We start from the raw sequence: 42,061 nt of genomic DNA, 5'->3' as shown, positions 1-42,061 counted from the left end.
GCGGGATCAGCGGCTTCGCGATCTCCCACAGCCCGTCCGGAACAATCCAGCTCCACGTACCCCGCCCCATACCGAGCTCAACGACACCTCACCACATAGGACACGGTCTAAGCTGCCCTTCCATGAGCACAGGGGGATCCGACAGACGGGTCGTGGACGGCCGGTTCGAACTGGTCGAACGGCTCGGCGGCGGGGGAATGGGCTGGGTGTGGCGGGCGCACGACCTCGCGCTGCACCGCGACGTCGCCGTGAAGGAGGTGCGGCCCCCCGATCCGGACCTGGCCGAGTACGACCCGGAGGGCGCCCGCACGCTGCGCGAGCGCGTCCTGCGGGAGGCCCGTGCGCTGGCCCGCGTCCACCACCCCAACGTCGTCACCATCCACCACATCGTCGACGGCGGGGACGACACCTACCCGTGGATCGTGATGGAGCTGGTGGAGGGCGGCTCGCTCCAGGACCGCCTGGAACGCGGCACGCTGACGCCCGTCGAGGCCGCGCGCCTGGGCCGCGAGGTGCTGTCCGCGCTGCGCGCCGCGCACGCCGTCGGCATCGAGCACCGCGACGTGAAACCGGCCAACGTCCTGCTGCGCCCCGACGGCCGGCCCGTGCTCACCGACTTCGGCATCGCCGCCGTCCGCGAGTCCGTCGGCCTCACCGCCACCGGGGCCGTCATCGGCTCACCCGACTTCATGGCCCCCGAGCGCGTCAGCGGCAAGGAGGGCGGCCCCGCCGCCGACCTGTGGTCCCTGGCGATGCTGCTGTACGTCGCCGTCGAGGGCCACCACCCGCTGCGCCGCGGCAGCACGCTCGCCACGCTGGCCGCCGTACTCGGCGAGGACGTGCCCGCACCCCGGCGGGCCGGGCCGCTGGCCGCCGCCCTCACCGCCCTGCTCGTCCGGGAGCCGCAGGGCCGTCCCGACGCGGAGCAGGTCGACCGGATGCTGGCCGCCGTCACCGACGGACCGGCTCCCCGGCCGCCGGTGGACGCGCCCGGCCCCTCGCCGACCTCCTATCCGCTCGCGCCCCCCGCTCCGGCGAACCCGGCGACGGGACCCGTCCCGGACCAGGTCACCGCCGCTCCCCACGGCACCGCCGCCCCCCACGGCACCGCGGCCACCGGACCGCACCGGCCGCGCCGCGCCCGCGGGGCGGCGATCGCCGCGGCCGCCGTGAGCACGGTGCTCACCGGTGTGCTCGTGTGGGCGCTGCTCCCGGACGCGGGCGGCGGCACCGACGACCCGGCCGCGCCGGGCGGCACCGCGGTCCGGACCACCGGGTCGACGACCACGTCCCCGGGCGCCGCGCCCGTGGACGGCACCGGTGACCGCACCGACCTCCTCGGCGCCGACGGCCTGCGCAAGGTGGTGGCGAAGCTGACGGAGGCGACGGGCGGCTCGAAGGTCACCAGTCTGGTCGTGTACGAGGAGTACGCCATCGCCACCGCCCCCGTGCCGGGCCGCCCCAAGCTGTACGACCGCTACATGTACCGGGGCGCGGACGTGGCGGTGAAGTTCGGCCCCGGCGGCACCACCACCGACGGCTCGGTCCCCCTCGACCTCGACGACGTCTCCTGGGACGCCGTGCCCGCGCTGCTCACCAGGGCCGACCGCATCCTCGGCGTCTCCGACCCCACCAGCCGCTACCTGATCGTCAACCCGGCCTCCACCCTCTTCGACAGCGACCCGAACCTGAGCGTCTACCTCTCCGACGAGTACGGCAGCGCCTACCTGAAGGCCGACCTCCGCGGCCGGGTCGTCGAGACCCACCCGCGGGACGACGGCTAGGGCGTCCGCGGCGCCGGTCCGCGACCGCCTCCACTTGCGGCGCATCCGGCGCCGCGCTTCGGTTGAAGGGACCCGTCGCCGCAGCGGGAGCTGCTCCTGCCGACGCCGTCGCCGGGTGGTGGGCCGTCCGGCGACCCGCGCGTCGCCGATGTGCGGGACGGCTCCCCCCGGCGCACCGTGCGCAGCGGCCGCGCGGACGCGGCGGAGGAGGCGGAGGAGAAGGAGGGCGAGACGGTATGACGCATCACAAATCCAACCGCGCCGTCGAGGGCGATCCGTACTCCGGCCACGGCGGAGGGCTGCCCCGGCGGCCCGACGAGGAGGAACTCGCGCGGCGCACCACCCTGGACCGACAGGAGGCGGGCCTGCCGGAGGGGCCCGCGGAGAACCCCGACCTCGTGTACCGGGAGGTGCACGAAGCGGTCGACCACGCGGTGGACAACGGGATGCTCCCGGGGGCCACCGCCACCCGGCGGACGAGGGAGGACTGAGCGCACGGGGCGGCCCGCCGGGGGCCGGGCTCCCCCTGGCCCCGCGGGCCCGCCCCGACGGCGGAAAGGGCCCGCGGACGCCAGTCCCGGGCCCTTCTCACCAGCGCTCGCGCACCGCTTCCGCGGCCGGTCAGGCGCCGCTCTCGCGGAGCATGTCCTCACGCTCGACGATCTTGACGCGCTCGCGGCCCTGCGGCTCGCCCAGCGCCTTCTCCGCCGCGTCCAGCTTGTACCAGCCCTCCCAGGTGGTCCAGCGCACGCCCCGCTCGGCGAGGAACGCGTCCACCGCCTCGGGAGCGGGGGAGGACGGCGTGTGCAGACGGCCGTGGGTGAAGTCGTCCAGCAGGTTCGACACCGTCTCGTTGGCGTCGCCCTTGGTGTGGCCGATCAGACCGACCGGGCCGCGCCTGATCCAGCCGGTGACGTACGTCGACTGCAGGTGCGCGCCGCTCTCCTCGATGACCCGGCCGCCCTCGTCCGGGACCGTGCCCGAGTCGATGTCCCAGGGCAGCTTCGGCAGCTTCTCCGAGAGGTAGCCGACGGCGCGGTAGACCGCCGTGACGTCCCAGTCCTTGAACTCGCCGGTGCCCTTGACGTTGCCGGTGCCGTCGAGGGCGGTGCGCTCGGTGCGCAGACCCACGACCCTGCCGTCCTCGCCGAGGATCTCCGCGGGCGACTCGAAGAAGTGCAGGAACAGCTTGTGCGGGCGGTCCCCGGTGTCGCGGATCGCCCAGTTCTCCAGCGTCTTGGCGACCATGTCGGCCTGCTTGTTGCCGCGCCGGGTGGCGATCGAGCCCTCGTCGTAGTCGATGTCCTCGGGGTCCACGACGACCTCGATGGTGGGGGAGTGGTCCAGCTCCCGCAGCTCCATCGGGGAGAACTTCGCCTGCGCCGGGCCGCGGCGGCCGAAGACGTGGATCTCCAGCGCCTTGTTGGCCTTCAGGCCCTCGTGGACGTTCGGGGGGATCTCGGTGGGCAGCAGCTCGTCGGCCGTCTTGGCGAGGATGCGGGCCACGTCCAGGGCGACGTTGCCGACGCCGAGGACGGCGACCTTCTCCGCCTCCAGCGGCCAGGTGCGCGGCACGTCCGGGTGACCGTCGTACCAGGACACGAAGTCGGCGGCGCCGTAGGAGCCGTCGAGACCGATGCCCGGGATCGACATCTCGCGGTCGGCCATGGCGCCGGTCGAGAAGATCACGGCGTCGTAGAAGGCGCGCAGGTCGTCCAGGTTCAGGTCGGCCGGGTAGTCGACGTTGCCGAAGAGACGTATCTGCGGCTTGTCGAGGACCTGGTGCAGGGCGGTGATGATGCCCTTGATCCGGGGGTGGTCGGGGGCCACGCCGTACCGGATCAGACCGAACGGGGCCGGCATGCGCTCGAAGAGGTCGATGGAGACACCGGGGTCGGTGGCCACATCCGACTTGAGCAGCGCGTCGGCGGCGTAGATCCCGGCGGGGCCGGCTCCGACGATGGCTACCCGCAGGGGGCGGGGCATGATCAGGTTCCCTTCGAGCGGTGACAGATCGACTCGGGGGAAGCCTAAACTGAGGCAAACCTAACCCGGTACGCGGGTCCGGTCTATGAGCCCATAAGCTTCATTTATGGGGTGGGGACGGCGTCCCGGACGACCCCGCAGAACCCCCGCGGAGCCCCCGCCGAACGCCCCCGGCCCGTCCCCGCCGGCCGGCTCAGGGCAGCGGCTGCTCCGCCCAGATCACCTTCCCCGTCGGCGTGTAGCGGGTCCCCCAGCGGTCCGTGAGCTGGGCGACCAGGAACAGCCCGCGCCCGCCCTCGTCCGTCATGGCCGCGTACCTCAGGTGCGGCGAGGTGTTGCTGCTGTCGGAGACCTCGCAGATCAGCGTGCGGTCGCGCAGCAGACGCACCCGGACGGGCGGGCTGCCGTACCGGATCGCGTTGGTGACCAGCTCGCTGAGGATCAGCTCCGTCGTGAACGACAGCTCCTCCAGCTCCCAGCGCGCCAGCTGCCGGGCCACCGCCGCCCGCACCTCGCCGACGGCCGCCGGGTCCACCGGCACCGCCCACTCGGCGACCCGGTCCGCGCCGAGCGCCCGGGTACGGGCCACGATCAGCGCGATGTCGTCGTTCGGGCGGGCCGGCAGCAGCGACTCCAGGACGACCCGGCAGGTGCCCTCGGGCGAGCCGTCGCCGTCCCCGAGCGCCACGCGCAGCCGCTCCAGGCCGGTGTCGATGTCCTGCTTGCGGTCCTCCACCAGCCCGTCGGTGTACAGCACCAGCCGGCTGCCCTCCGCCAGCTCCACCTCGGCCGTCTCGAAGGGCAGCCCGCCGAGCCCCAGCGGCGGACCCGCCGGGACGTCGAGGAACTCCACCCGCCCGTCGGGGTGGACCAGCGCGGGCGGCGGATGGCCGGCACGGGCGACGGCGCAGCACCGGGACACCGGGTCGTAGATCGCGTACAGGCAGGTCGCCCCCGCCACGGGCGCGGTGGTGCCGTCGGCGGTCTCGTCCTGGTCGATGCGCGCGACCAGTTCGTCGAGCAGCGAGAGAAGCTCCTCCGGCGCCAGGTCCAGGGCGGAGAAGTTGTGCACGGCGGTGCGCAGCCGCCCCATGGTGGCCGCCGCGTGCAGCCCGTGCCCGACGACGTCCCCGACGACCAGCGCGACGCGGGCCCCCGACAGCGGCAGCACGTCGAACCAGTCGCCGCCGACACCCGCCTGCGCGGGCAGGTAGCGGTAGGCGATGTCCAGGGCGCCCTGCTCGGGCAGCGTGCGCGGCAGCAGACTGCGCTGGAGGGTGACGGCCATGCTGTGCTCGCGGGTGAAGCGGCGCGCGTTGTCGATGGAGACCGCGGCCCGCGCCACCAGCTCCTCCGCGAGGGCGACCTCCTCCCGGTCGAAGGGCTGCGGCCGCTCCGAACGCCAGAAGCTGACCACGCCCAGCACCAGGGCCCCCGCCCGCACGGGCACGGTGATCAGCGAATGGATGCCGAACCCCACCACCTGCTCGGTCCGTTCCAGGTCCTGCGCCCGCCAGCCCGGCGACTCGGCGAGCCGGGCCTCCAGCACGGGCCGGCCCTCCGCCAGGCTGCGGGCCTGGGGGGACGATGCCACGAACCGGATCCGCCCGCCCACCGGGTACAGCGGCGCGCCCGCGCGGGTCGCGCTCATCGCCGTGCGCCGCAGGGCGCCCCGCGGCTCCGGTTCCTCGCCCTCCAGCACGGCGTCGAAGAGGTCGACGCACGCGAAGTCCGCGAACCGGGGCACGGCAAGCTCCGCCAGCTCCTCCGCGGTCCGCGTCACGTCCAGGCCCGTCCCGATGCCCACCCCGGCCGCGTACAGCATGTCCAGGCGCTCGCGCGCCGCCTCCGCCCGTCCGGACAGGGCGCGCAGCTCCGTCGAGTCGCGCAGCGTGGCGACGCTGCCGGCCGGGCCGCCCGCGAGGTCGGTGGGCCGCTGGTTGATCGCCAGCAGCCGCTCCCCGACCAGGTGCACCTCGTCGGTCGCCATCCGGCCGGAGGCGAGCAGCTCGGCGGTGTCGGCGTCCAGGCCCAGGTCGAACACCTTGCGCAGTTCGGCGTCCGGCGGCAGATCCAGCAGCCGGTGCGCCTCGTCGTTGGCGAGGAGCAGGTCGCCCTCGCCGTCGACGATGATCACCCCTTCGCGTACGGCGTGCAGGACCGCGTCGTGGTGCTCGTACATGCGGGTCATCTCGCGCGGGCCCAGACCGTGCGTCTGCCGCAGCAGGCGGCGGCTGACCAGGGCCGTGCCCCCGGTGGCCAGGGCGAGCGCCACCGCGGCCGTCGACAGCACCAGCGGCAGCTGACGGTTGGCGTTCCCGCCGACGCGGGCGGTGGTGATGCCGGCCGACACCAGCCCCGCGACCCGGCCGTCGGCCGTCTTCACCGGCACCACGGCCTGCACCAGCCGCCCGATCGTCCCGTCGACCTCCTCGACCACCGTCCCGCCGGCCTGCGCCGGGGCCAGCGTGCCGACGAACTTCTTGCCGATGCGGTCCGGTTTGGGGTGGGTGTAGCGGATGCCGTCCGGGCTCATGACGACGATGAAGTCGACCTCCGACGCCTCCCGCGCGGCCTCCGCCCGCGGCTGGAGCACGGCCGTCGGGTGGGGGCTGCGCAGCGCCGCCAGGATGCCGGGCGAGTTGGCGAAGGTCTGGGCGACGGCGAGCGAGCGGTTGCGGGCCTCCTCGGTGGTGTCGCGCCGCGCCTGGAGCACCAGGGCGACGACCGCGGCGACGACCAGCAACAGGACGACGACCACCTGCAGGACGAACACCTGCGCGGCGAGACTGCGCCCCCCGAGCGAGCTCTCGGGCGTGCGCCGCACCAGCGGGGCCCGGGGACGACGGGCCGGCCGGGCACCCGATCGCCCCAGGAGTCGGACCATGTGCCATGTCTACACTGCCCGGCTCCGTCAGGCGAGAGGCGTTACGCGATGTGACGGACCCCGGCAACCCTTGCGACGCCGACGGCACATGCGCCGCGAGCCGGTCCCGACGGCCCTGCCGGCCGCCGCGAGGCGGTTCGCCCCCGGTGCCCCCGGTGCCTTCCGGTGACGCCGGCGGCCCGGTCGATCCCGGCGGCGCCGCGGCGTCCGCGGCCCGGGCATCGCTACGGCGGCGGGTCGCGGCGGGCGGCGAGCAGCAGGGCTATGTCGTCGGGCCGGTCGGACGCCTGGCGGGCGGTCGCGGTGAGCCGGTCGGCCATGTCCGCGAGGGAACGCCCCCGCAGGGCGCCCGCTTCGGCCAGCGCCGCCCGCAGGGCATCGATGCCGTCGTCGATGTCGTGCCCCGGCCGCTCGACCAGCCCGTCCGTGTACAGCGCCAGCACGGCGCCCGGCTCCAGACGCAGCTCCGCCACCGCGTAGTGGGCGCGCGCGTCGACGCCGAGCACCATCCCCTCCGGCAGGTCCGCGACGTGCGTACGTCCGTCCGGGTGACGCAGCAGCGGCGGAAGGTGCCCGGCGTTGGCCACCCGGGCCAGACCGGTGGCCGGGTCCAGACGGACGTAGCAGCAACTGGCGAACTGACCGGGGTCGAGGTCGATCAGCAGCCGGTTCGTGCCGCTCATGACCTCTTCGGGCGGCCGGTCGCTCAGCGCGAAGGCCCGCACCGCGCTGCGCAGTTGCCCCATGGTCGCGGCAGCCTGCACCCCGTGCCCCTGGACGTCTCCGATGACCAGGGCCAGACCGTCCCCGGCCTCCACGACGTCGTACCAGTCGCCGCCCACCTCCATGCCCTCGGTGCCCGCCAGATAGCGTCCGGCGGTCTCCACGCCCGCGTGCTGCGACAGCCGCCGGGGCAGCAGGGCCTGCTGGAGCCCGCGGGCCAGGGCCGCCTCGGTGTCGTAGCGCTGGGCCTTCTCCATCGCGTGGGCGATCAGTCCGGCGAGTGCGGTCAGGACCGTGCGCTCCTCGGAGCTGAAACTGCGCGGGCGGTCGAAGCCGAGGATGCACGAGCCGACCGCGCGGCCGGAGGCGATCAGGGGGAGGAAGGCACGGGCGCCCTCCGCCGCGTCCATCGCGATGCCGGGGTAGGCCTCGGCGATCTGCTCCATCGAGTCGAAGAAGAGGGGGCGGCCGGTGGTGAGCGTCTCCACGCCCGGCAGCCGGGCGTCCAGCCCGACGCCCTCGAACGGCGACAGGAAACCCTCGGGGAAACCGCTCTCCCACGCCAGGTACAGATGTCTCTCGTGCAGCAGGTAGATGGCGATCCGGCGGCCGCCGAACGCGGGCAGCAGCTCCTGCATGACCACCGCCGACACCTGACGGGCGGTCACCGCCTCCGTCAGCGCGATGGCCAGCGCGACGGGCCGGTACGGCGGGGCGGTCGAGGCGGCGAGGTCGGGCGCGGGGGTGTCGGCCTCCACGTCGGCGGGGGGTTCGGCGGCCGTCGGGGCGTGCGGCACCCGGCTCGCCGGGACGGCGGTGCAGGTGAGGGTGTCGGGGCCGGGGTACACCGCCAGACTCAGCCAGTCGCCCTCGTACGGCCGCGGGGCCGCGGGCGGGTCGTGCCCCGGCCGGCCGTCCCGGCTGCCGGCGTCGTACGGCCGGGGCTCCCCGGAGTCGGGCCGGCGGACGTGGAAGTGCACCGGCTCCGGGCACAGCAGGGCGCCGCGCAGGTGTTCCTCGCACGCGGGCTGGTTCAGCCACGGCACGGTGTCCCAGAGGGACCGGCCGAGCAGCCGGTCCCGGGGGACGCCCAGGAGGTGCGCGGCGCGGGGGTTGGCGTAGACGACCAGCCCGAGCCGGTCGAGGCAGAAGACCCCCTGGGGCAGCAGGTCGGCGGCGCCGTCGGCCAGGGCGCCCGGACCCGGGTCGAGGAGGACCCCGGCGACGGGACGCGGGCCGGAGGCGGCTGCCACCGTGTCGGAGGGCCACAGCTCCAGCAGGCGCAGGCCGCCGTCGGCGAGGCGGACCTGCACGGGCCGGTGCTGGGGCCGGCCGTGGGCGGTCTCCCGCAGCAGGGCGGGCAGCCGCTGGGCGTCGGCCGGGTCGACGAACCGGGTCAGGGCGGCCGGCGTGCCCGGTTCCGGGTCCGGGGGCAGGCCCAGCAGGGCGCGGGCGGGACCGTCGGCGGTGACGGCGTCCGTCGCCGGGTCCCAGGTCAGGTGGCCGAAGCGGCCGGGCGGCCGGTCCAGGGCGGGCGGGCGCACGCACAGCGGCTCGGCGTCCCAGGTGACGCCGTCGCCCGCCGCCTCCCTCCGCAGCAGGGCGACGCCCAGGTACTCGGCGACGCGCTGCAGGCGGTCGCTCTCGGCCAGTACCGCCGCGGCGTCGTCGGCGGCCGGCCGCAGCACGGTCATCACCCCGAAGGTCCGGCCCGCCGCGCGGACGGGCACGTTGAGCGTCCCGAACTGGAACGGCAGCCCGGCCGCGAACTGCGGATAACGGCGCATGGCCTCCGTGGCGTTGGCGAGGACCACCGGGACGCCCAGCCGGTAGGCGTCGGCCACCGGGAACGGGCGGTCCACGCTCACCCGGTCCCACGGGCGGAACAGAGGTCCCGGCAGACCGGAGAGGACGGCGAGCCGCAGGAGTCCGGGCGTGCCGGAACACAGGTACAGGCCCCCGGCCCGGCCGCCCCCGGTCCGCAGCCCGTCCGCCACGGCCCCGGCCAGCAGCGCGGCTGGCGGAGCGGGCGGCTCCCGCCGGTCCCCGGCGCTCCCAGTCATCGACCCACCTCGTCCGTGCGCCGCCCGGAGGGCGACACAGCAAGAATGCGCCTCGCGGGGGCGGGTGTGCATCCGCGCGGGGCACCGGGACGCGGCTCCCGTCGAGGGACCGGTGGCTGACCCCGTCCGTCCGGGGTAACCGGCCCTCATGGGCGAGATACTGATCGGCTCCTGTTCGTGGACGGACCGGGCGCTCCTGGCCAGCGGCTGGTACCCGTCCGGACGGCGGGACGCGGAGGGCCGGTTGCGGCACTATGCCGAACACTTCCCCGTGGTCGAGGCCGACTCCCCGTACTACGCCCTGCCCTCGGAACGCACCAGTCTGCTGTGGGCGCAGCGCACACCGGACGGGTTCGTGTTCGACGTGAAGGCCTTCTCCCTGCTGACCGGCCACCCCACCCGGTCCGCGGTGCTGCCGCCGGGGCTGCCCGACGACGTCCGCTCGCCGAAGGCGCTCGACGAGGTGTGGCGGCGCTTCTCGGACGGCATCCTGCCGCTGCGCGAGGCGGGGCGGCTGGGTGCCGTCCTGTTCCAGTTCCCGCCGTGGCTGCGGCCCGGCCCACGCGCGCGTGCCGTCCTCGCCGCCTGCCGCGAGCGCACCGCGGGGTGGCCGGTCTGCGTGGAGTTCCGGCACCCCGACTGGTGGCGCGGGGAAGAGCGGCGTACGACCGGGGAACTGCTGCGGTCGTACGGCTTCTCCGCCGTCGCCGTCGACATGGAGCCGTCGCTGCCGACCGCGATCCCGCCGGTCACGCCCGTGACCTGCGAACGGCTGGCGGTCGTACGCTTCCACGGCCGCAGCCGCGCCTGGGGGACCGGCAGCAAGGAGGACCGCTTCCGGCACGAGTACACCGACGACGAACTGCGCGCATGGCTGCCCAGGGTGCGCGCGCTCGCCGACCGGGCCGAGCGGGTGCACGTGCTGTTCAACAACTGCTGCGCCGACGCGGCCGTGCGGGCCGCCGCCCGGATGCGGGAACTGGTCGCCGACCGGAGCACCTGACGGGACGTGGGAGGCGGGACGCGGCGGACGGTGCCGGGGCCGGGGTCTGAGGCGGGGCCGGTCCCGTCAGGCGGTCACCTCGAGCGTCTTCTTGGCCAGTTCGTACGCCGGCAGCATCGCCTCGTGCTCCTCGGTGTCCATGCCCCCGAGGTGGACGACGACCGGGCCGTCGGGCGTGCTCACGGCCAGGGCGCGCTCCTTCTTCGTCTCCTCCAGCAGCTCGCTCGTCGTGGTGTACTCCACCTCCGTGCCGGAGAGCGAACCGGTCGTGAACGAGCGGTACTCCGCCCCGCTCGCCCCCTCCTCGGCGGTCACGAAGCCCTCCAGCACGGCGCGGGCGTCGGCATCGCCGGGCCTGCCCGTCCACACCCGGAGGAAGCCGAGCTTGCCGGCCGGCTTGGCGTCGACCTCGCAGGCCATGGTGACCCGGCCCTGGTGCAGGAACGCGTCGGCGAGATCGTCGGTGATCTCGTTGCCGGTCTCGCCCTGCCGGGAGGCCGCGTCGATGGCCTCGGCCTCCCAGAACTCGGCGATGTCGAACGTGACGGGCAGCTCGCAGGCGGAGCCCGCGGCACCGATGCTCCCCCCGCGCGCCGCGACCTCGGCGGTGGCCGACGCCTTCGCCTTCGCACCGGACGCGTCCGGGGCGTCGCCCGACTCCCCGCACCCCGCCGCCGCCAGTCCCGTCAGGAGGGCCGCCGCCGTCAGGCCCCGCCATCCGTTCCCCACCCCGAAGCGCACCGCTGTCTCTCCTCCGCTCGAAACCGGTTTCCTGTTCGATACCGGCGGAGCACTGTAACCGAGGCGGGGACGACGCCGGAGGGGCAGGCCGACGCCGTCACGGGCGACGGCCCGCCGGGGTCAGCCCGGCGGGTCCGTGGTCCCGCCGGAACGGGAGCGGCGGTGGGCGGCCACCCGCTCGCGCGTGGCGCAGCGGCGCGAGCAGTAACGCCGTTCGGGGCCGCTGCCCTGGGCGATGAAGACGTGGTCGCAGGACGGGGACGCGCAGACGCGGCCGGGCGGGCGTTGACGGTCCCAGAGGAGGACCGCGAGCGACATGCCCGAGGAGGCGAGCAGCCACGCGTCCCACGGGCCGTCGTCCGCCCGGTCGAGGTGCGGGTGCCAGGGGGTGCGGCCGGCGTGCGAGCTGAGGCGGAGCGGACCGGTGTGCTCACGCAGCAGCCGGTTGAGGGCGGCCGCCGCGGCGTCGGTGTCCCCGGCGGCGAAGACCTCCCGCAGGAGGTGCCCGGCCGCCCGCATCCCGGCGACGTCCTCGGGCGTGAGGGCGACGGGGGCCGGTTCGCCGTGGGCGAGCAGGACCTCCGCGACGGCTTCGGGAGGAGGCGGTGGCCCGTCGGTCCCCAGCACGTTCAGGAGGGCGGCGGTGCGGCGGGCGGTGGCCAGGACCGAATGCCGTGTCGACCAGTCGCCGGTGGGTGGGAGCACGCCGCCAATGTAACGCATATTGATCAGGTTTGAGTTACCTCCGTAACGTCTCGCCGATGAGGAAGCGTCACCCCGTGCGCCGTCATCTGACCGGCGCCCTGCTCGCCCGCACGGGCGACGAGATGTCCGGTCCGGCCCTGCTGCTCGTGGCGTTCGCGCGCACCGGATCGGCGGCAGAGGCGTCGGCGCTGCTCGCCGCGGTCACGGTCGCCGCCGCGGCCGGCGGCCCCGTGCTGGGGGCGTGCCTCGACCGCGCCGAGCGCCCCGGCCGCCTGCTGGCGGCGGCCCTCGCCCTGCACGCCCTGGGCCTGACGGCCGTCGTGCTGTGTCTCGGCCGGGCCTCCTTCCCCGTCACCCTCCTCGTCGCCGTCCTGACCGGACTGCCCGGCCCCGCCCTCTCCGGTGGCTGGACGGCCCTGCTGCCCACCGCGACCGGGCCGGAACGGGTCACGGCCCTCGACGCGATGACCTTCAGCGCCGCGAGCCTGACGGGCCCCGCTCTCGCGAGCCTCACCGCCCGCCTGTTCGGGGCGCCCGTGGCGGTGGCGGCCTCGGCGGCCCTGATGTGCGCGGCGACGCCGATGACGCCGGCCCCGGTCACGGCGGAAACCGGCGCCCCGCCGCCGGGGGCGCGGGCACCCGCCCCGGAACGCGGGGCCGCCGCGGTCTCTCGGCGCGGGGCCAACGCTGCTGTTCCACGGTGCGGGGCCGTCGCTGTTCCACGGCGCCGGGCCACCACCGCCCCGTGGCGCGTACGGGCCCCGCGGTTCCCGGCGCGGCTCGCCCGCCCCCTCGCCGCCGAACTGCGGACCGGGACGCGCCAGGTCCTGGCGAACCCCCGGCTCGCCGCGGTCACCCTCGGATCGGTCGTCTCCTGCGCCGGCCAGGGCGTCCTGACCGCCTGCCTGCCGCTTCTCGGCGAACGGGTCCTCGGCGCCGCCGCGCACGGCGCCCTGCTCCTGTCCTGCTCGGCGGCGGCCGCCCTCGCCGCCAACGCCGTCCTCGCGCGCCGGACGCCCGCGCCGGACCCCGTGAAGGTCATGTGCGGCGGGGCCCTGCTCCAGGCCGCCGCGCTGGTCCTGGCGGCGGCGGGGGGAAACCCCGCCGCGCTGGTCGCCGCGGCCGTCGTGACCGGCGCGGGGGAGGGGCCGCAGCTCGCGGCCCTGTTCGCCGTACGGCACCGGGAGGCGCCGGAGCGGTTCCGCGCGCAGATCTTCACCACCGGCGCCAGCGCGAAGATCACCGCCTTCGCGGCCGGTGCGGCCGCGGCGGGTCCGCTGGGCACCTGGTCACCGCCCGGTGCCCTGCTGGTGGCGGCGGCGCTCCAGGTCGTCGCGGCGGGCGTCACCGGGGGACGCCGTCCGCGCCGCTGACCGGTGGGCCGCGCCCCGCCCGGCGCGGGAATGACCCGGCCACCGCCGCTGTTGTACCGCGCGACTGGCATGCACCGCTCAATGAGAGCGATGCCGGTGAAAGGAGGCCCCCATGGCACGCAGCACGGCGCGCCCCGTCGTCACCCTGAGGTCCACGGCCGGTACCGGCGCGACCTACGTCACCCGCAAGAACCGCCGCAACGACGCCGACCGGCTGGTCCTGCGCAAGTACGACTCCGTCGCCGGACGGCACGTCACGTTCCGCGAGGAGCGCTGACCGAGGAGCGCTGACCGAGGAGCGCCGACCGAGGAGCGCCGACCGAGGAGCGCCGACCGGGAAGGGCCGGGCCGAGGAGCACTGGCCGCAGATCGCGCCGGGCCGCACCGGCGCAGGCCCGCCGGCCGGACGGCGAAACCGGAGGCCCGCCGGCCGGGCCGTCACCGCGACGCCCCGTCGACCGGGGCGCGCTCCCCGCAAGGCGTCGGCCCGGCCGCCCCAGGACGTCGACCCCGGAGGGCCGACCCCGGAGGGCCACCACGGTCCCACACAGGAGGAGGCAGTCATGAAGGTGCGCAACTCCCTGCGCTCCCTGAAGTCCAGGCCCGGAGCGCAGGTCGTGCGCCGGAAGGGGGTCACCTTCGTCATCAACAAGAAGGAGCCCCGCTTCAAGGCCCGCCAGGGCTGAGGGCCCCGCAGCGGCCCGGTGGCCCGGGTTCCGGTCGATGCCGGAACCCGGGCCACCGGCCTGTCCGCCGCCGGTCACCCGCTCCGCCCACCCGTCGCGCGGACACCGCGCGGCCGTCCTACGGTGGGGAGCGGCCGGCTCTCCAGGGAACCCCGGCCGTTCCCGGCCGGCGCCGACTTCCCCCGTGTCCGATCCGGCCGGGAACCCCTTCCCACCGGCGACGCCGAGCCAGGCCGCCCGGTCGGAGGACAGTCCGTGGTCTTCGCTCCCGGAGGGGAACCCGTGCGGACATGAGCAACACCGCGCTGATCGTCATCGACATGATCAACACGTACGACCACGCCGACGCCGACCTGCTCCTGCCCTCGGCGCGCGAGGTGGTCCCGGCGGCGGCCGGGCTGCTGGAGCGGGCGCGCGGGGCGGACGTCCCGGTCGTCTACGTCAACGACAACTTCGGCGAGTGGCGCTCCCACCACGGCGAACTCCTCGGCACGGCCCTCTCCGGTCCGCACGCCGACCTCGTCGAGCCGTTGGTCCCCGACGACGACTCCCTCTTCGTGGTCAAGGCCCGGCACTCGATCTTCTTCGACACCCCGCTGGCCTACCTGCTCGACCAGCAGGACATCGACCACCTCGTCCTGTGCGGTCAGGTCACCGAGCAGTGCGTCCTCTACTCCGCGCTCGACGCCCACATCCGTCACCTCCGGGTGACCGTCCCGCGGGACGCGGTCGCCCACATCCACGCCGACCTCGCGGACGCGGCGCTGCGGATGATGGAACGCAACATGGGGGCACGACTGTGCGACAGCCGGGAACTGTGGAGCTGACCGACGCCCGGCGGCACGAACACCCCGGCGGACGGCGCCCGGTCGGGTCCGGCCCGGCGTCCTGCCTGATCACAGCCCCGGAGTGATCCCCGCCCGATCACAGCCTCGGAGTGATCCCCGAAGGCCTTCTCCGCGTCTACATGGGCGTATGACCCGGCGCGCGGGTCCGGCCCCCGAGCCGGCACCGCGCGCCGGGTACCGGATCCGGCCGCGCGCTCCCCGCGCGCGGCGAGCGGTGGGGGAGACCTTGGGGATCGTGCGTCCAGCACAGGAACGGCGGCACGGCGCCGGTGAGGGCCGTGCCGTGCGCGGCGACGCGACGGGCGAGCGGCCCGGCGCGGCGGCCCGCGTCACCGGCGCGGGCGCGTTCGTCCTGCGCATGCTGCGCGCCGAGGCGCACAGCATCGTCGTCGACCCGGTACGGCGACTGCTCCGACGCGGACCCGCCGGGCTGCTGCTCGCCGGTGTGGCCGTCGGGGGCGTCATCTTCTTCCACGCGCTCGCCCAGCGGCCCGCCGGGGCGGACGTCGTGCGGGCCGTCGGCGGTGTGCAGGGCGACCTCCCGCTGTGGCTGACCCTCCTGCGCACCCCGGTCTCGCTGTACGTCCCCGCGCTCGACCTGCCGGTCTGGGCCGGCATCACCCAGCTGTTCCTCGCCTTCGCGCTGGCGGAGAACAGCATCGGCCGGGCCCGCACCCTGGCCGTCGCCTACGCGACCACGCTGGCCGGCACCCTCACCGCACGGGTGATGATCACGGCCGGCCCGGACCGGTGGGGGTTCGGTCTGCCACCGGAGGCCGGCCAGGTGCTCGACACGGGCCCGTCGGCCGCGGTCGTGGGCCTTTTCACCTACATCTCCGTCGTGCGGCGGGCCCCCGTCGTCTTCACGCTCACCGGCGGCTCGATGGTGTGGGAGTCGGTGGCCAAGCCCAACCTCGCGGGACGCGAGCACCTGATAGCGGTGGCCGCCGCGATCGTCCTCGGTCTGCTCCACGGCCGACGGCACCCCGCCCGGTTCCGCGCCTGGTTCCCCACCCGGTTCACCGAAGGGCCTCGCACCTCGGGCGCGACCACGCCGGCCCGGCCGACGGCCCCGGGCGGTCCGCCCGCCCGGGGAACGGTCGGCCCGGCCGCCACGGGAGAGCCGGCCGCCACGGGAGAGCCGGCCGCCCGGGAGGGCGTCACCCCGACCGCCGCGAAGGCGCCCTCGTCCAGGGCTGACGCCCGGACGGGGGTGGATGTCTGAGAAACTCCCATGAATCTCCGGGGCGGTTGAACACTTCTGGGCCCGGCCGCGTATAGGGCCGCGGGGATTTCATGTCCTGGCCGCCGACGACGTTTTTTTGGAGCACTTCGTGGGACACAACAGGCGCAGGCGCCCGACGGGCGGACGACGGGCGACGTTCGCCGCGGTCGCGCTGATGCTCGGCGGCGGAGGACTGATGGCCGCGAACGTCTACGCCTCCGCCACCGAGGGCGGCCAAGGGCCCTGGACCTCCGGTTCCGTCACCATCGACTGCCCGGACGTGGGCAGTCGGCTGACCTCGGTGCCGGACGGCGCGGGCGAGGAGGTCGACCGCGAACTCGCCCTGCTGGACCAGCAGACAGCCGCGGCCTACCGCCAACTCCAGGACTCCGCCCAGGCCGTGCGCGACGACGCGGGCTTCGCCGACAACGCGGTGATGAACCCGTTGAAGGAGAAGCGCGCGGCGACCATCGACCGCATCGGGATCGCCATCGACCGCGTCGGCGACCGCCCCGAGGGCCTCGCCGACCTCGCCGCCTGCACGCTGCGCACCGCCGACGACAAGGCGGGTGAGGAAGCCGGGGGCAACGGCGGGAACGGCCAGGACCAGGGGAACGGCCAGGACCAGGGAGACGGTCAGAACCAGGGAGACGGCCAGAACCAGGGAGAAGGGCAGCAGGGCGGCGACGGGCAGCAGGACAACGGCGGCGGAGGCGGCGGCGGGCAGGGCGGCGGAGGCAACGGCGGGCAGGCGGGCAACGGCCCCGTGGCCGCCGACTTCGCGGACATCACGTCCGTCCAGCCCTCCCGGCAGGCCGCCGACCCCGGTGCCGGCCCCTCCAAGGGCACCTTCGCCACCAGCTGCGGCGTCAATGCGAACGGCCTGTTCAACTCCGACAACGTGATCGTCGCGCCCGGAGTCACCAACGGCGCCCACCACTTCCACGACTACGTGGGCAACCAGGCCAACGACGCCTTCGCCTCGGACGACGACCTCGCGAACGGCGAGACCAGCTGCGTCGACCAGGGCGACAGGTCGTCCTACTTCTGGCCCGTGCTGCGACTGCAGAACGGCGCCCAGGAGAAGGACGCCCAGTCCCCCGGCGGCGGCGTGGAGGGCAACGCGGGCGAGATCGTCACGCCCAAGGAGGCCACCATGACCTTCGTGGGCAACCCGCGCTCCACCGTCACGGCCATGCCCCGGCTGCTGCGCATCATCACCGGCGACGCCAAGGCCTTCGTCAACGGCACGGCCAACGCCAACGCCTCGTGGAGCTGCACCGGCTTCGAGGACCGGCAGCTGAAGGACAAGTACCCGGTCTGCCCGGACGGCAGCGACGTCGTGCGCACCTTCCGCTTCCAGAGCTGCTGGGACGGCAACAACATCGACAGCGCCAACCACCGCACCCACGTGGCGTTCGCGGCGGCGGACGGAAGCTGCCCGGCGGGCTTCAAGGCCATCCCGCAGCTGGTGCAGCGCATCGTCTACGACGTCGACGCGCCGAGCCTCCAGGACGGCGGCCGTACGACCCCGCTGTTCGCGGTGGACTCCTTCCCCGAGCAGCTGCACAAGCCGGTCACGGACCACGGTGACTTCATCAACGTCTTCGACGAGGACCTGATGAACGAGATGGTCGCCTGCATCAACGAGGGCCGCACCTGCGGCGCCGGCACGGGCGGCGACAACGCCGGTGGCGGCAATGGCGGTGGCGGCAACGGCGGTGGCGCTGACAACACCGGTGGTGACAACGGCGGAGCCGACAACGGCGGCGGTGACAACGCCGGTGGCGCCGACCAGGGCGGCCAGGACCAGGGCGGCCAGGACCAGGGCGCAGGTCAGCAGCAGCCCCCCGCCCAGAACACGCAGGAGCCCGGGACCGAGCCCGCCGCGGGCGGCGCCGGCTCCGTCGACACCCCCCGCACCGCGGAGCCCCGCGTCGACACGAAACCCCGCGTCGACACGAAGCCGACCGCGAAGTCGACCGCGCCGGCGGCGGAGATCCCCGCCCAGGAGGCCGACGCCGAGAACGAGATCGGTGCCCCCGCGACGGCTCCCGAGGAGAGCCCGGTCGCGGCGGACACGGGTGACACCCCGCCCCCCGTCCCCGCACCGCAGGCCCAGGGCGGTCTGGCCGAGACCGGCGCCAACCTGTGGCCGGCCGCCGCGGGCGCGCTGCTGCTGATCGGCGGGTTCGTGCTCCTGCGCCGTTCCGCGAAGCGCCCGTACTGAGGTTCCGCCGGACAACCGCCGCGCACGGGCACGAACGGGTGCTCCCCGACGACCTCCCCTACGACGAGCCCTGGGGCTGGATGCAGCCCACCCGGCACGCGTACGGCGCCCTGCTGCTCGAACAGGGCCGGGTCGCCGAGGCGGAGGCGGTCTACCGGGCCGACCTGGGTCTCGACGACTCGCTGCCCCGGCCCTCCCAGCACCCGGACAACATCTGGTCCCTGCACGGACTGCACGAGTGCCTCGTCCGGCTGGGCAAGGACGGCGAGGCGCGGATCGTGGCCCAGCAGCTGAAGTTCGCGGACGCGCTGACGGACGTACCCGTCGAGGCGTCCTGCTTCTGCCGTCTCGACACCGCGTCCGGGGCCCCCGGCACGAGCGGCTGCTGCGGCATGGACAATTGACCTGGCGCCCGCCCGGGATGCCGAGCCGCCCCGCCGTCCCCACGATGGACGCAGGAGGCGGGTCCGATGCCCGGGTGCGGACATCCGGAGCGGACGGCGGCACGATGGCGCGGGCCACGTGGGACAGGGGGACCTCGGAGCATGGCGGGCGCAGGGTGAACGAGACGAGCGCGAAGAGGACGACGGACACCGGCCGGCCCTCCGGGGGGATCGGCCGCGCCCGCGGCTGGGCTCGACTGGCCCTGGTCCTGCTCGCCGGCTGCGTCGCCGTCGTCCTCTCGGGCTTCGACTCCGGCGGCTGGCTGATCCTGCTCACCGGGTTCGCCGGGCTCGCGCTCGCCGGCGCCGGCATCTGGTGGATGCTGGCACACCGCGGCGGGGCCCGGCTGGTGGGGGCATCGCTGGCCGTGGCCGCACCCGTGGCCGTGCTGGTGCTGTACGCCGCGTCCGGGCTGTGGATCGTGGCCGTCGGCGCGCTCGCCCTGTGGACGGCGGCCCTCGCCTCGGCCCGCTCCGCGCTGCGCAGCCTGCGCCGCCCGCGCGGCATGCACACCCGCAGGACCCCGCCCCCGAAGCGTCCGGTGCTGCTGATGAACGTGCGCTCGGGCGGCGGCAAGGTCGAGCGGTTCGACCTGGTCAAGCGGGCCGAGGCGCTGGGCGCCCGGGTGATCGTGCTCGGCCCGGACGACTACCCCGACCCCGCGCAGGTGGCCCGGCAGGCCGTGGCCGACGGCGCCGACCTGCTCGGGGTCGCGGGCGGCGACGGCACCCAGGCGCTCGTGGCGGCCGTGGCCGCCGACCACGGACTGCCCTTCCTGGTCATCGCCGCCGGCACCCGCAACCACTTCGCCATGGACCTGGGCCTGGACCGCACCGACCCGGTGCGCAGCCTCGACGCCCTGACCGACGGCGTGGAGCTCCGCGTCGACCTCGGCGACATCGACGGCCGGCCGTTCGTCAACACCGTGTCGTTCGGGGCGTACGCGGAGATCGTGCAGAGCCCGGCGTACCGCGACGCCAAGGCCGCCACCTTCCTGGAGCACCTGCCGGACCTGCTCGCGGGTGAGGCCGGCGCGACCCTCGACGTGCACACCGACCACACCCGGCTGCACGCCCCGCAGGCGCTCCTGGTCAGCAACAACCCCTACGCCCGCGCCGACCCGTTCGGCGGGGGCCGCCGCCCCCGCCTGGACACCGGCCGGCTCGGCGTCATCGGCATCCGCGTGGAGGGACCGGGGCAGGCCGCCGAACTGGTCCTGCTCGGCGAACGCGCCAGCGGCATCACGTCCGTGACGTCCCGCCGGGTCACCGTGGAGGCGCCCGGGGGGCACATCCCGGTGGCCGTCGACGGCGAGGCGCTCGACCTGCCCGTCCCGGTCGTGTGCACGCTGCGGCCCGGCGCGCTCCGGGTGCGGGTGCCCCGCCACCGTCCGGGCGCCCCCTACGCGCCGCCCGCCGTCGACTGGCGGCGCATCGTCGCCCTCGCACTCGGCCGCACCGACACCCGCACGATCCAGGAGACGCACGATGTCTGACCGCCGAACCGAGCCGCGCAGCCGCACGCCGCACCTGGTGCGCGACCTCGCCACCCTCGACCAGGCCCTCTACGAGACCGTCACCGTGACCAGGACACCCACCCTGGACACCGCGTTGCGCCGGCTGTCCGCCGCGTCGGACCACTCGAAACTGTCCTTCGTGATCGCCGGTGGGCTCGCCCTGAGCGGCGGCCGGGCCCGGCGCGCCGCCGCCCTGGGCGTCGCGGCCATCGGGGTCGCCTCGGCGAGCGCCAACCTGCTCGGCAAGCGACTCGTCCGCCGTCCGCGCCCGCACCGCGCCGTCGACTCGCCGTTCCCGGGGCGGCACGTGCCGATGCCGGACTCCGCCTCGTTCCCGTCCGGGCACACGGCGTCGGCCGTCGCCTTCGCGGCCGCCGTCGGCCAGGCGTTCCCGGTCGCCGCCGTCCCGCTGGGCCTGCTCGCCTGCGCGGTGGGCTACTCGCGCGTCCACACCGGGGTGCACTACCCGGGCGACGTCGTGGCCGGCGCGCTCCTGGGGACGGGGGCGGCGGCCGTGGTGCTGGGCGCGGCGGCCCGGCTGGACGGTTGACAGCAAGAACGGCTGAGGGCGGGGACGGCTGAGGCGAGGGCCGGAGGCGGCTACCGCCGTCCGCAGTGCAGGAAGACGTGCGGCTCGGGTACGGCCTCGGGATGGTCGGGGGTGAACAGCAGGTTCTCCTCGGCCAGCACCGTCAGCCCCGCGCCGCTCACCGTCTCGACGAGGTCGTCGCGGGCGAAGCTGGTGACCCGCACCGGCTGCCCCATGAACACCGCCTCCACGCCCTCCACGTCCAGCGGCACCGTGGCGAGGACGAGGCTGCCGCCCGGCACCAGGGCCCGTGCCAGCCGGCCGACCAGTGCGCCCTGCTCGGCGCGGTCCATCTGGAGCAGGGAGAAGTAGACGCAGACCGCGTGGAACGAGCCATCTTCCAGCGGCAGTTCCCGTACGTCGACGCACCGGAACGTCGCCCGGGGGACCTGCCGGGCGGCGAGGCCGACCATGACGGGGGAGACGTCGACGCCCAGCACGTCGTGCCCGGCGTCCGCCAGGGTCTCGGCCGTCGGCCGGCCCGTCCCGCTGCCCACGTCCAGCACCCGGCTGCCCGGCGCGAGCCGTCCGAGCAGCCACCGCAACGATCGGTGATGCCCCTCGGAGTGGGCGAAGGCCTTCTCGTACCCGGATCCGAGCGCGTCGAACACCGCCGCCGCGCGCCGCTTCCCGTCCTCGCCGGTCACGCCGGCCTCCCGTCGTGGTGGGCGGGCCCCGCGCCCGCGCGGCCCTGACGGCGCCTCAGTGTAGGGGCGGGCCGGACGCGCCGTGGCTGGTTTCCGCGAGCAGGCGGAATCCGAGTTTCCACTACCGTCAGTAACATGATCCACTCTTCCTTCTGAGAGGGGCCTACTGGTCGGTAGGTGGGGCCCCGTGACCGTCGTTCCCTTCGGAGGACCCCCGATGACCTCGCCCGAGGACGCCCTGCAGCAAGCCCTTGCTACCTACGAGGAGCACGCCCGCACCTGTCGGCAGTGCCACTACGACGCCGTGCCGTGCGCGGTCTCGAAGCACCTGCTGCGCGTCTACAACAACGCTCGCCGGCAGCAGATGCGGGCGAACTCGGGCGTACGGTGAGCGATTCTCGTCACACCGGGTGACCGGGCGGGACGGAATCAGGCAGGTCGCACCGCTCCGCGCAGGGCGCCTTCGCCGAGAGCGTGGACCGAGTCCTCGCGGATGGCCGCGCCGGGGCCCGGGGCGTGGATCATCATGCCGTCGCCCGTGCACAGACCGGTGTGGCTCAGGTCGTCGTGGAAGAAGACCAGGTCGCCGGGGCGCAGGTCGTCCAGGTCGACCCGGGTGAAGGCCCGCGCCTGGTCGAGCGCCGTGCGCGGCAGTGTCACCCCCGCGGCCCGCCAGGCGGCCTGGGTGAGGCTGGAGCAGTCGTACGACTCTGGCCCCGTGGCACCCGTCACGCACGGTCTGCCGATCTGGGCGCGGGCGAAGGCGAGGGCCTTGTCCGCCCTGCCGAGGTACCCGGTCCCGGTCGCGTGGGTGGTGACGCCGAGGGCGGGCGGGGCGGGGGCGGCCGCCGGTTCGGTCGGGAGGGTGAACTCGGGCAGCGGGAGGCCGATCTCGGGGACGGGGAGGGCGAACCCGGCGCCGGCGAAGGCCGGTTCCGGTGCCGGAAGCGTGGCCTGGACCGACTGGGGCGGGACGACCGGGGCGGTGGGTCCGGGCGCGGGGGCCAGGAGATCGCCGTAACTGGCCGCCAGGAGGCCCGTCTCGGGCTCCGGGAAGGCGTTCGTGGGCGCCGCCAGCGGAGGCTGGGGCACGGCGAAGTCCGCGGCGGGCACGGGGAAGCCGTACGCGGGTGACCCCGGCCGCGCGGCGGGCACGGGGGAGCCGTACGCGGGCGTCCCCCACTCCGCGGCGGGCACGGGGGAGCCGGTCTCGGCGGCGTGGACGACGGCGTTGCGGCCGGTCGCCGTCAGGGCGTCGTCCCCGGTGTCGGTCCGCTGTCCCGTCCAGGTGTCCGTCCCGGGCCGGTGGGCCGGCTGCTGCCCGGTGTCCCAGGCCTGCTCCACCGGCCGCGACTCGATCGCGGGGAGCGGCTGCACCGGCTGCGGGACGGCGCGGGCCAGCACCTCGCGGGCGACGGTCAGTTTCCGCCGGATGGTCTCCTTGCCGCTGCGCAGGGACGCCTGCGGGGCGGCCGCTGCGGGGGAGGAAGCGGAAGCCGCCGGGGCGGACGGCAGGGCCCCGGGCGCCCGCACCGCGCCGTCGGGTGCCGCCGGCAGTGCGGCCGGGGTCCGTCCGGTCAGCTCCGGTGCGCGTCGGCCGCCCGCCTCCAGTTCGAGCCGGCCACCCGCCTCCAGCTCCCGCGCGGCACTGCCGCCGGGCGGCAGTTCCGGTGCGCTCCGCGGGCGCGGCACGGGCGCCGGCCGGTCCGGCAGGCGGTCGGTGGGCAGGGTGGCCGGGGTGGTCGGTCCGAGCCGGCTGCGCGCCATGTCGAACCACTGGCGGGTCACGGCCTCCAGCGAGGGGTCGGACGCCGGCCGCCCGCTGTTGGCGACGGAGGTGACGGTCCGGCGGCCGCCTCCGCCCGACCGGGCACGGGTGGCGTTGAAGGTCCCGGTGTCGGTCTCGGCCCGGTCGTACAGGGCGCTGACCCGCTGCTGGACCTCCGCACGGCTCGGCACGCCGGCGTCCTCGATGCGTGCGGAACCGGTGCCCGTCGGGAGCGCGGTGCGATCCGTCGCCATGGAAGACGTACTCCTTCCGTGCTCCGCCGGCCGAGGGGGGCGGTGGGTCCGGGAACGGCCCTTGCGGCAAGGTGCTCCCGTGCTCGCCCTCCCCGTCGGGCGGTCGAGCGTCTCACCCCGGGGGTGAACGGTCCCGGCTCCGGCCGCGGCACGTGGTGCCCCGGACTCGGCGGAGGCCGCGCGGCCGGCGGGGTTCGCCGGAGTCGGTCGTGCGGCCTTGCGTCAACCTAGCCAACTTGTGTGGCTGGTGTGAAGATTCGAGGGTCAAATGTCCGATACGTATTCGTGACCTTGGTCTCTCTTCGCCGCAACGGCGTTTGGTCCTTCCCGAGTTGACCTCCTGGCGGGCGGTGCGCGCGGCCGTGGCGGTCCGGCCCGGTCACGCCCCGCCGTCACCCGGCTCGGGATCGCGGGTGCGGTGCGCCTCGTCCTGGACGAGCAGGGAGAGCAGGGCGGCCACCGTCAGCCCCGCCTCGGCCGGGTGGCGCAGCACCTTGCCCGGTTCGATCCGGTAGGTGTTGCCGCGCCCCTCCCGGGTGTGGGACAGGTACCCGTCCTGCTCCAGGTCGGCGATGATCTTCTGGACGGCGCGCTCGGTCAGCCGGCAGCGCGCGGCGATGTCGCGGATCCGGGCCGTCCGGTTGTCCGCGATGACCGCCAGTACGCGGGCGTGGTTCGTCAGGAACGTCCATCCGGGGTGCGATGCGGGCGCTCCGTCCATGGCGCAATCGTACGACCGAGGATTCACGTAAACGAAAACCGGAAATGTGCTTCGTGTATTAGTTGACGCATCCCGGGTATCGGAGTGAATCTGTGAGGGTGAGGACGGTGACCGGGGAGGCGGTCATGGGAGAGCCTGCGTACGACACGGAGCGCGGCGCGGGAGAGGGCGGCCCGAGGGCCGGGGCGAGCGGCACGCCGCACGTCCGGCCGGTGCCCTGGGTCTCCCTGCACGCGCGGGGCGACCGGGTGGCCGTGGAGATCCGCGGCGAGCTGGACCTGGACGCCACCGAGCAGCTCGAGCACGCCCTGCGCGCGGCGCTGGCCGCCGCGGCCGGCGCCGTGGAACTGGATCTCGGCGCTGTCGTGTTCTGCGACTGCGCCGCCCTGAACGTGCTGCTCGAACTGCGCGAGCGGGGCCTGCGGCAGGGCAAGAAGGTCGTCGTCCGCTCGGCCGCCCCCGCGGTGGAACGGCTCCTCGAACTGACCGGCACGGCGCCGCTGTTCGCCGACGCCGACCCGGCGGGCGACGCGCCCGGCGCCCCCGACCCCGGCCCGCCGCAGGGGCCCGGCGGCGAGCAGGACCTGCGCGCCGAGGTCGTCCAGCTGCGACGGGCCATGCGGACCCGCCCGGTGATCGACCTCGCCCGCGGCATCCTCATGGCCTCGTTCGGTCTGAGCGCGCAGGACGCCTGGCGGGTGCTGGTCGACGCCTCCCAGCACACCAACACCAAGCTGCACCACCTCGCCCGCGACCTCGTCGACGCGGTGGAGGGGGACCCGCCGCCGGAGGCCGTCCGGGAACAGGTGGCGGCGGCCGTCGCCCGGGTCCGCTCCGCGTCCCCGGCGGGGGAGGGGGCCGGCCGCGTCGACGGCTGAGCCGGACGGGGTGGCCGCGCCGGCGCCGGGTCCGAACGTCACGACCGTCGTGCCGGCCCTGGGGCCGAACGTCACGACCGCCGTGCCGACGCCGGGGCCGGGTCCGGGTCCGAGGGGCGGGCGATCACGCCGAAGCCCTGCTCGCGCGGGGCGGTCGCGTCGGCAGCGGATTCGAGTGTCACGGCCGTCGAATCGATCGTCGAGCCTTGCTTTTCTCTCGTTTTCGGTCGTAGGTTCCGGGTGTTCGCTCGTTCCGTCGATCCGGGGTGTGCCATGGACCGTGCCCGACTGCGTCACCTGCTGGCCCGCGAGAGCGCGGACGCCGAGCGGCACAACCCCCGTTCCCGGGCCGCCCACGACCGCGCCGACCACCTCTTCGGACGCGTGCCGATGACCTGGATGAACAAGACGGCCGGCGCCTTCCCCCGCTACCTGGACTCCGCGCGCGGCGCCCGCGTCCGCGACCTCGACGGGCACGAGTACATCGACTTCTGCCTCGGGGACACCGGAGCCATGGCGGGCCACTCTCCCGCCGCCGTCGGCGACGCCGTGCACCGGCGCCTCACCGTGCTCGGCGGCGCGACCGCGATGCTGCCCACGGAGGACGCGGAATGGGTGGGCGCGGAGCTGTCCCGCCGCTTCGGGCTCACCCGCTGGAGCTTCTCGCTCACCGCGACCGACGCCAACCGCTGGGCCGTCCGCCTCGCCCGCGCCGTCACCGGCCGCCCGAAGATCCTGGTGAACAGCTACTGCTACCACGGCAGCGTCGACGAGTCCCTGATCGTGACGGGCACCGACGGCAACGGCCGGGCCCGCCCCGGCAACGTCGGAGCGCCCTGCGACGTCACCCTCACCAGCCGGGTCGCCGAGTTCAACGACCTGGAGCACCTGGAGCGCGAACTCGCCCACGGCGACGTGGCCGCCGTCCTCATGGAGCCCGCGCTCACCAACATCGGCATCGTCCTGCCCGAGCCCGGCTACCTCGCGGGCGTACGCGAACTGACCCGCCGGCACGGCGCGCTCCTCGTCAACGACGAGACGCACACCTTCTCCGCCGGACCCGGCGGCTGCACCGCCGCCTGGGACCTGGAGCCCGACGTCCTGACCATCGGCAAGGCCATCGGCGGGGGCATCCCGGCGGGCGCCTACGGACTGTCCGCCGACCTCGCCGACCGGCTCCTCGGCCGCGACGACCTCGACCTCGTCGACATGGGCGGCGTCGGCGGCACCCTCGCGGGCAACGCCCTGTCGGTCGCCGCGACCCGCGCCACCCTCGAACACGTCCTCACCGACGAGGCGTTCGCCCACATGCACAAGCTGTCCGAGCGCTTCGAGGCCGGAGTCCGGGCCGGCATCGACGCCCACGGCCTGCCCTGGTCCGTCAGCCGCCTCGGTGCCCGCACCGAGTACCGCTTCACCGCCCCGGCGCCCCGCACCGGCACCGAGGCCGCGGCGGCCGGCGACACCGAGCTGGAGGACTTCCTCCACCTCTACCTCGCCAACCGGGGCATCCTGCTCACCCCGTTCCACAACATGGCCCTCATGTGCCCCGACACGACGGAACAGGACGTGGACACGCACACCGAGCTGTTCGCGTCGGCCCTGGCCGAACTGGCCGGCTGACCGCCCCCGCCGACCGCAGGACAGGAACAGGACAGGAAGAGGACACACCCCGTGGACGAGATCGACCGGGCCATCCTGCGCGAACTGCAGACCGACGGACGCATCGCGTACGCCGACCTCGGTCCCCGGGTCGGACTCTCCGCGTCCGCCGCCCGGCAGCGACTGCAACGCCTGCTGGACTCCCGCGCCGTCCAGGTCGTCGGCGTCACCGACCCGATGGCCATGGGCGGGCAGGCCATGGCCCTCCTCGGCATCACCGCCGACGGCGACCCGCGGCCCGTCGCCGACGCGCTCGCCGGCCACCCCGAGGTCGTCTACTCCGTGCTCACCTCGGGCGGGTTCGACCTCTTCGCCGAGGTCGTCAGCCCCACCGCCAAGGAACTGCTGGACTTCGTCAACGACACCGTCCGGCAGCTCGAAGGCGTCGCCGCCGTCCAGTCGTTCCCCTACTTCGCCATCCACACCCACCGCTTCCTCTGGGACGTCGGCTGAGGCCGGGGCGGCAGGCGCCGGGACCCGGCCGGTCCGGTGGAACGGGCGCCATGCGCATCGACCACTCCCTCGACCGCACGGGCGCCTGAGCCTTCTACCGGCTCCTCACCGCCGTCGTCGTACCCCGGCCCGTCGCCTGGGTGTCGACCCTGGCGGCCGACGGCAGCACCGCGAACCTCGCACCGCACTCCTTCTTCACCGTGGCCTGCACCGACCCGCCGATCGTCCAGTTCACCTCCGTGGGCCGCAAGGACTCGCTGCGCAACATCGAGGCCACCGGCGAGTTCGTCGTCAGCCTCGCCCCCGAGCCGCTCCTCGAGCAGATCAACGCCAGCGCGGTCGACTTCCCCGCAGAGGTGGACGAGTTCAACGCCGTCGGCATCGAGCGGGAGCCCTCGCTGCTCGTGGCGCCGCCCCGCGTGGCCGCCTCTCCGGTCGCGCTCGAATGCCGGCTCCACTCCACCCTGGGCATCGGCAACTCCACCCTGGTCCTCGGGCAGGTCGTGCACGCCGCCGTGCACGAGGACGCCGTCGTCGACGGCCGGCCCGACATCCGCAGGCTGCGGCCACTGGCCCGGCTCGGCGGCGACGAGTGGAGCACCGTCGGCGAGGTCGGCGAACTCGCCCGCATCCCCTACTGCGACTGGCCCGGCACTCGGCCCCGCACCTGATCCCGCACCCGACTTCGCACCTGATCCCGCTTCGGCCGAGGCGTCCGACACCGCGCCGGGCCCCCACCACCCGCCTGTCCGGCGGCGGGTGAAGGGCGCCGGAGCCGCTCCGCACAGGTGACCGAGGGGCGTTGTCAGTGGTCACCGATAGCTTCGTTCTTGTCGCACCGACTCCGGTGCGACAGCCCCCCTGTGCTGCGCCGACTCGGCGCGACCGGGTTCTGTGCCGCAAAGGAGATGGTGCGTTGTCGGACTGGGAGAAGTCGAGCACGGCCCGCGTGGTGCCGCCCGCGCGGCCCCGCAAACTCGCCAAGGTCCCCTTCGTCGAACTGGCCGACGGACGCCTCCAGGGCGTCGTCTCCAGCGGCTCGGACATCGAGCGCGTGTACGTCTCCTCGGTGGCCGCCGGGACGTACGCGTTCGCGTGCAGCACCAACAACAACCGCCCCTGCGGCGGTGCGCGCGGCTCGTACTGCAACCACATCCGCGCCCTCATCACCGAGGCCGTCCTGCAGTACGGCGCCGAGCGCGTCGCCCGCTACCTGCGCGTCGAGCCGGCCGGCGGGGAGGCGACGGCCCCCGGCATCACCGGCGCCGTGACCGCCGCCCGGCCCGCCCCGGCCGACGGCAAGACCTCGGCGGCCTCCGTCTTCAGCCGCTTCCTGCGGCACCTCGCCTACCTCGAACTCGCCCCCACCACGGCCCCGCTGCCCGAGATGCAGTGGTTCCCGCCGACCAGGACGGCGGACGCCCCCGGAGCGCCCGCGCCCGCGCCCGCGGCCGTCACGGAAGGGGAAGCGGAAGCGGGGCCCGCGCACCCGCTGACCGCCCCCGTCGACGGACTCGACGAGGCACTGGCGGCGGTCGACGCCTTCGACCGGGCCCTCGTCGCGGGCCTGCTCCGCCCGCAGCCCGCCCGCGTCGCCGACCTGACGGAACTCGCCGACGCCGTGGCCGGTTCGCCGCTGGCCGCCCGGGTCGCGGAAGCCGTCGAGAAGGCGGCGGCGGGAGCCGCGGGCGAGGACCACCTCGTCGCCCTCGCCGCCGCCCGCACCGCCCTCCTGGGCGCCGCGCACGACGCCCTGACGGCCCGCGCCGACGAGAGCACCGGCCGCACCCGCGGCGAGGCCGCGGCACCCGCGCCGGCGCCGTCACCGACCGTCAACCTGCTGCTGGCCGCCCGGACCTGGCTCGCCGACCTCGCCCGCGCCGGCTGGCAGGGCATCGACCACGAACTCGTCGGCTCGGCCGCGCAGATCGTCTCCGCGATGCTGCCCGACCCCGCACTGCGCCGACTGGCCACCCTGCTCGACGGCTTCGCCGCCGAACTCGCCGCCTCCTGCCCCGGCGCCGCCCTGGACCGCTTCCCCGCCCGCCGCTGGGGCGACCTGTGGGCACGCGCCCTGCTGCTCACCCGGCCCGGCGCCGCCGAACCGGCACCGGCCGCCCCCGCCACCGGCCGGCTGCTTCCCCTCGGCGTCGACCTGCACGAACACGCGACGGCCGCCCAGGCGCAGGTCCACGCGGTGTTCGAGCCCGCGGACGGCGGCCCGGCCCGCCTGGTGCGCGCGAGCGTCTCCGTGCCCAAGCCGGACACCGTCGTCGCGGCCGGCGTCTGGCAGCTCCTGCGGCCCCACCTGGCGCTGCTCACCGCCCTCGGCGAAGGCCGGTCCATGCAGCTCACCGACATGCCCCTCACCGAGGACGGCGACCTGATCTGGGACGACGACCGGGCCCGCGCGGGCGAACCCGCCGACGCCTTCGCCACCGCCCGCGTCGCCCTCCCGGCCGCCACGGCACCACCCACAGCACCGCTGGACCGCCACCCCGCGCGCCTGGCCGAACCGGTGTTCCTGGAGGGCTACGCGACCCGGCAGGACGGCGACTCCACGATCGCCTTCGGCTTCGCCGGCCACTCCCTCGCCGTGGACACCGACCGCATCCCCGCCGCCGGTCCCCTCACCCCCGCGGCGGTGGCCGCCTCCGGTGCCTGCATCGGCCTGCTGCGCTGGGACGACGGCGCGTTCCACCTCCAGCCGCTCGCCGTCGAGACCACGGTGCGCAGGAAGACCACCGCCCTCCAGGCGGGCGCCTGGGCGGGCGGCACCACCGACAAGACCGGCGCCAAGGCCGAGAAGGCCGCCACGGACGCCGTGACCGTCCTGCGGGAGCGGGCGGGAAGGCTGCTGCGCAAATGACCCAGCCCGAGACCGGCGGCCGCCACCCGGCCGAGACCGAGACCACACCCCACGACCAGCAGGACAGCCACGACAACCGCCGCCAGGTCCTCTACTGGCGGCTCCTGGCCCGCCTCTTCGACCCGGAGGAGCAGGCCGCGCTGGAGTCCGCGAGCCTCGCCGTCGTCGAGGACATCGGCCTGCCGCCCGCGCTGCTGGACCCGGGAGCCTCCGTCGACTCCCTCGTGCAGCGCCACCCGGAGCTGGCCGCCGAGTTCGACGGCCTGATGGTTCCCGAACCCGAACCCCAACCCGATGCCGCCGACCCGACGGCCGACGCCGACGCCGACGACACGCGTGACCGTCCGGCCGAGGTGCGGCGCGCGGCCCTCGTCTCCAAGGTGCTGCTCAACGTCTTCGCCACCGGCACCGGAGCCGTCAGCGCGGGTCGGCTCGCGCGCTGGCAGTCCGACGCCGGCTGGCTGGAGCGGGCGCTCGGCTGCTCGCCCGGCGACCTGCGCGGCGGACGGGCCGGCGGCGGCCGCGGAGTCGGCCCGACCGGCTCGGGCGGCAACGGCCGGACCCCGGACCTCAGCCGGCTGATCCCGCAGATCGGACCCGAACTCGGCGCCCTCGAAGGCGACCTGGTCAAGCGGATGCACCTGCGCGAGGTGCTCGCCGATCCCGCGCTCGCCGCCCGGCTCACCCCGAGCATGTCGCTGATCGAGCAACTGCTGCGGGACAAGAACAACCTGTCCGGGGTCGCCCTCGCCAACGCCAAGGCGCTGATCCGCCGGTTCGTCGACGAGGTCGCCGAAGTGCTGCGCACCCAGGTCGAGAAGTCCACGGTCGGCGCCGTCGACCGGTCCGTCCCGCCGAAACGGGTGTTCCGCAACCTCGACCTCGACCGCACCATCTGGAAGAACCTCACCAACTACAGCCCCGAGGAGGAGCGGCTCTACGTCGACCGCCTCTACTACCGGCACACCGCCCGCAGGACCACACCGCAACGGCTCGTCGTCGTGGTGGACCAGTCCGGCTCGATGGTCGACTCCATGGTCAACTGCACCATCCTGGCCTCGATCTTCGCCGGGCTGCCGAAGGTCGACGTCCACCTCATCGCGTACGACACCCAGGCGCTCGACCTGACTCCCTGGGTGCACGACCCCTTCGAGACGCTCCTGCGCACCAACCTCGGCGGCGGCACCGACGGCACCGTCGCCATGGCCCTGGCCCAGCCGAAGATCGCCGAGCCGCGCAACACCGTCGTGGTGTGGATCTCCGACTTCTACGAGTGGCGCGGCGAACCCCTCTACGACAGCATGGCCGCCCTGCACCGCTCGGGGGTCAAGTTCATCCCCGTCGGCTCGGTGACCAGCTCCGGCCGCGGCAGCGTCAACCCTTGGTTCCGGGAACGCTTCAAGGACCTCGGCACACCCGTGCTCTCCGGTCACATCCGCAAGCTCGTGCACGAGCTGAAGACGTTCCTCACCTGAGACGCCCGCCCCGCCCCTCTCTCTCCTCCCTCTCGCCCTTCCGCAGAAAGGCCTGTCGATGTCCGACCTGTTGCGCGCCCCCGCCGAGATCAAGTACGCCGAGGAACTGGACTGGCTGGAGTCGGTGGACGACAGCCCCAAGCCGTTCTCCTGGCGGCTGTCGCCCAAGATGATCCGGCTGTTCGTCCTGGGCTCCGAGCGCGCGGACGGCCTCGACCGGGACGTCTCCCAGAAGTGGTTCGGCGACCGCGGCATCGTCGAGCGGGCCATCGTCACCCTCGCCTCCGACCGCGGCCTGCTGCTCATCGGCGACCCGGGCACCGGCAAGAGCTGGCTGGCCGAGCTGCTCGCCGCCGCCATCTGCCGCAACTCCACCCAGGTCGTCCAGGGCACCGCCGGCACCACCGAGGACCACATCAAGTACTCGTGGAACGTGTCCATGGTCATCGCCAAGGGCCAGTCCCGCGAATCGATGATCCCCTCGCCGATCATGACCGCGATGGAGACCGGCACGATCGGCCGGTTCGAGGAACTCACCCGCTCCACCAGCGACGTCCAGGACGCCCTGATCTCCATCCTGTCCGAGAAGTACATCTCGGTCCCCGAACTCGACAGCGACAGCATCGTGTTCGCCAAGCCGGGCTTCTCCGTCATCGCCACCGCCAACAGCCGCGACCGGGGCGTCAACGACCTGTCCTCGGCCCTCAAGCGCCGCTTCAACTTCGTCCGCATCCCCGTCGTGACGAACAAGAAGAGCGAGGCGGAGATCGTCCGCTTCCGCACCGAGGAACTGCTGCGCCGCCACCAGATCGAACTGGAGGTCCCGCCCACCCTGCTGGACGTGCTGCTGCAGAGCTTCGCCGACCTGCGCGCCTCCTCCGCCGCGGCGTCCGGCGACGACGAGAAGCTGGAGTCCGCGCTGTCCACCGCCGAGCAGATCGGTGTCCTGGAGGACGCCGTCCTGCACAGCAACTTCTTCGGCGAGCGCGCCCTGACCGCACGCACCCTCGCCTCCTCCCTGGTCGGCTCCCTCGCCCGCCGCGAACCCGAGGACCTCGCCATCCTCAACAAGTACCTGCACGGCGTCGTCGAGCCGCGCAGCAAGGAGGAAGGGGGCTCCTGGCCGGAGTTCCTGGAGGGCGGCCGCGACGCGATCGCGACCCTGTCGTGAGCGCCCCGCCCGAGGGCACGTTCGGCGCCCTGCGCACCCAGCTCCAGGACGCGGCGACCACGTTCGCCGACGGGCCCGGCGCCCTGGAGGGCATCCTCCGCGGCATCGTCGACGACGTCGAGCGCGCCGTGCGCGAGCCGCTGGAGATCTTCCCGGTCTGCCACCACTCCCCGGCCTCGGCGCTCGCCATGGCCCGCCGGCTGCGCGAGAAGCAGCCGAAGGTGGTCTACCTGGAGCTGTGCGAGGACATGGCCCCCCTCCTCACCGAACTGCGCAACTGCCGCCTCCCGGTGGCGCTGCAGGCGTTCGCGACCGAGGTGGAGGGCTTCCCCGCCGACTGGTCACCGCTGTCGGTGGTCGCCCCGGTCACCGAGGCCTCCGCCGAGTACCAGGCGATCGCCTACGCCCTCGACACCCCGGGCGTCGAGCTCGTCCTCGTCGACCGCTCCTCGGACCACGTGTTCCAGTGGGAGACCCCGCCCGCCGCGGACACCGACCCGGACACCCCGCCCGCCGACGAGGAGAGCGTCCTGCACGGCGACGCCGTCGGCGTCGAGATCGGCGACCTGCGGCCCCGCTTCGCCGAACTGGAGGAGCACCTGCTGCGCCACGGCCGGGTGCGGCACTGGTCGGAGTGGTGGCACCAGTACGTCGAACTGCCGCTCGGCGACAGCGACCACGACACCTACCGGCAGGTCATGCTGCTCATCGGCAGCCTCTTCCGGCGCCTGGCACCCGGCGACCAGCGCCGGGTCCGGGTCGACGAGGACCGCGAACGGTACATGTGGACGCGGATGCGCGAGCACCTGGCGGCCACCGGCACCGACCCCGCCGACTGCCTCTATGTCTGCGGCGCGTTCCACGCCGCCAGCCGCGTCGAGGAGTTCGGCGTCGAAGGCGGCGGCACCTTCACCATCACCCCGCCCACCCCCACCACATGGCGGCACGGACTCATCCCCTCCAGCCACGCCGCGATCGAGGCGCAGTTCGGCCTCGCCGCCGGATCCGTGTCCATCGCCGCGTCGGAATGGGCCAAGAACCTCAAGCGGACCGGTGTGCGGCCGTACCGCCTGGAGGGGCAGGCCGGCACGAAGAGGAGCACCGGGCCGAGGAAGGCGGCCGTGCCCGCGCCGCCCGCCGCCCAGGCCCCGCCGGCCGACCGGCTCACCGGGTTCCTCCGGCGGCCGCCCGCCCTCGACCCCCTCGACGAGGCCGAACTGCTCGGCTGGTCGGTGGAGATCGTGCGGGCCGCGCGGCGCAACGGCTACCTCGCCTCCACCGCCGACGCCATCGCCGTGTTCGAGACGTCGATCCTGCTGGCCGGAATGCGCGACCGGGTCCGCCCGACCCCGTACGACTTCCAGGACGCGGCCGTCACCTGCATCGAGAAGGAGACCGTACCGGGGCGCCGCGACATCGGCCGGCTCGTCGAGATCATGATGGGCGGCGACCGGATCGGCCAGGTCGGCTACGACGCCCTGCCGCCCCTCGCCCGGGACGTCCACGACCGGCTCGCCCCGCTCAACCTCAGGCTCCAGCAGCGCGGCGTGCAGCGCGCCCTGCTGGACATCGCCGCCCGGCCCGAACTGGAGCGCTGCTCCGACGTGCTGTGGATGCTGCGCCGGCTGCTGCCCCCGGGCGCCGCCCGGCCGATCATGGGCGACCGGCGCCTGGGGGAGCGCGCCATCCAGGAGTCCTGGGACCTGGCCCTCGGCACCCACCAGCGCGCCCTCATCGAGCTCGGCTACGAGGGCGTCAGCATCGAGCAGGTCCTGGAACAGCGGCTGCGGCGCGCCGCGTACGCCCCGCAGGCGACGACGGCACAGGTCCTGGAGACCGTCGAGGACGCCGTCCTGCACCTGCGCAGCCGTCGCCTCGCCGACGAGCTGGGCACCCGCGCCCTGGAGGTCCTCGCGGCGGAGCGCAGCGTGGACGGCGCCCCCGAGGTACTGCGCCGGGTGCGCCGCCTGCTGGCGTACTACCGCACCGCCGAGCCGGTCCTGCCGCCGTGGATCGAGTCCTTCGTCAAGACCGGCTACGCGCACTACTGCACGCTGCTGCCGACGGCGTTCACCGACGAGGACGCCACCGTCCGGCAGGTCGCGGCCATGCTGGGGTTCCTCTTCAGCATGGAGGGCCTCGCCCTCTCCCTGGGCTGCGACCGTACCCAACTGGAGCTGGCCCTGGCCCAGTCCCATCCGGGGGAGCCGTCCCGCACGGCACTGCTGTGGGCGGCGCAGACCCACCTCGGCACGCTGTCCCGGACGACGCTGCGGGCCCGCTGCGACGAACTGCTCGGCAACCCCCTGGTGGTGCCCGCCTACCCGCGCTACCTCAGCGGGTTCGTGCACGCCCTGGAACCGGTGCCGCAGCTGGCGGACTTCGTCGTGGAGGCCGTGTCGAACGCCTTCGCGCGGCTCCCGGACCCGGTGCTGCTGCCCTGGCTGCCGACACTGATCACCAGCCTGCGGGCGGGCGGCGCGGAGCTGGCCCCGCTGCTGATCCGCGAGGCGGGCCGTGTCTTCCCGGCCCGGCTGGCTGAGCTGGACTCCTGGGTGCCGCCGTGGCGTGCCCCGCAGGAGCCCGCGGCCGTCCCGACGGGCCGGCCGGGCGGCGCGGCCCGTGGTGCCGCCCTCCTCGCCGCGCACCCGGCGACGTGCGACGCGCTGGCGGGGCTGCTCGGCTGCGAGGGCGCCTGGGAGAGCCCCGCGGCGGACGCCCCGCGGGGGGCCGCGCTCCTGACCGGTCACCCGGGGACCGCGACGGCGCTGGCGGCGCTGCTGGCGGCCGGCTGACGCGGCGGGGGGGGGGCCCGGCCCCCGGGGGGGGGGGGGGGGGGCCCCCCCCCCGCCCGTACCGGCCCGCCCGTACCGGCCCGCCCGTACCGGCCCGCCCGTACCGGGCAGGCGCCGTCACTGCCGGGCCCCGACGATGCCGGGCGCCGTCACTGCCGGGCCCCGGCAGTGGCGCCGGCGGTGCCCGACTCCGCACTCCCGTGCGGAAGATGAGCACCCGTGCGGGCCGGGGTCCCTCACCCGGGTTGTTCACGGACGGCGGCCGTATGCGTGCGGGTGCACAGGGCAGACCCTCCGTGACAGAACGCGCGAGGGCGAGGAGCACGCCGGTGACCGACGTCTGTTTCAGAGCCGATTTCGCCTCGGACCACCAGTGGGTCGCGGGCCGCTCGTGGGCCTATCCCGACGGAGGGCCCGTCAACCCCGACGACAACAAACTCGACCACCTCGTGGCCGACCCCGCCTACTCGCGGACCGGCACCTTCCGGGCCACCCGACGCGATGACGGCCTCTGGGACACGGGGCTGCTCACCACGGAAGGCAGCGACGAGGGCTTCATGGCCCGTACCGGCGACCGGCTCGAGGCCCGGGTGCGGCTGCCCGTCGAGACCGGGGCCTGGCCGGCCATCTGGACCTGGCGCGACGGCGACCAGGAGATCGACGTCTTCGAGTACCACCCCGACAACCCGGACCTGCTGGAACTCTCCAACCACGTCCGGGCCGCCCACCGCTACCACCGCGACGACGCGGTCGGCCCCGGGGCCTGGATCGACCTCGCCGTCGAGTTCGGCGCCCGCAACGTCGTGTGGTCCCTGAACGGCGAGGTGGTCTTCGCCGACCGGCGCGGCGTCGGCCGGCGGTGGCACGCCTACCTCATCGTCAACCTCTCGGTGTGCGCCGGCCGTTACCACCCGGAGCCCGACCCGGAGGTGACGGAGATGTCCTTCGAGGTGGCCTCCCTCACCGTCCACCGGGACACCTGAGCCCGACGCCCCGCGGGCCGGCCGGCGTGCGGGGCACTGTGCCACGGCCCGCGCCGGCCGGCCACCCGGGCGGTGCGGCCGGGCTACGGCCTCCCCCGAATGGCCCGCTCCAGGGGGACGCCGGGCGCCGCGCGCGCTCTTCTGGAGGTACGCCCGACAGAAGGGACGAGCCGTGTACGAGATGAAGGTGGGCCTTGCGTCGGGTGGCGGTGAGCATGTGTGGCACGTGGTGGTCCCGCACCACGGGACGAGCCTGTGCGGCACCGATGTCTCCGCCACCGGCGCGGCGGCCACGAACACCACCGACCGCCACTGCACCCCCTGCATGGTCCATTTGCAGACGCTCCTGGACGCCGACCGGAACTGATCCGGCCGGCCTCACCGCGGGACCTCCCGCGTCGCGCCTCCCCCCGGGCCCCGTCGCCCGGGGGGTACGGCCGACGGGGGGACGAAAAGGTGCGGGCACCCGCGACAGCACATCAGATGGGAGGCATGCGAAGGCCCATGAGAGCGGCGTTCGGCCGCCTGCGTCTGTACGCGACCGGTCTGCCGGTCGTCCTGTCCGTGCTCCTCTCCGCGCACCAGCCCATATCCCCGCCCGCCCCCGGCGGGGAGCCGCCCGGCGCCCCCGCCCGCGGCACCGCCCGTATGGGCATGGGCGTCGTCCTCCACGACGGCCGGACCGGCTCGCCGGACACCCGCGCGGCCGCCCAGCCCGAGGGCGTCGACGTCTCCAGCCACCAGCGGGAGGTCGCCTGGGCGACGCTGTGGGCCTCCGGCGTGACCTGGGCCTACGTCAAGGCCACCGAGGGAACCTCCTACACCAACCCCTACTACGCCCAGCAGTACAGCGGTTCCCGCGCCGTCGGCATGCTCCGCGGCGCCTACCACTTCGCGACGCCCGACACCTCCGGCGGCGCCGCGCAGGCCGACTACTTCGTCGACCACGGCGGCGGCTGGACCCCCGACGGCACGACCCTGCCCGGCGTCCTCGACATCGAGTGGAACCCCTACGGCGACGCCTGCTTCGGCAAGACCCACGCCTCGATGGTCTCCTGGATCGCGAGCTTCCTCGCCCGCTACAAGGCCCGCACCGGCCGCGACGCCGTCATCTACACCGCCACCAGCTGGTGGACCCAGTGCACCGGCAACCACGCCGGGTTCGCCGCCACCAACCCCCTGTGGATCGCCCGGTACGCCGCCACGCCCGGCACCCTCCCGGCCGGCTGGGCGTACCACACCTTCTGGCAGTACACCTCCACCGGACCCACCGTCGGCGACCACGACCGGTTCAACGGCACCCCGGACGGACTGCGGAAACTGGCCACCGGCTGACGCCTGACGGCTGACGGCTGACGGCGACGGGCCCCCGGCCCACGACGACGGGCCCGCCGTACCGCCGTCGGGCATCCGACGACCCGGACCGCACCGGGCATGACCGGTCCGGTTCGGGGGACAGGCGAGACCATGCACACGCACCACGACGGACCCGACCGCGACCACCGCCGCCCCGAAGGGGTGAGCGACGACACCGTGAAGGCCCTGGGCGCACTGTCCAAGGCACTGGAGACGACGGAGCGGGCCAGAGGCCACCTCTACGGATTCCACCAGCTGACCGGCACCGCCGACCTCCAGCTGGACGAGGCGGTCGCCTTGCTCCGCAGGGCCGGGCACGACGAATGGGCCGAGCAGGTCTCCACCGAGATCCTCGGCCGCAACGTCATCCCCGGCCACTGGACCTTCCAGATCGTCGAGGCCTACGACCGCACGTACTACGAGGCGTTCAAGCGACTCGAGCGCGCCGCCGTCGACGAGCTGGCCGAGGGCCGGGACCACCTCCACGAGGCGGAGATGAAGGAAGCCCGCCGTACCGCCGGTCATCCCGACCACACCGCCCGCCCGGAAACGGGGGAGACGCGAGGGTGAGTGGCCCGACTCACATGGCACTCCGGTGACGGCACCGACACCATGGTGCCGTCACCGGCAGGCTGAAGGGATCCAGGATGTTCCGCAAGGTGCTGGTCGCCAACCGTGGCGAGATCGCGATCCGGGCCTTCCGCGCCGGCTACGAGCTGGGCGCGCGCACCGTCGCGGTGTTCCCGCACGAGGACCGCAACTCGCTGCACCGGCTGAAGGCCGACGAGGCCTACGAGATCGGTGAGCCGGGACATCCGGTCCGGGCGTACCTGTCCGTGGAGGAGATCGTCGGCGCGGCGCGCCGGGCGGGCGCGGACGCCGTGTACCCCGGCTACGGGTTCCTCTCCGAGAACCCCGCACTGGCCCGCGCCTGCGAGGAGGCGGGCATCACCTTCGTCGGGCCCGACGCCCGCACCCTGGAACTGACCGGGAACAAGGCCAGCGCCGTCGCCGCCGCCCGCGCCGCCGGCGTACCCGTCCTCGGTTCCTCGCAGCCCTCCGACGACATCGACGAACTGCTCCGCGCCGCCGGGACCATCGGCTTCCCGATCTTCGTCAAGGCCGTCGCCGGCGGCGGCGGACGCGGCATGCGGCGCGTCGAGGACCCCGACCGGCTGCGCGAGTCCATCGAGGCCGCCTCCCGCGAGGCCGCTTCCGCGTTCGGCGACCCCACCGTCTTCCTGGAGAAGGCCGTCGTCGACCCCCGCCACATCGAGGTGCAGATCCTCGCGGACGGCGAGGGCAACGTCATCCACCTCTTCGAACGCGACTGCTCGGTCCAGCGCCGTCACCAGAAGGTCATCGAACTGGCGCCCGCCCCGAACCTGGCACCGGAGCTGCGGGACCGGATCTGCGCCGACGCCGTCCGCTTCGCCCGCGAGATCGGTTACCGCAACGCCGGCACCGTCGAGTTCCTCCTCGACCGCGACGGTAACCACGTCTTCATCGAGATGAACCCGCGCATCCAGGTCGAGCACACGGTCACCGAGGAGGTCACCGACGTCGACCTCGTCCAGGCCCAGCTGCGCATCGCCTCCGGCGAGACCCTCGCCGACCTCGGCCTGTCGCAGGACACGGTCACCCTGCACGGCGCGGCCCTGCAGTGCCGTATCACCACCGAGGACCCCGCCAACGGCTTCCGGCCCGACACCGGCCGCATCAGCGCCTACCGCTCGCCGGGCGGGTCCGGCATCCGCCTCGACGGCGGAACCACCCACGCCGGTACGGACATCAGCGCCCACTTCGACTCGATGCTCGTCAAACTCAGCTGCCGGGGGCGGGACTTCCCGACCGCCGTCAACCGCGCCCGGCGCGCCGTCGCCGAGTTCCGCATCCGCGGCGTGGCCACCAACATCCCGTTCCTCCAGGCCGTCCTCGACGACCCCGACTTCCGGGCCGGGCGGGTCACCACCTCGTTCATCGAGGAACGCCCGCACCTGCTCACCGCCCGCTCCTCCGCCGACCGCGGCACCAAACTGCTCACCTACCTCGCCGACGTCACCGTGAACAAGCCGCACGGCGAACGGCCCGACCTGGGCGACCCCGTCACCAAGCTGCCCCCGCTGCCCGCCGCCGAGCCGCCCGCCGGCTCCCGGCAGCTGCTCGTCGACCTCGGACCCGAGGGCTTCGCCCGCCGGCTGCGCCAGTCGCCGACGCTCGGCGTCACCGACACCACCTTCCGCGACGCCCACCAGTCGCTGCTCGCGACCCGCGTGCGCACCAAGGACCTCCTCGCCGCCGCCCCGGCCGTCGCCCACACCCTGCCCCAGCTGCTCTCCCTGGAGTGCTGGGGCGGCGCCACCTACGACGTCGCCCTGCGCTTCCTCGCCGAGGACCCCTGGGAGCGGCTGGCCGCCCTGCGCGAGGCCGTCCCCAACATCTGCCTCCAGATGCTGCTGCGCGGCCGCAACACCGTCGGCTACACCCCCTACCCGACCGAGGTCACCGACGCCTTCGTGCAGGAGGCCGCCGCCACCGGCATCGACATCTTCCGCATCTTCGACGCCCTCAACGACGTCGGCCAGATGCGCCCCGCCATCGACGCCGTGCGCGAGACGGGCACCGCGATCGCCGAGGTCGCCCTCTGCTACACCTCCGACCTGTCCGACCCGGACGAACGCCTCTACACCCTCGACTACTACCTGCGCCTGGCCGAGCAGATCGTCGAGGCCGGCGCCCACGTGCTGGCCGTCAAGGACATGGCGGGCCTGCTGCGCGCCCCGGCCGCCGCCACCCTCGTCTCCGCGCTGCGCCGCGAGTTCGGCCTGCCGGTGCACCTGCACACCCACGACACCGCGGGCGGCCAGCTCGCCACCTACCTCGCCGCGATCCAGGCCGGCGTGGACGCCGTCGACGGCGCCGTGGCCTCCATGGCCGGGACGACCTCCCAGCCGTCGCTGTCGGCGCTGGTCGCCGCCACCGACCACTCCGACCGGCCCACCGGCCTCGACCTCCAGGCCGTCGGCGACCTGGAGCCGTACTGGGAGAGCGTCCGCCGGATCTACGCCCCCTTCGAGGCGGGCCTCGCCTCGCCCACCGGCCGCGTCTACCACCACGAGATCCCCGGCGGACAGCTGTCCAACCTGCGCACCCAGGCCGTCGCGCTCGGCCTCGGCGACCGCTTCGAGGACATCGAGGCGATGTACGCCGCCGCCGACCGCATCCTGGGCCGCCTGGTGAAGGTCACCCCGTCGTCCAAGGTGGTCGGCGACCTCGCCCTGCACCTCGTCGGCGCCGGCGTGTCCCCGGCCGACTTCGAGTCCCGCCCCGACACGTACGACATCCCGGACTCCGTCATCGGCTTCCTGCGCGGCGAACTGGGCACCCCGCCCGGCGGCTGGCCGGAGCCGTTCCGCACCAAGGCCCTGCGGGGCCGCACGGAGGCCAAGCCCGTCGCGGAGCTGACCGGCGAGGACCGGGAGGGCCTGGAGAAGTCCCGCCGCGCCACCCTCAACCGGCTGCTGTTCCCCGGCCCCACCCGCGAGTTCGACACCCACCGCCAGGCCTACGGCGACACCAGCGTCCTGGACAGCAAGGACTTCTTCTACGGACTGCGGCCGGGCAAGGAGTACGCCGTCGACCTCGAGCCCGGCGTGCGGCTGCTGATCGAGCTGCAGGCGGTGGGCGAGGCCGACGAGCGCGGCCTGCGCACCGTGATGTCCTCCCTGAACGGCCAGCTCAGGCCCATCCAGGTACGCGACCGGGCGGCCGCCTCCGACATCCCGGTCACCGAGAAGGCCGACCGGTCCAAGCCCGGCCATGTCGCGGCGCCGTTCGCGGGCGTGGTGACCCTGGCGGTCGCCGAGGGCGACGAGGTGGAGGCCGGCGCCACGGTCGCCACCATCGAGGCGATGAAGATGGAGGCCACCATCACCGCCCCGCGGGGCGGCCGGGTCGACCGCCTGGCCATCAACCGCATCCAGCAGGTGGAGGGCGGCGACCTGCTCGTCGAGGTGGGCTGACCCGGCCGGGGCGGCCCGGCCCGCCCCGGCCGTGCGGCCACGGCCGGTCACTCCCGGCGGCCACGCACCGCCCGGAGCCCTCGTCGTGGGGGGGGGGGGGGGGCCCCCCCCCCCCCCCCCCCCCCCCCCGGGGGGCCGGCCCCCCCCCCGCGGGGGGGGGCCGCCCCCGGCGCGGCGGGGGGGGGGCCGCGGGCCCCCCGGGGC

32 protein-coding genes and 3 pseudogenes are annotated in these 42,061 nt (G+C 74.7%); 27 read left to right on the top strand and 8 right to left on the bottom strand.

Annotation, left to right across the window (positions count from 1 at the left end; genetic code table 11):
• The first annotated feature begins 122 nt into the window (after window positions 1-122).
• Together ACH4N1_RS28810 and ACH4N1_RS28805 are read left to right on the top strand one after the other, a co-directional pair.
• Window positions 123-1,784 (top strand): protein kinase, encoded by a 1,662-nt coding sequence (locus ACH4N1_RS28810; RefSeq protein WP_398101582.1) that lies wholly within the window; start codon window positions 123-125, stop codon window positions 1,782-1,784.
• A 236-nt stretch (window positions 1,785-2,020) separates the two neighbouring features.
• Entirely contained in the window at window positions 2,021-2,275 is a 255-nt protein-coding gene (locus ACH4N1_RS28805; protein WP_398101579.1) for a hypothetical protein, read from the top strand.
• 130 nt (window positions 2,276-2,405) lie between these two features.
• Here the strand turns inward: ACH4N1_RS28805 and ACH4N1_RS28800 are convergent, their stop codons facing one another.
• The 3 genes from ACH4N1_RS28800 to ACH4N1_RS28790 form a co-directional block, all read right to left on the bottom strand.
• Window positions 2,406-3,770 carry an FAD-dependent oxidoreductase gene (locus ACH4N1_RS28800; protein WP_398101576.1) on the bottom strand — a complete coding sequence of 455 codons (1,365 nt, stop codon included), beginning with the start codon at window positions 3,768-3,770 and terminating at the stop codon, window positions 2,406-2,408.
• Between the two features lie 193 nt (window positions 3,771-3,963).
• Window positions 3,964-6,657: a SpoIIE family protein phosphatase gene (locus ACH4N1_RS28795; protein ID WP_398101573.1), complete on the bottom strand. Its 2,694-nt coding sequence runs from the start codon at window positions 6,655-6,657 to the stop codon at window positions 3,964-3,966.
• Between the two features lie 224 nt (window positions 6,658-6,881).
• Window positions 6,882-9,443 (bottom strand): SpoIIE family protein phosphatase, encoded by a 2,562-nt coding sequence (locus tag ACH4N1_RS28790; RefSeq protein ID WP_398101570.1) that lies wholly within the window; start codon window positions 9,441-9,443, stop codon window positions 6,882-6,884.
• Window positions 9,444-9,591: 148 nt separating this feature from the next.
• Between ACH4N1_RS28790 and ACH4N1_RS28785 the strand changes: the two genes are divergently transcribed.
• Window positions 9,592-10,446, top strand: coding sequence for a DUF72 domain-containing protein (locus ACH4N1_RS28785; protein WP_398101567.1), 855 nt, complete (start codon window positions 9,592-9,594; stop codon window positions 10,444-10,446).
• 66 nt (window positions 10,447-10,512) lie between these two features.
• Here the strand turns inward: ACH4N1_RS28785 and ACH4N1_RS28780 are convergent, their stop codons facing one another.
• Both ACH4N1_RS28780 and ACH4N1_RS28775 read right to left on the bottom strand, forming a co-directional pair.
• On the bottom strand, window positions 10,513-11,187 hold the full coding sequence (locus ACH4N1_RS28780) for a lipoprotein (protein ID WP_398101564.1): 675 nt from the start codon (window positions 11,185-11,187) through the stop codon (window positions 10,513-10,515).
• 120 nt (window positions 11,188-11,307) lie between these two features.
• Window positions 11,308-11,910 (bottom strand): CGNR zinc finger domain-containing protein, encoded by a 603-nt coding sequence (locus tag ACH4N1_RS28775; RefSeq protein WP_398101562.1) that lies wholly within the window; start codon window positions 11,908-11,910, stop codon window positions 11,308-11,310.
• 38 nt (window positions 11,911-11,948) lie between these two features.
• Between ACH4N1_RS28775 and ACH4N1_RS28770 the strand changes: the two genes are divergently transcribed.
• From ACH4N1_RS28770 to ACH4N1_RS28730, 9 genes and pseudogenes are all read left to right on the top strand, one after another.
• Window positions 11,949-13,265, top strand: a complete 1,317-nt coding sequence (locus tag ACH4N1_RS28770; RefSeq protein WP_398101559.1) for an MFS transporter — start codon at window positions 11,949-11,951, stop codon at window positions 13,263-13,265.
• A gap of 112 nt (window positions 13,266-13,377) precedes the next feature.
• Window positions 13,378-13,542: a 50S ribosomal protein L33 gene (gene rpmG, locus ACH4N1_RS28765; RefSeq protein ID WP_073498959.1), complete on the top strand. Its 165-nt coding sequence runs from the start codon at window positions 13,378-13,380 to the stop codon at window positions 13,540-13,542.
• 286 nt (window positions 13,543-13,828) lie between these two features.
• Window positions 13,829-13,951: a type B 50S ribosomal protein L36 gene (gene ykgO, locus ACH4N1_RS28760; RefSeq protein ID WP_073498960.1), complete on the top strand. Its 123-nt coding sequence runs from the start codon at window positions 13,829-13,831 to the stop codon at window positions 13,949-13,951.
• A gap of 290 nt (window positions 13,952-14,241) precedes the next feature.
• Window positions 14,242-14,778: an isochorismatase family cysteine hydrolase gene (locus ACH4N1_RS28755; protein WP_398101555.1), complete on the top strand. Its 537-nt coding sequence runs from the start codon at window positions 14,242-14,244 to the stop codon at window positions 14,776-14,778.
• A 256-nt stretch (window positions 14,779-15,034) separates the two neighbouring features.
• Complete coding sequence (locus ACH4N1_RS28750) at window positions 15,035-16,024, top strand: hypothetical protein (protein ID WP_398101552.1); 990 nt, start codon at window positions 15,035-15,037, stop codon at window positions 16,022-16,024.
• Window positions 16,025-16,220: 196 nt separating this feature from the next.
• Window positions 16,221-18,254, top strand: coding sequence for a DUF1996 domain-containing protein (locus ACH4N1_RS28745; protein ID WP_398101608.1), 2,034 nt, complete (start codon window positions 16,221-16,223; stop codon window positions 18,252-18,254).
• A gap of 41 nt (window positions 18,255-18,295) precedes the next feature.
• Window positions 18,296-18,658 (top strand): annotated as a pseudogene (locus ACH4N1_RS28740) (hypothetical protein); the annotation flags it as partial.
• A gap of 155 nt (window positions 18,659-18,813) precedes the next feature.
• The gene (locus ACH4N1_RS28735) at window positions 18,814-20,193 is read left to right on the top strand and encodes a diacylglycerol/lipid kinase family protein (RefSeq protein WP_398101549.1); all 1,380 of its coding nucleotides are present in this window, start codon (window positions 18,814-18,816) and stop codon (window positions 20,191-20,193) included.
• Window positions 20,186-20,764, top strand: coding sequence for a phosphatase PAP2 family protein (locus tag ACH4N1_RS28730; RefSeq protein ID WP_366056415.1), 579 nt, complete (start codon window positions 20,186-20,188; stop codon window positions 20,762-20,764). Before ACH4N1_RS28735 ends, ACH4N1_RS28730 begins: the two co-directional genes overlap by 8 nt.
• A gap of 50 nt (window positions 20,765-20,814) precedes the next feature.
• Here the strand turns inward: ACH4N1_RS28730 and ACH4N1_RS28725 are convergent, their stop codons facing one another.
• Window positions 20,815-21,450 carry a class I SAM-dependent methyltransferase gene (locus tag ACH4N1_RS28725; RefSeq protein ID WP_398101546.1) on the bottom strand — a complete coding sequence of 212 codons (636 nt, stop codon included), beginning with the start codon at window positions 21,448-21,450 and terminating at the stop codon, window positions 20,815-20,817.
• A 217-nt stretch (window positions 21,451-21,667) separates the two neighbouring features.
• Between ACH4N1_RS28725 and ACH4N1_RS28720 the strand changes: the two genes are divergently transcribed.
• Complete coding sequence (locus ACH4N1_RS28720; protein ID WP_366056413.1) at window positions 21,668-21,841, top strand: hypothetical protein; 174 nt, start codon at window positions 21,668-21,670, stop codon at window positions 21,839-21,841.
• 38 nt (window positions 21,842-21,879) lie between these two features.
• Here ACH4N1_RS28720 and ACH4N1_RS28715 read toward each other — a convergent pair whose 3' ends face one another.
• Together ACH4N1_RS28715 and ACH4N1_RS28710 are read right to left on the bottom strand one after the other, a co-directional pair.
• A complete protein-coding gene (locus tag ACH4N1_RS28715) occupies window positions 21,880-23,472 on the bottom strand; it encodes an NlpC/P60 family protein (protein WP_398101542.1) in 1,593 nt (530 codons plus the stop codon).
• A gap of 379 nt (window positions 23,473-23,851) precedes the next feature.
• The gene (locus ACH4N1_RS28710; protein ID WP_398101539.1) at window positions 23,852-24,193 is read right to left on the bottom strand and encodes a helix-turn-helix transcriptional regulator; all 342 of its coding nucleotides are present in this window, start codon (window positions 24,191-24,193) and stop codon (window positions 23,852-23,854) included.
• A 125-nt stretch (window positions 24,194-24,318) separates the two neighbouring features.
• Here ACH4N1_RS28710 and ACH4N1_RS28705 point away from each other — a divergent pair, with 125 nt between their 5' ends.
• The 14 genes and pseudogenes from ACH4N1_RS28705 to ACH4N1_RS28640 all read left to right on the top strand — a co-directional run bounded on the left by ACH4N1_RS28705 (window position 24,319) and on the right by ACH4N1_RS28640 (window position 41,857).
• Window positions 24,319-25,071 (top strand): anti-sigma factor antagonist, encoded by a 753-nt coding sequence (locus tag ACH4N1_RS28705; RefSeq protein WP_398101536.1) that lies wholly within the window; start codon window positions 24,319-24,321, stop codon window positions 25,069-25,071.
• Between the two features lie 273 nt (window positions 25,072-25,344).
• Window positions 25,345-26,694 (top strand): transaminase, encoded by a 1,350-nt coding sequence (locus ACH4N1_RS28700; RefSeq protein ID WP_398101533.1) that lies wholly within the window; start codon window positions 25,345-25,347, stop codon window positions 26,692-26,694.
• A gap of 51 nt (window positions 26,695-26,745) precedes the next feature.
• Window positions 26,746-27,186: an Lrp/AsnC family transcriptional regulator gene (locus ACH4N1_RS28695; RefSeq protein WP_366056408.1), complete on the top strand. Its 441-nt coding sequence runs from the start codon at window positions 26,746-26,748 to the stop codon at window positions 27,184-27,186.
• 50 nt (window positions 27,187-27,236) lie between these two features.
• A pseudogene (locus ACH4N1_RS28690) lies at window positions 27,237-27,857 on the top strand (flavin reductase family protein).
• 221 nt (window positions 27,858-28,078) lie between these two features.
• A pseudogene (locus tag ACH4N1_RS28685) lies at window positions 28,079-28,597 on the top strand (hypothetical protein); the annotation flags it as partial.
• Between the two features lie 81 nt (window positions 28,598-28,678).
• Complete coding sequence (locus ACH4N1_RS28680; RefSeq protein ID WP_398101606.1) at window positions 28,679-30,055, top strand: hypothetical protein; 1,377 nt, start codon at window positions 28,679-28,681, stop codon at window positions 30,053-30,055.
• Entirely contained in the window at window positions 30,052-31,530 is a 1,479-nt protein-coding gene (locus ACH4N1_RS28675) for a VWA domain-containing protein (RefSeq protein ID WP_398101529.1), read from the top strand. The genes ACH4N1_RS28680 and ACH4N1_RS28675 overlap by 4 nt, the downstream gene beginning before the upstream one ends.
• 58 nt (window positions 31,531-31,588) lie before the next feature.
• Window positions 31,589-32,701 carry an AAA family ATPase gene (locus tag ACH4N1_RS28670; protein ID WP_398101526.1) on the top strand — a complete coding sequence of 371 codons (1,113 nt, stop codon included), beginning with the start codon at window positions 31,589-31,591 and terminating at the stop codon, window positions 32,699-32,701.
• Window positions 32,698-35,496 carry a hypothetical protein gene (locus ACH4N1_RS28665; RefSeq protein WP_398101524.1) on the top strand — a complete coding sequence of 933 codons (2,799 nt, stop codon included), beginning with the start codon at window positions 32,698-32,700 and terminating at the stop codon, window positions 35,494-35,496. Before ACH4N1_RS28670 ends, ACH4N1_RS28665 begins: the two co-directional genes overlap by 4 nt.
• 329 nt (window positions 35,497-35,825) lie before the next feature.
• Window positions 35,826-36,479: a beta-glucanase gene (locus ACH4N1_RS28660; RefSeq protein ID WP_398101521.1), complete on the top strand. Its 654-nt coding sequence runs from the start codon at window positions 35,826-35,828 to the stop codon at window positions 36,477-36,479.
• A gap of 172 nt (window positions 36,480-36,651) precedes the next feature.
• A complete protein-coding gene (locus ACH4N1_RS28655) occupies window positions 36,652-36,846 on the top strand; it encodes a hypothetical protein (RefSeq protein ID WP_382788562.1) in 195 nt (64 codons plus the stop codon).
• A gap of 125 nt (window positions 36,847-36,971) precedes the next feature.
• Window positions 36,972-37,814, top strand: a complete 843-nt coding sequence (locus ACH4N1_RS28650) for a lysozyme (protein ID WP_398101518.1) — start codon at window positions 36,972-36,974, stop codon at window positions 37,812-37,814.
• 132 nt (window positions 37,815-37,946) lie between these two features.
• The gene (locus ACH4N1_RS28645; protein WP_398101515.1) at window positions 37,947-38,405 is read left to right on the top strand and encodes a hypothetical protein; all 459 of its coding nucleotides are present in this window, start codon (window positions 37,947-37,949) and stop codon (window positions 38,403-38,405) included.
• 77 nt (window positions 38,406-38,482) lie between these two features.
• Window positions 38,483-41,857, top strand: coding sequence for a pyruvate carboxylase (locus ACH4N1_RS28640; protein ID WP_398101512.1), 3,375 nt, complete (start codon window positions 38,483-38,485; stop codon window positions 41,855-41,857).
• Window positions 41,858-42,061: the final 204 nt, after the last annotated feature.

It is taken from the genome of Streptomyces sp. NPDC017202 (assembly GCF_044331705.1).
GTDB lineage: Bacteria > Actinomycetota > Actinomycetes > Streptomycetales > Streptomycetaceae > Streptomyces.
The sequence above is the reverse complement of the archived record's forward strand: the minus strand, read 5'-3'. Positions and strand labels throughout refer to the sequence as shown.

Bases quoted from the DNA above. Each gene is read 5' to 3' on its own strand.
- ACH4N1_RS28785 (WP_398101567.1), top strand. From the start codon at position 9,592: ATGGGCGAGATACTGATCGGCTCCTGTTCGTGGACGGACCGGGCGCTC.
- ACH4N1_RS28640 (WP_398101512.1), top strand. From the start codon at position 38,483: ATGTTCCGCAAGGTGCTGGTCGCCAACCGTGGCGAGATCGCGATCCGG.
- ACH4N1_RS28670 (WP_398101526.1), top strand. From the start codon at position 31,589: ATGTCCGACCTGTTGCGCGCCCCCGCCGAGATCAAGTACGCCGAGGAA.
- ACH4N1_RS28810 (WP_398101582.1), top strand. From the start codon at position 123: ATGAGCACAGGGGGATCCGACAGACGGGTCGTGGACGGCCGGTTCGAA.
- ACH4N1_RS28730 (WP_366056415.1), top strand. From the start codon at position 20,186: ATGTCTGACCGCCGAACCGAGCCGCGCAGCCGCACGCCGCACCTGGTG.
- ACH4N1_RS28805 (WP_398101579.1), top strand. From the start codon at position 2,021: ATGACGCATCACAAATCCAACCGCGCCGTCGAGGGCGATCCGTACTCC.
- ACH4N1_RS28790 (WP_398101570.1), bottom strand. From the start codon at position 9,443: ATGACTGGGAGCGCCGGGGACCGGCGGGAGCCGCCCGCTCCGCCAGCC.
- rpmG (WP_073498959.1), top strand. From the start codon at position 13,378: ATGGCACGCAGCACGGCGCGCCCCGTCGTCACCCTGAGGTCCACGGCC.
- ACH4N1_RS28650 (WP_398101518.1), top strand. From the start codon at position 36,972: ATGCGAAGGCCCATGAGAGCGGCGTTCGGCCGCCTGCGTCTGTACGCG.
- ACH4N1_RS28745 (WP_398101608.1), top strand. From the start codon at position 16,221: ATGGCCGCGAACGTCTACGCCTCCGCCACCGAGGGCGGCCAAGGGCCC.
- ykgO (WP_073498960.1), top strand. From the start codon at position 13,829: ATGAAGGTGCGCAACTCCCTGCGCTCCCTGAAGTCCAGGCCCGGAGCG.
- ACH4N1_RS28755 (WP_398101555.1), top strand. From the start codon at position 14,242: ATGAGCAACACCGCGCTGATCGTCATCGACATGATCAACACGTACGAC.
- ACH4N1_RS28705 (WP_398101536.1), top strand. From the start codon at position 24,319: ATGGGAGAGCCTGCGTACGACACGGAGCGCGGCGCGGGAGAGGGCGGC.
- ACH4N1_RS28710 (WP_398101539.1), bottom strand. From the start codon at position 24,193: ATGGACGGAGCGCCCGCATCGCACCCCGGATGGACGTTCCTGACGAAC.
- ACH4N1_RS28770 (WP_398101559.1), top strand. From the start codon at position 11,949: ATGAGGAAGCGTCACCCCGTGCGCCGTCATCTGACCGGCGCCCTGCTC.
- ACH4N1_RS28720 (WP_366056413.1), top strand. From the start codon at position 21,668: ATGACCTCGCCCGAGGACGCCCTGCAGCAAGCCCTTGCTACCTACGAG.
- ACH4N1_RS28645 (WP_398101515.1), top strand. From the start codon at position 37,947: ATGCACACGCACCACGACGGACCCGACCGCGACCACCGCCGCCCCGAA.
- ACH4N1_RS28795 (WP_398101573.1), bottom strand. From the start codon at position 6,657: ATGGTCCGACTCCTGGGGCGATCGGGTGCCCGGCCGGCCCGTCGTCCC.
- ACH4N1_RS28700 (WP_398101533.1), top strand. From the start codon at position 25,345: ATGGACCGTGCCCGACTGCGTCACCTGCTGGCCCGCGAGAGCGCGGAC.
- ACH4N1_RS28675 (WP_398101529.1), top strand. From the start codon at position 30,052: ATGACCCAGCCCGAGACCGGCGGCCGCCACCCGGCCGAGACCGAGACC.
- ACH4N1_RS28800 (WP_398101576.1), bottom strand. From the start codon at position 3,770: ATGCCCCGCCCCCTGCGGGTAGCCATCGTCGGAGCCGGCCCCGCCGGG.
- ACH4N1_RS28775 (WP_398101562.1), bottom strand. From the start codon at position 11,910: ATGCGTTACATTGGCGGCGTGCTCCCACCCACCGGCGACTGGTCGACA.
- ACH4N1_RS28715 (WP_398101542.1), bottom strand. From the start codon at position 23,472: ATGGCGACGGATCGCACCGCGCTCCCGACGGGCACCGGTTCCGCACGC.